Origin of the sequence: Pseudomonas oryzagri (assembly GCF_020831405.1) — a bacterium.
GTDB lineage: Bacteria > Pseudomonadota > Gammaproteobacteria > Pseudomonadales > Pseudomonadaceae > Geopseudomonas > Geopseudomonas oryzagri.
The window spans coordinates 111,631-162,697 of record NZ_JAJHPU010000002.1 but is presented as its reverse complement, the minus strand read 5'-3'; the positions used below and the strand labels follow the sequence as shown (position 1 = coordinate 162,697).

Genomic DNA, 51,067 nt, shown 5'->3' with positions numbered 1-51,067 from the left:
TTGCCGAGCGCCGGCAGGAAGTCGCCGAGGTAGCGGAAGCTGTCCGGGGTGATCGGTGCGAGGTTAGCGGTGCGCTGGGCGATGGTGTAGCCGCCGTCGGCGCGCTTGCGGAAGGCGTAGCGGCTGGCGCCGAGCGCCTGCTCCGGGCCGCCGGGCATCGGTGGGGTACGCAGCACCGAGGCGATCACCTTGAGCTGCGGCAGGCGGATGCCGAGGCTCTTGCACAACAACGACGACCAGGCGCCGCCGGCAAGCACCACGCTGGTGCACGGCAGCTCGCCGCGCTCGGTGACCACCGAGGCCACCCGCCCGCCGGCGGTGGTCACCCCGCGCACCGCGCAGCGGGTGAAGATCCGCGCACCCAGCCGGCGCGCGGCGCGGGCGATGGCGGTGGTGGCCAGCTGTGGTTCGGCGCGGCCGTCGTGCGGGGCGAACAGCGCGCCGCTCCAGCCGGCGCGCGCGCCCTCGGGCTGGAGGTGGCGGAGTTCGTTGCCTTCGACCAGCCGCGCCTCGGCGCCGAAGGCGCTGGCGCCGCGCAGCCAGGCGGCCTGCTCGGCCAGCTGGCGCGGGTTCTCGCAGGCGTACCAGATGCCGGTGCGCACGAAGCCGGTGTCCTCGCCGAGCGTCGCCTGCCAGTCGTCCCACAGGCGCAGGCTGGCCAGCGCCAGCGGAATCTCCGCCAGGTCGCGGCCCATGCTGCGGCACCAGCCCCAGTTGCGCGACGACTGCTCGGCGGCGATCTCGCCCTTCTCCAGCAGGGTCACGGCGATGCCGCGGGCGGCCAGCCAGTAGGCGGTGCACACGCCGACGATGCCGCCGCCAATAATCGCCACGTCGGTGCGGGCGGGCAGCTGGCTGTCGCTGGGAAGGGTGGGGATCTGCGGATACATGGCGCACCTCATGAGTCGGGAATGGTCCGATCCTGCCGGACGATCCGCGGCGCGCAACTTGCATCGCTTTCCAGCGAGCGACTTTCCCAGCATGTGGGAATACCCGGAGGAGGTCCGCCGCCATGCCTACCGTCAGCCTCGCCAGTCCGGCCCGGGTGCCGGGCACTCAGACCCTCGAGCGCTCCTTCGCCCTGCTGCGCGCCATCGCCGCGGCGGGGGAGGAGGGCGCCAGCCTCGACGAACTCTGCGCCCTGCTGGGCGGCACGCCGAGCACCACCTACCGTCTGCTGCAGGCCCTGCGTCAGCAGGGCTTCGTGCGCCCCGGCGGCGAGCGCGGCCGGCATGTGCTGGGCTACGAGCTGTTCGCCCTCGGCGCCCGCGCCGGCAATCCCGGCGGCCTGCGCGACCAGGCGCGCCCGGCGCTGCTGCGCCTGGCCGAGCACTTCGGCGACAGCTTCTTCCTGCTGGTGCCCGACGGTAATGCCGTGCTCTGCCTGGAACGCCAGGACGGCCGCCAGCCGGTGCGCAGCTACAGCGAGGCGGTCGGCGGGCGCATTCCCATGGGCGTCGGCCAGGGCTCGCAGGTGCTGCTGGCGCACATGAGCCGCCGCGACTGCCGCGACGTCCTGCGCCACAACGCCGCCACGCTGCGGCTCGACTACGGTCTGGACGCCGAGGTGATCGCCCACACCCTGCCCAGCGTGCGCCGCCTCGGCTACGCCTGCGGCCTGCCGGATCGGCGCCTGCCCGGCTATACCGGCCTCGCCGTGCCCATCGTCGACGGGGGCGGTCAGGTACTCGGCGCGCTCAGCTGCGCGTTGTCGCGCCCGCAGATGACCGCTGCGCGCCGCCAGGCGCTGGCGGAGGCGATGATGGCGGAGGTGGAGCGGCTGCTCGCCGGCGTGCCGGCCGACCGAAACGCCTGAGCGGTTTCCGATCCGTGGGGCTCATTCGTCCAAGGGGGAAGCTCCCCGTGTAGTGCTCAAGGGCAGGCCGTTGGCCTGCTTGGCGAATGAATTCGCCCCTACAGGGAATGCCCGTCAGGCCCGCCGTTTGCGGCTCCGCCCGATGCTATGCATTCGGCCGATACCACCCATCAATGCATTCGAATTATCGAGTCGCGCCCAGCCGCCTAAGCTGTCTGTCACGTCCCACCGACAGGCCACATGGCCGGCACAGGAGACCCGATGAAGATTCTGATGGTGCTCACCTCCCACGACCAACTGGGCCATACCGGCCACAAGACCGGCTTCTGGCTGGAGGAATTCGCCGCGCCTTACTACGTGTTCAAGGACGCCGGCGCCGAGATCGTCCTGGCCTCGCCCAAGGGCGGCCAGCCGCCGATCGACCCGAAGAGCAGCGATCCGGCGATGCAGACCGACGCCACCCGCCGCTTCGCCGAAGATGCCGCGGCCCGCGCCGCGCTGGCCAGCACCCTGACCCTCGATGCGGTGCGCGCCGACGACTTCGACGCGCTGTTTTATCCCGGCGGCCATGGCCCGCTGTGGGACCTCGCCGAGGACCTGCGTTCGGCAGCCCTGATCGAGCGCTTCCAGGCCCTCGGCAAGCCGGTCGGCGCGGTCTGCCACGCCCCGGCGGTGCTGCGCTACGTCAGGGGCGCCGATGGCCACCCGCTGGTCAGGGGCCGCCAGGTCACCGGTTTCAGCAACAGCGAAGAAGAAGCCGTGCAGCTTACCGACGTGGTGCCCTTCCTGGTCGAGGACATGCTCAAGGCCCATGGCGGCCACTACAGCAAGGCTGCCGACTGGCAGAGCCACGTCGTGGTGGACGGCCTGCTGGTCACCGGGCAGAACCCGGCGTCCTCCGACGCCAGCGCCGAGGCGCTGTTGAAGCTGCTCGGCCACTGACTCCCTCGCCGGCCCCGCCCCGGGGCCGGTTTTCCCCTGCCTTCCCACTCATCCCGATAGTCGAGAGGACTCCGCATGTCCGCACTGTTCACCCCCTTCAAGTTGAAAGACGTCACCCTGCGCAACCGCATCGCCATTCCGCCGATGTGCCAGTACAGCGCCACCGACGGCCTGGTCGGCGACTGGCACCTGCATCACTACGCCGGCCTGGCCCGCGGCGGCGCCGGCCTGGTGATCGTCGAGGCCACCGCCGTCGCCCCGGAAGGGCGCATCTCCCCCGGCTGCGCCGGGCTGTGGAGCGACGAACAGGCCGCTGCCTTCGCGCCGGTCGCCCGCGCCATCAAGGCCGCCGGCGCGGTGCCGGGCATCCAGATCGCCCACGCCGGGCGCAAGGCCAGCGCCAACCGCCCCTGGGAGGGCGACGACCATATCGGCGCCGACGACCCGCGCGGCTGGCAGACCATCGCCCCCTCGGCCGTCCCCTTCGGCGCCCACCTGCCCAACGCGCCCAAGGCGATGACCCTGGAGGACATCGCCCGCGTGCAGGCCGACTTCGTCGCCGCCGCGCGCCGTGCCCTGGCGGCCGGTTTCGAGTGGCTGGAGCTGCACTTCGCCCACGGCTACCTGGCGCAGAGCTTCTTCTCGCCGCACTCCAACCAGCGCGACGACCAGTACGGCGGCAGCCTGGCCAACCGCAGCCGCTTCCTGCTGGAAACCCTCGCCGCGGTGCGCAAGGTGTGGCCGGAGCACCTGCCGCTGACCGCGCGCTTCGGGGTGATCGAATACGATGGCCGCGACGAAGAAACCCTCGAGGAGTCCATCGAACTGGCCAAGGGCTTCCGCCGCGGCGGGCTGGACCTGCTCAGCGTCAGCGTCGGCTTCACCATCCCCGACACCAGCATTCCGTGGGGCCCGGCCTTCCTCGCCCCGGTCGCCGAGCGCGTGCGCCGCGAGGCGGAGCTGCCGGTGGCCTCGTCCTGGGGCATCGACAGCCCGGCCAACGCCGAGCGCGTGGTCGCCGACGGCCAGATGGACCTGGTGATGATTGGCCGCGCCCATCTGGCCAACCCGCACTGGCCGCTGCAGGCCGCGCAGAAACTGGGCGTCGAGCGGCCGACCTGGGTGCTGCCGGCGCCCTACGCGCACTGGCTGGAACGCTACCGGGTCGGCGAGTGAGGGGAGAGACGAGATGACCATCTACCTGATCGCCCGCGTGCAGGCCAAGGCCGAGCATCGCGGCGAAGTGGAAGCCGAGCTGCGGCGCATGGTGGCGGCGAGCCGCGCCGAGCCGGGCTGCCTGCGCTACGACCTGTTCGCCGACCAGGACGGCGGCGCCGGCTTCTCGCTGGTCGAGGCCTACCGCGATGCGACTGCCGTGGAAGCCCACCGCAACAGCGCCCACTACCAGGCCTATCGCGGTCGTACCGGCGACTGGCTGGCGGCACCGACCGAAGTGCAGGTGCTCGGCGCAGTGGACGTCGCACCCTGCGCGTGAGTGGCGAACGGCGGCGGACGGGACTGTCCCGTCCGCCGCTCAGAACACCAGCGCATCATGGATCGGATGATCCTTCGCATACTTCTCCCGCAGCCAGTCGTGCAGGGTGCGGGTGAAGGTCTTGCTGCTCGCGCGCAGCGCCATGTACAGCTCCGACTGCTCGCGGCTCTCCTCGCGCACGGCGGCCAGTTCGTGGCGGTTGGCCGGTTCGGCGAGCTGGCGCAGGAAGCACTCGTAGAAGGTGAAGATCTCCCGCGTCTTCTCCTCCACCGCCGCCGAGGGCGGTTGCAGCGGCCCGCCGGCGCTGGCCAGGCGGTGCAGTCGCTCCAGGGGCGGCAGCTCCAGCAGGGCGAGCATGCGCTCGATGCGCGCGTCGCGGGCCGGCTCGCGGGCGGTGTCGGCGATGGCGATGATCGCCGCGAAGTACAAGAGCTTCCTCGAGAACTTCAGCTTGATGCTGCGCAGCCCCCAGTCCTTGCGGTCCACGCAGGCCTTGTGCTGCACGTCGATGGTGATGGTCCGGTAGTAGCGGATCACGTCGTTGAGCAGAAAGCGCGAGATCGACTTCTCCGGGCTGCCCTTGCAGATGTACGCCTCCAGCAGCCGCCGGCGCAGGCGGGCGAAGTGCTCGGCGCCGAACAGGCAGCGTCCTTCCAGAAGCAGCAACATGCGCCGGGTCAGCGACTGGTTGGTGTCCTGGCTGCCGCCGATGTGCTCGATCAACTGGCCGAAGTCCTGGGTCGCCTCGCCGCCGAAGATGCCCGAGTCGCCGGTCGGTCGCCGCACGTGCCGCTCGATCACCGCAGCGATCGCCGCCTTCTCCTGGGCGATCTCGCCGGTCTCGCAGCCATCGAGCAGGATGAACCAGTCGAGGTCGGACTCCGCGCTGGCCTCGTCGCGTCCGTAGGAGCCGGTGACCACCACGCACAGCCGCTCGCGCTGCGGGCTGTCGCGCAGCGCTTCCTGCAGGTCGCTGCGCAGGGCTTGCAGTACGCCCCGGCCGTGCCGCCGGGCGTTGGTGACATTGGGATAGTCGCGCAGGTAGGCGCGGTACTCGGCGTCGCCGGACAGATGGGCTGGCGCGTCCGGCTCGAGGCAGGCCAGCAGGGCGCTGGCGTGGGTCTGCTGGCTGCTGCGGACCAGCCGGTAGCGCTCGGCGAAGTCCTGCTTGCGGTCGACGAAGTAGCCGCGGAACTCGATGGCGAAGGGCGCATCGTCCATCCATGCCGGCAGGTAGTGGCGCTTCAGCTCGGCGAAGCCGGCGAACAGCTCGGGGTACTTGCGCCGCCACAGGCCTTCCCCGGCGAAAAAGTCCTCCTCGTCCGGCGGCGCCACCCCCGCCGCGCCGGCCAGGAAGCGCCGGCACGCCTGGTCGGCGAGCAGGCCCAGCGGCTCGTCGATGAACTGGGTATAGAGCAGGTTCTTGCGCTCCCAGAAGGTGTCGAGCACCGCCAGGGTCGTGCCGTCGCGGCGCGTGTCGAGCAGCGAGGCGCGCGCGCAGGACAGCCGGCACAGCGGCGGCAGCTCCGGCGCCAGGCAGGCGAGGGCACGGGCGATGCCGTCCAGCGTGTCGATGTTCATCGCGCTGGCGAACAGGTCGCCACCCGCCGCGCTGTCCACCTTGCCGTCGAGTAGATCGAGGATGAAGGGCACATCCGCCGCGCGGTTCAGCACGCCGTGAAGCTCCGCGCCGATGGCCACCTCGCCGCGGATGATCCGCACCCCGGCCTCGTGGTGGCCGTAGCCGGTGCGCTCGCGCAGGGCGGCGTCGGCGCTGTGCGACAGCGGCGGATGGCCGATGTCGTGGAGCAGCGCGGCGATCATCAGTTGGCGACGCAGGTCGGCCGGATAGCCGCGACCGCTGGCGACGAAGTTGGTCAGCGCGGCGACTTCCAGCGAATGGCTGGCGCGGCTGCGCTGGGCGGTCGGCAGGTGCAGGCGGTGGGTGTAGTCGAGGGCGCCGAGAAAGGCGACATCGTGCAGGCGGCGGAAAGCGGCGGTGTCCATCACCGCGTGGACCAGCGGATCGCTGGCGGTGGCATCCAGCCAGGAGACAGGTTCGGCTTCCCTTCCAGTATCGCTCTCACCCCAGGGCAAACTGGCAGCTGTAGTCATGAGAAGGCGCCATAGTGGTTTTTGTAATTGGCGATGCTGAAAGTTAGCATAGCGCGCGCCGCCAAAACGGCGATAAGAGTGACCGTCCGGCGGGCCGCGATAGCGGGCAAGGTGCAGCGATGGGGCTCGATTGGCGGCGAAACCGCCTCACAGCACATAGAGTTGCACCGCCGTGAAGTGCAGGCTGCTGCCACCGATCACGAACAGGTGCCAGATGCCGTGCCAGTGGCGGAAACGCTCGTCGAACACGTAGAAGACGATGCCGCCGGTGTAGCAGAGCCCGCCGGCGAGCAGCCAGATCACCCCGCTGTTGCCGAGCGCCTCGGCCAGCGGACCGACCGCCAGCACGGCGATCCAGCCCATCAGCGCGTAGATCACCAGCGACAGCACGCGCGCCTCGGAGCGCGGCTTGATCTCCTGCAGCATGCCCACCAGCGCCATGCCCCACACCACGCCGAGCAGCGTCCAGCCCAGCGGGCCGCCGAGGCTGACCAGGCAGAACGGCGTATAGCTGCCGGCGATCAACAGGTAGATGGAGAGATGATCGAGCTTGCGCAGCACCGCCTTCGCTCGGCCGCGCACGCTGTGATAGACGGTGGAAACGACGTAGAGCAGCACCAGCGTGCCGCCGTAGACCGCGACGCTGCCGATCTTCAGCGGCTCGCCCTCCCAGAGCGCCTGCACCAGCAGGCAGAGCGCACCGATGAAGGCCAGCACCGCGCCGACCAGATGAGTCCAGGCGTTGAAGCGTTCACCGTGGTACATATCCCACCCCCGGCGTTCACAATTCCCCGAGCACCCCGTCCCAGCCGTAGCCCTCACGGCTGCCTGTGGCAGGGCCGTAACGACAATTTCAGCACAAACTTCGCAAATTGGCGTTCGGCGCCGCAACCGACCGACGAGGGAACGGCCCCGGCCGGCGAGCAGCCCGGCAACCGGCTGGCGGCACGCTCTGGATGGCCATGAACGGCGGGCCAGGTTGCCGTCCATGGGGTCCGGGGCCGCCACCCGGCGCGCCACCGCTGCGGCTGCCGGGATGGAGGTTACAAGCCTGGAGTCGTCCCGGCGTGACAGGCCGAATGCGACGCAGCCCGCCTCGCCAATCGGGCATGGACTACGGCTTTGCCAGGTGCAGGGTGGGTCACTGGCGCAGGCGTTGCCCACCTGGAGCGCCATAACCGGCGTCGTGGCAGAAAATCGCTGCGCGAGTTTTCTACCCTGCGTGCTTAATCTCCACGCTGAATTGCGAGTGGGTTCATCACGCCTATAGGCGATGGGGGACGAGGTAAAGGCAGAGGTGTTCGATCAAGTCGAGCAGTTCTACGATCCATCGATGATGGCATTCGGCCCCGGATGGAAGCGGCCCGGCAGAGTTTGAAATAACGCTATGCGGGTTTCCCCGGGTTCGTGAAAGCGGGGCAAGCCCAGGCTCCGGCATCTGGACGCACGGGTTCAGTACTCCGGAGAGCTGAAGGTCGGGGTGCCGTATCGGTCTATGCTCAATACCTTGGATAGCGCACGTTCGGCGGCGGATGCTGCATCAGAGAGGAGTTTGAAGCAGGTCTGATGGCAGACCAGGTGGTACTGGGTCTCCGATGTCAGCCCGTGCTCTCTGACGGCCACGAATGCGAGGGCATGGTCGCCATTCATTTCGGCTGAACTCCAAGCCTCGAAACCAGGGAACTCTCTTTTGCTCATTTCGTTCTCGGGCGATGGCTGGATGAAGTTTGACTATCCCCCTTGTGGCATCAGATAGCTCTCTTTAAATCAGATATCTGATCAAGGGTCAGGGGTTCATGAGCCAAAAGCCCAGCGCTGACAGGCTGCGTGAAAACCCGAACAAGGTCTGATCTGACCCGCGATTTTCGCCCGCTTCTCGTGAGGCTGCTTCACCATCCGGATTCGATTTCCTGCCCCAAAGCGAGCGGTGGGAGATTCCCGCGCATTACCGAAGCACCTCGCCTGCCATACGCGAGCGTTTTCGGATCATCCGGCGGTTCGACAGCGCACATGGTCACAGGTGGGCAACTCGCGTAGCGATTGCCCACCAAGCAACGCCCGAGACCGGGAGTTGGTAGAAAAGCGCTGCGCGAGCTTTCAACCCTACGGGTTAGCGCAACCCGGCAACGATCTCGAAGCTGCGCAGGCGGTGCTCGGGCTGGTAGAGGTCGCCGGTGAAGATCAGCTCGTCGGCGCCGGTCTGCTCCAGCAGCACCTCCAGGCGGGCGCGCACCTTCTCCGGGCCGCCGATCACCGCAAGACCCAGGAAGTCGCCTACCGCCTCCTGCTCGCGGGGCTGCCAGCGGCCGGCCATGCTCTCCACCGGTGGGCGCAGCACCAGGCTTTCGCCGCGCATCAAGGCCAGCACGCGCTGGTAGGCGGTGGTGGCGAGGAACTCGGCCTCCTCATCGGTAGGCGCGGCGATCAGCGGCACACCGATCATGGAGTAGGGCTTGGTGAGAATCGCCGAGGGCTGGAAGTTGTCGCGGTAGATGTGCAGCGCCTGGTGCATGTAGCGCGGCGCGAAGTGCGAGGCGAAGGCGTAGGGCAGGCCCATCTGCGCCGCCAGTTGGGCGCTGAACAGGCTGGAGCCGAGCAGCCAGATCGGGATGTGACTGTCCACCCCGGGCATGGCGATCACCGTCTGTCCCGGCTGGCGCGGGCCGAGCAGGGCCTGCAGTTCGGCGACATCCTCGGGGAAGTCGTCGGCGCTGCCCGAACGCTCGCGGCGTAGGGCGCGGGCGGTCTGCGGATCGGAGCCCGGCGCGCGGCCGAGGCCCAGCTCGATGCGCCCCGGATAGAGCGCGGCAAGGGTGCCGAACTGCTCGGCGATCACCAGCGGCGCATGGTTGGGCAGCATCACCCCGCCCGAGCCCAGCTTCAGCGTCGAAGTGCCGGCGGCCAGATAACCGAGCAGCACCGCGGTCGCCGAACTGGCGATGCCCTCCATGTTGTGGTGCTCGGCCACCCAGTAGCGCGAGAAACCGAGCCGCTCGGCGTGCTGCGCCAGGGCCAGCGAGCGCTGCAGGGCCGGCGCCGGCCCTTTGTCGTCGTCGCGCAGCGGGGCCAGGTCGAGGATGGAAAATGGGGTGTCAGACAGCCTGCTCATACAACGTCCTCAAGTCATCAAGGCCTTATGGGGGCGGATGGGGGAAAGGCCAAGCCCAGTGTAGTCAGGGACAGACCGAAGGTTCTCCAGTCATAGGCTGGACAACTGCCGGAGGCATTGCCCGCCTTGGGGAGCTGCGCCTGACGCCGTGGCGGAGGATCGCTGAGCGATGTTCCCCCCTGGGAGCTGCCTATACTCTGGTCCGATGCAGCGGCCCCGCGGTCCGGGACATGCCGCGCACAGGCGGAGGAACGGGCATGCACCAGTGGGCGAAGTTGAAAGCGGGTGCGATCGCACTCGCCCTTGCGGTCGGCTTGTTGGGGGCGCAGGTTGCGGCTGCCCACCATGGCTGGGCCTGGACCAGCGACGAGGAGTTCGAGCTCACCGGCAAGATCGTCGCGGTACGCCTGGGCAATCCCCACGGCCAGCTGACCGTGGAGGCGGACGGCCAGCGCTGGACCGTGGAGGTCGGCCAGCCATGGCGCAACGAGCAGGCGGGTCTCCGCGACGATCTGCTGAGCATCGGCCGGGAGCTCACCGCCCATGGCCACCGCTCGTCCGACCCGGAGCAGCACCTGATGAAGGCCGAGCGCATCGTGATCGAAGGCAAGAGCTACAACCTGTATCCCGACCGCGCCTCCTGAGCGGAACATGACGAGTTGGCTGGCCGCGCTGGAGGCGAGCGGGTTCGCCCAGGCGCTGCGCAACTCGGTGTGGAGCTATCCGCTGGTCAACGCGGGGCACGTGCTGGGCGTGGCGCTGCTGGTCGGGGCCATCGTGCCGCTCGACCTGCGCCTGCTGGGCGCCTGGCGCACGCTGCCCCTCGTCCCCTTGTGGACTGTCCTGACGCGCACCGCCGCACTGGGGCTCGCCCTCGCCGTGGGGTGCGGCGGGCTGCTCTTCGCAACGGACGCGACCGACTACGCGGCGTCCGGCCTGTTCCGGGCCAAGATGACGCTGGTCCTGCTCGCGACACTCAACGCGCTCGCACTGCGCCGGACCGGCTTCGATCCGGCGGGCGTGCACGGCGCGGCCGACAAGGTGCCCGCGCGCATCCGTCTTGCCGCGGCTTTCTCGCTCGCAGCATGGCCCACAGTGCTCGGACTCGGCCGGTTGGTGGGCTATTTCTGAAGGTAAGTGCCTCATCCTGCGCGCTGCATCGCCACGCACATCGATGGCACCCGTGCTCCTGCGTGGGGGCCTGAACTATGGATGCACCGCGTCCATGGCCCCGGCAGCGGCCGAGTTGCGTGCCCACGCTGGAGCATGGGCACGATCAAAAGGCAAGCCTACGGAGTCGGGGGCAGACCAAGGGTTCGTCAGCCGTAGGGTGGGCAACTGCCGCAGGCATTGCCCAACTTGGGGAGTTGCGTTCGGCACTCCGGTAGAAAATCGCTGCGCGAGGTTTCTACACTACGAGTTGCGGACTCAAACAATGATAAGCGTACCTCCAGAAAATAAACTGCCTTTTTAACTTGGCTCTGTATACAAAAATCTGCACCACCTCCAACGGTGGTCTATGATTTTGATTGGTGAATAGGAATGGGATGGATCCATGAAAAACATACTCTTGTTTGTTTTTGGGGTTCTAATGGTTGTGTTTGGAACTTCAACCTATTTGTTATACACAGGTCAGGGTGGCTCGCTTAGTGATAAAGTCAGTAAGGCATCGACTGAAGTGGTGCCGGCTAGATTAATTAAAAAAGACTTTTCCGGGCGGATATTTATTGTTACGCGTGGAGGGGGTAGCGTACCGCTCGGGGGGGTGGTTGTTTCTTTTTATAGCTATAATAATTTCAAGGGGCTGCTGCCGGGGATGTATGAGTCAATTGCGAAGAATGTTTATGCGCATTCTGCGAGGTTTTCTGAGGAGTATGAGAAGGAGGATGCTCTGAGCAGAGAGTATGATAAAGTGGCTAAGCGGTCGCAAAGTGCTGCAAATAAGATATATAAAAAGGAAAAGGAGGTCGCGAAAGAGCGTAAAGCGGCATATTGGTCTATTTATCATTCAACAAGCTCAAGGGTTTTCTTTGAATCGCTACCAAAGCCGTACTTTACAACGCAAACGGATCCAGATGGAAAATTCAAGATCTCATTGTCGGCGGATGGGGTTGTTGTAGCTGTTGCCTGCGCATCGCGACTTATATTGAATAATACTGAAAGATATTGCTGGTTTACTAAGATGGATGGTTCTGGTGAGGTGTTTATGAATAATCATAATATGTTTGGGGTTGGCTCGAATGATTCGGCGATTCCAATGCCCGAGCTTTCAGGTGAGTGCGAATATCGATATTCATGTAAAGAACAGGTTGATATTGTTCGGGCTGCTTATGCGCCTTACTTTGTGAGTTCTGCTGCTGGAAGTGGTAAAAGGTAAATTTGTCAGTTTTTCTTGTTGGTCATGCGCGCCGTTGTTGGCGCGAGTGCAACGCATTAGAGTGGTAGCTGCCCCAGGCTTCGCCTACCTTTGGGTCGTGCTAGGCGCCGTGGTGGAATACTGCTGCGCGAGTTTTTCGATGGCTCCCACGCTCCTGCGTGGGAGCCTGAACTCTGGACGCTCCGCGTCCAACTGCAGGAGCGGTCGCGTGGCGTGCCCACGCGAGAGCGTGGGCGCGATCATTATACAGCCTCAAGTCGTCCTGGTTTTATGGGGGCGGATCAGGAAAGGCAAGTCTGAGGAAATCAGGGATAGGCCAGAGGTTCGCCAGCAGTAGGGTGGGCAACTGCCGTAGGCATTGCCCACCTTGGGGAGCCGCGCCCGACACCACGGTAGAAAGTCGCTGCGCGAGTTTTTTATCCTACTTGCTGACTCTAGCTATCCGACGTGGCGCTTCAAAAAAATCTGTCCACTTATTCTATTTCTCAGTTTTTCTTTCCCTCGATAGAGCTAAACCCGGATCTCATGTAGTTTACTATCCAGCCGCGAGAAGTAATTCCAATTGTTTTTCTGCGATTGTCTGTGTCGTCAATTGCGCTTTCAATGAGGTTGGCCTCCTCAAGTGACCTGAGATGAGGTCTCATCGCCTGGTTGCTTTCGAATCCGAATTCCTCATATTGACTTGGAGAGGTATTTCCGCCGGTAGAAGCTAGCTTCTCAAAAACTCCCCAAGCCCTTCCGCCAACACTAGATGTATCTGCGGAGTATTGGTCTGCTAGTTCGGCCATCCAAGCTTCGATTAGTCCATAAAGATCATCTGATTTACTTCTCTCGGCGCCATGTTCTACAGCCCAGAATGAAAAGTCTTCGCTGTATTTCATTGCGTTTCGAAGGTTTCTTCCTCCGACAGCATACAGATGGCCAAATCCTCGCGAGTCAACGGGGGCAATGGCTTCGTCATCGAGTTTGAAAACTTCTAGCCTTTCGGTTATTAGGTTTTCGATGTATTGGTCTGCAATTGGGTTTATCAGTATTGGCTCGGCAAGAACCCCTTGAAGTCGAGGGGAGGAAGCAACGCTTCTAGTTATACCTCTCGCTCCACATAATACCCAGCGAAGCCCTTTGACCCCTAGGACTTCGTCTCTAATTCCTTCTAGTAATGCTCTTGCATTTTTTGATGTTTCTAAAAGTTCAAGGTTGTCAATTGTGCAGATAAATCCACCTGATGAGCTTGTAGGGAAGCACTCTCGAAGCCAGGTTAGAACTGTCGTAGTAAATCCGTCTTCGCTAAATCCTACTGAGGTGTTTGCAGCGCTGCCTGAGTTGGCAGTTACTCCAAGAACTCCCGCAACATTAAGGCCGCCGCCTTGGGTTGATAGTATTGGGGAGTTAAGCCATCTGGCTACATTTGATGAGTCGGGGATGTTGTACCCTTTTGATTTTAATAGGTCATGATTGTCGATGAATGCTTGTGCAACTCTGAATAGTACTCTGCGCTTAAAGACTGCAGCCGAATCATCTACTGTTAGTTGGAATGGCTCAGATATTGGGATAAGAGCTTGCTGCGATGCTCCCTCAGAAAACTCCTTTTTGAGAAGAAATCCTGCAACTGCAACTAGGCTCGTTTTTCCTACGCCGTTAGGGCCTTCAAGTGTTGGATGTGTGTCCGAGGACTTTAGGTAAGTTGTTAACCGCCTTAGCTCTTTGTCACGGCCAACGAGTAGCTTTACGCCTTGCTCATCACCTTGTATTGGACGAGGGCTATATGGGTTGTCGGAAAATCCAAGTTTGTTCCATAAATTCATCGAAATGTCCTGTTTCCGATTGTTAGGCCACTTGTCAGTGGGAACGAGCCATGATGGGGCGCCATACCTTTTTGGGGTTGCGTGTGTCATCTGGAGAAAAGTGCTTGCGGATATGCACTCCATGACTAAAAAGAACTGACTTCAAACTTACGTATTTGCTAAGGAATTGTCTACTGTCTTGTTTTAGGTGCTACTCTAACTTTTTGAACCTACGCCTTTCTTCACTCCTTCCCATAATTCACCACCGACAACAATCTGATCGGCACCTTCACCAGCTGCTCCGGCCCGTGCGGCACTTCGCCGTCGAAGGTCAGGCTGTCGCCGGGTTGCATGTGGTAGAGCTGGTTGCCGTGGCGGTAGACCAGTTCGCCTTCCAATAGATGAAGGAACTCGGTGCCGGGGTGGGAGAAGGTCGGGAATTCCTCGCTGGCGTCGCCCATGTCGACCATGTAGGCCTCGAAGTTCTTCTTCGGGCCGCGCACGTGGTTGAGCAGGTGGTAGGTGTGGCCCTTGTCGGTGCCACGGCGGACCACTTCCATGCCTTCGCCGGCCTTGACCAGCAGCGCGCTGCTGCCTTGCTGGTCGTACTGGCTGAACAGCTTGGACATCGGCATGCCGAGCACGTCGCACAGGCGGCTCAGGGTGTCGAGGCTGGTGGAGACCTGGGCGTTCTCGATCTTGCTGAGCATGCCCTGGCTGATGCCGGCGATGCGCGCGACGTCGGCGATCTTCAGTTCCTGGGCCAGGCGCTGGCGCTTGAGCTGCATGCCGAGATACTGCTCCAGCTTGAGGCGGGGTTGATCGTCGTCGGTCTTTTTCATGCCGGCCTGCACTCTTTCAGTTCAAGAATATAAATTTCGCACCATGAATGGTCAGGGCCGGCCGCCCGTGCGCCGCTTCCGGTGCGCTGCTTTCCCGGTATGAAAGCATTTTTCCCATATAGATAGAAGGATGGCGGGCCCTGGCGGCGTGCGCGGGCGTTCCGGTCCAGGTTGGCAAGCTGTTTGCATTTCCTTTGGTGAAAGTAAATTTCCCTTGCGGAATACACAGCCTGAAGCCGAGGAGCCAACTGCCCATGTTGCCCAGCGAAACCCAGAAAATCATCGACCAGCACGGCATCAAGTACGTGCTGGCCCAGTTTGTCGACATCCATGGCGCCGCCAAGACCAAGTCGGTGCCGGTCTGCGGTCTGGAGGCGGTGGCCGAAGACGGCGCCGGTTTCGCCGGGTTCGCCATCTGCGGCATGGGCATGGAGCCCCACGGCCCGGACTTCATGGCCCGCGGCGACCTCTCCACCCTGACTCCGGTGCCCTGGCAGCCGGGCTACGGCCGGGTGGTGTGCATCGGCCACGTCGACGGCCAGCCGTGGCCCTATGACAGCCGCTACGTGCTGCAGCAGCAGGTGCAGCGCCTGAGCGACAAGGGCTGGACCCTCAACACCGGCCTGGAGCCGGAGTTCAGCCTGTTCCGCCGCGACGAGGCGGGCACCCTGCAACTGGTCGACGCCTCCGACAACCTCGACAAGCCCTGCTACGACTACAAGGGCCTGTCGCGCTCGCGCGAATTCCTCGAGCGGCTGACCGAGGCGCTGCAGCCGGTGGGCTTCGAGATCTATCAGATCGACCACGAGGACGCGAACGGCCAGTTCGAGATCAACTACACCTACAGCGACGCCATGACCTCGGCGGACCGCTTCACCTTCTTCCGCATGGCCGCCGGCGAGATCGCCAACGACCTGGGCATGATCTGCTCGTTCATGCCCAAGCCGGACCCCAAGCGCGCCGGCAACGGCATGCACTTCCACCTGTCGATCAGCAGCGCGACCAACAAGAACCTGTTCCATGACGCCAGCGACCCGAGCGGCATGGGCCTGTCGAAGATGGCCTACCACTTCATGGCCGGCCTGCTGGCCCATGGACCTGCGCTGTGCGCCTTCGCCGCGCCGACGGTGAACTCCTACAAGCGCCTGGTGGTGGGCCGCTCGCTGTCCGGCGCGACCTGGGCGCCGGCCTTCATCACCTACGGCGCCAACAACCGCTCGGCGATGGTGCGCATCCCCTACGGGCGCATCGAGTTCCGCCTGCCGGACGCCGGCTGCAACCCCTACCTGGTGAGCGCCGCAATCATCGCCGCCGGCCTCGACGGCATCGACCGCCAGCTCGAGCCGGGCCAGGTGTGCAACGAGAACCTCTACAAGCTGAGCCTGGAGGAGATCGCCGCGCGCGGCATCGACACCCTGCCGCAGAGCCTCAAGGAGGCCTGCGACGCGCTGGAGGCCGACCCGCTGTTCGCCGAGGTGCTCGGCCCGCAGATCGTCGGCGAGTTCATCAAGCTCAAGCGCATGGAGTGGGTGGAATACAGCCGCCACGTCTCCGACTGGGAAATCCAGCGTTACACCGAATTCTTCTAACCCGCTTCGGGCCGTCGCCCGCAGGCGGCGGCCATCTGCCTCCGAAGGAGAGAAAACATGTGTGGAATCGTAGGTCTTTACCTGAAGAACCCGGCGCTGGAATCCCAGCTCGGCAAGCTGTTCGAACCGATGCTGCTGGCCATGACCGACCGCGGTCCGGACAGCGCCGGCTTCGCCATCTACGGTGACGAAGTGGCCGACGGCTGGGTCAAGCTGACCCTGCAGAGCACGGTCGGCGAGTACGACTGGAAGGCCCTGATGGGCGCGCTGGAAGGCCGCCTGGGCTGCTCGCTGGACTGGTTCCAGAACGCCAGCGCCGCGGTGCTCAAGGTCGCCGCCGAGGAGGCCGCGGTGCGCGCCGCGCTCGCCGAACTGGCTCCGGACGTGCGCATCATGAGCGCCGGGCAGAGCATCGAGATCCTCAAGGGCATGGGCCTGCCGGCGGAAATCGCCGAGCGCTTCAAGCTGGCCAACATGAAGGGCAGCCACATCATCGGCCATACCCGCATGGCCACCGAGAGCGCGGTGACCATGGAGGGCAGCCACCCGTTCTCCACCGGCGCCGACCTCTGCCTGGTGCACAACGGCTCGCTGTCCAACCATTCGCGCCTGCGCCAGGAACTCAAGCGCAAGGGCATCACCTTCGAGACCCTCAACGACACCGAGGTGGCCGCCGGCTACCTGACCTGGCGCCTGCGCGAGGGCGACTCGCTGAAGGAGGCGCTGGACCACTCGCTGGAAGACCTCGACGGCTTCTTCACCTTCGCCATCGGCACCCGCAACGGCTTCGCGGTGATCCGCGACCCGATCGCCTGCAAGCCGGCGATCCTCGCCGAAACCGACGACTACGTGGCCATGGCCTCCGAGTACCAGGCGCTGGCCAGCCTGCCGGGGATCGACAAGGCCAAGGTCTGGGAGCCTGAGCCGGCCACCATGTACATCTGGGAAAAGACTGCCTGAGGAGCGCACACATGAAGACCATCGACCTTTCCACCTCTGAAGTGCGCGCACTGAACCAGGCCCTGCACGACCAGGCGAAAAACCTCGAAGAACGCGAGTGGGTCGTCACCCATTCGGACGGCAAGCACAACCTCGCCGTCGGCGTGAACGAAGCGCTGAGCATCGATATCCAGGGCCACGCCGGCTACTACTGCGCCGGCATGAACCAGAAGGCCACCATCACCGTGCACGGCAACGTCGGCGTCGGCGTGGCGGAGAACATGATGTCCGGCTCGGTACGCGTGAAGGGCAGCGCCTCCCAGGCCGCCGGCGCCACCGCCCACGGCGGCCTCTTGGTGATCGAAGGCGACGCCGGCGCGCGCTGCGGCATCTCGATGAAGGGCGTCGACATCGTGGTCGGCGGCAGCATCGGCCACATGAGCTGCTTTATGGGCCAGGCCGGACGCCTGGTGGTGTGCGGCGATGCCGGCGATGCGCTGGGCGATTCGTTGTACGAGACGCGCATCTACGTGAAGGGCACGGTCAAGTCGCTGGGTTCGGACTGCATCGAGAAGGAGATGCGCGCCGAGCACCTGGAGGAGCTGGCCGAGCTGCTCAACCGCGCCGGTTTCGACGAGGACCCGAAAGCGTTCAAGCGCTACGGCTCGGCCCGCCAGCTGTACAACTTCAAGGTCGACAACGCGTCCGCCTACTGATTGCCCACCGGGCCGCCGCGCGGCCCGGATACCCGATTCCGGCCCGTCGGCGAACCGCCGGCCGGCCACGAGGAGCACGAATATGAGCGAGAAAACCACCCCGGTGCTGCGCGAGTCCGCCACCTTCGACCGCCTGGCCATCCAGGAAATCCAGCGCGCCGCCGAGACCGGCATCTACGACATCCGCGGCGGCGGCACCAAGCGCAAGCTGCCGCACTTCGACGACCTGCTGCTGCTCGGCGCCAGCATGTCGCGCTACCCGCTGGAGGGCTACCGCGAGAAGTGCGGCACCGACGTGGTGCTCGGCACCCGCTTCGCCAAGAAGCCGATCCACCTGAAGATCCCGGTGACCATCGCCGGCATGAGCTTCGGTGCGCTCTCCGCCAACGCCAAGGAAGCCCTCGGCCGCGGCGCCAGCATCGCCGGCACCAGTACGACTACGGGTGATGGCGGTATGACCCCGGAAGAGCGCGGCCAGTCCAAGCACCTGGTCTACCAGTACCTGCCCTCGCGCTACGGCATGAACCCGGACGACCTGCGCAAGGCCGACGCCATCGAGATCGTCCTCGGCCAGGGCGCCAAGCCGGGCGGCGGCGGCATGCTGCTGGGCATGAAGGTCACCGAGCGCGTCGCCGGCATGCGTACCCTGCCGATCGGCGTCGACCAGCGCTCCGCTTGCCGTCACCCGGACTGGACCGGCCCGGACGACCTGGCGATCAAGATCGCCGAGATCCGCGAGATCACCGACTGGGAAAAACCGATCTACGTGAAGATCGGCGCCAGCCGCCCGTACTACGACGTCAAGCTGGCGGTGAAGGCCGGCGCCGACGTGATCGTCCTCGACGGCATGCAGGGCGGCACCGCCGCCACTCAGGAAGTGTTCATCGAGCACGTCGGCATCCCGATCCTCTGCGCCATCCCGCAGGCCGTGCAGGCCCTGCAGGAGATGGACATGCACCGCAAGGTGCAGCTGATCGTCTCCGGCGGCATCCGCACCGGCGCCGACGTGGCCAAGGCCATGGCCCTGGGCGCCGACGCGGTGGCCATCGGCACCGCGGCGCTGATCGCCCTCGGCGACAACCACCCGCGCCTGGACGACGAGCTGAAGAAGATCGGCTCGGCCGCCGGCTACTACGACGACTGGCAGAACGGCCGCGACCCGGCCGGCATCACCACCCAGGACCCGGAGCTGTCCAAGCGCCTCGATCCGGTGGAGGGCGGTCGCCGCCTGGCCAACTACCTGCGCGTGCTGGTGCTGGAAGCGCAGACCATGGCCCGCGCCTGCGGCAAGTCGCACCTGCACAACCTCGACCCCGAGGACCTGGTGGCGCTGACCGTGGAAGCCGCGGCCATGGCCCGCGTGCCGCTGGCCGGCACCGGCTGGATCCCCGGCCAGCAATTCTGACCCGCCGGGCGGGCGCCGGCAGCGTACCGGCGCCCGTCTCACTGGTCTGGATCTGTAGGGGCGAATTCATTCGCCAGGCAGGCCAACGGCCTGCGCTGGGTGGTTCGGGGCGCTGCGCGCCCCCTGGCGAATGAATTCGCCCCTACAGGTCGGCTCCCGGCCAGAATTTTGCATTGCACATCCCACCTGCCAGGAATCCTTCATGACCCTTTGAGGTACTTCACCATGTCGATCACCGCATCAGGTTCCACTCCGCTAAGCCGCACGCTGAGCCGTGTCTTGCCGCTGTTCATGCTGGTCTTCGCGCCGCTGGCGCTGGCCGACGACTCCACCCTGGATACCGGCGTCACCGCCTGGATGATGACCGCCACCGTGCTGGTTTTGTGCATGTGCGTGCCGGGCCTCGCGCTGTTCTACGGCGGCCTGGTGCGCGCCAAGAACATGCTCTCGCTGTTTTCCCAATGCTTCGCCGTCGCCGGCGTGGTCGGCGTGCTGTGGGTGATCTACGGCTACAGCATGGTGATCGACACCACCGGCATGGTCGCCGGCGAGTTCACCTTCAACAGCTTCGTCGGCGGTCTGGAGCGCGCGATGCTCGCCGGCCTCAAGGGCGACAGCCTGGTGCTGGGCATGCCGGAAGGGGTGTTCATCACCTTCCAGATGACCTTCGCGATCATCACTCCGGCGCTGATCGCCGGCGCCTTCGCCGAACGCATGAAGTTCGTCGCCGCCGTGCTGTTCATGGCGCTGTGGTTCACCTTCGTCTACGCGCCGATGGCGCACATGGTCTGGGGCGGTCCGGGTGCACTGATGCACAACTGGGGTGCACTGGACTTCGCCGGCGGCACCGCCGTGCACATCAACTCCGGCGTCGCCGCGCTGGCCGCCTGCCTGCTGCTCGGCAAGCGCAAGGGCTACCCGCACGTCGAGATCCGTCCGCACAACCTGCCGCTGGCGATGACCGGCGCGGCTCTGCTGTGGGTCGGCTGGTTCGGCTTCAACGTCGGCTCCGCCGCCGGGGTCGGCACCGTATCGGGCATCGTCATGCTCAACACCCAGCTGGGCGCCTGTGCCGGCATCGTCGGCTGGATGATCGCCGAGCTGATCAAGGCCGGCCGGCCGAGCGCCATGGGCCTGGCTTCCGGCGCCATCGCCGGCCTGGTCGGCATCACCCCGGCCTGCGCCTACGTCGGCGTCGGCGGCGCGCTGGCCATCGGCCTGCTGTGCGGCGTGCTCTGCTACCTGGCGGTCACCTCGCTGAAGCAGCGCCTGGGCTACGACGACAGCCTCGACGTATTCGGCCTGCACGGCATCGGTGGCGTGGTCGGCGCCATCCTCACCGGTGTGTTCTGCGTACCGGCGCTGGGCGGCTACGTCGAGGGCAGCGAGATCGCCACCCAGGTGTGGGCGCAGGTGAAGAGCGTGGCGTTCACCTTCATCTACTGCTTCGTGGTCAGCTGGGTGCTGCTCAAGCTGGTCGACAAGCTGGTCGGCCTGCGCGTGGCCGAGGAGCACGAGGACATCGGCCTCGACCTCGCCGAGCACAACGAGACCGCCTACAACCACTGATCCCTACGGTACGGGTCAGGCGAGCGCCGGGCATTGCCCGGCGTTCTGCTTTTCGCGGCGGCGTTACGGCGCGCAGGCTCGTGCAGAGCATCTACCCTGAGGGGAGGCCGGGTGGTTGGGCGGCCTGCGGGGTTTTCGATGCGAGAGGTATCGGTCATGCGTCAGCTTGCTCTGCCCGTGCTGCTCCTTGCGCTCGGCGCGTCCGCCGAGGCCCGTATGTACGGCGCCGACTACGAGGCCTGCAGCCAGCAGGCCGCCGAGATCGTCGAGTGCGTGAAGGCCAGCGCGAAGACCTGGGACCGGCGGATGAATGGCGCCTACAAGTCACTGATGCAGCGCAGCGAGCCCGGCCAGCGCGAGCCGCTCAAGGCCGCGCAGCGCCGCTGGGTGGAGTACCGCGACGCCAATTGCGGCTTTTATGCGGCCGGCGGCGGCTCGCTCAGCCCGGTCGCCACCGCCGAATGCCTGCGCGCCATGACCCAGCAGCGCGCCTGCGAACTGGAGGCCGCCAACATGCCCGAAGGGGCGGCGGGGCAGGGGTGCGAGTGAGAGCCTGCTCACGATCTGCTGCGCGTCGGCCATGCTGCGTTGAAACGGAGTGAAGCGGAGTAACAGCCGAAGGCTGGCCCGCAGGGCGAGCGAAGCGAGTCAATCGGTTTCGGACAGTGGCTTGCCACTGAACGTCCGCAAGGACGACCCCGGAGGGGCGAGCGGAGCGAGTCATGCTCATTTACCGCTCGTAAACTCCGCTTCCTCAACCGATTGCGCGGGGCCGCCGAGGCCTTGCCTGGCTCTAGCTCGCGAAATCGTGAGCAGGCTCTCGGGGGCTCAGCGCAGCTGACTGTCCTTGCTGCCCCGCCGGTTGTAGCCGCTGAACACCGCCTGCTGCTTGTCGTGCTCGCTCTGGCAGGCGAGGCACAGGCGCACGCCGGGCACCGCCTGGCGGCGGGCTTCGGGGATGGGCGCGTCGCATTCCTCGCAATGGGTGAGGCTTTCGCCGCGCGGCAGCTGGCTGCGGGCGCGGGCGATGGCGTCCTCGATGGTGCTGTCGATCTGTTCCTGTACCGCTCCGTCGTTGGTCCAGCCGCCGGCCATGTCGTCTCCTCGGCAGGGTGATTCGCCTGTGCGCCGGGCTGTGCAGCCCGGCCGCCGTGTCTTGCCCGCGGGCTCGACGTTTACGATAGATCGATTAACTTGAAATGAGGCAGGCCGCCCGTCCGCTCGTCGAGGGTGCCGCAATCCCGCGGGCGGCGCTTGCATCCCACCGTCATGCCATATGCAAGGAGCGCCAGGTGATCATTCCACAATACTGGGCCGAGGGCCGTGCGCGGAACAGGAGCGAAGGGCGGCAGGTGACGGTGCGCCGTTTCGGCTGGTCGCAGACGAGCCAGGAGGAGGCGCAGGCCAACGCCGAGCAGCGCGCGACAGAGGCGCTTGAGCGTGTGCTGGCGGGCGAGAAGCTGGCGCGCCGGGAGCCCAAGGTGCCCTACAACGGCGCCGAGGGCGTGCCGATCCGCGAGGAGGTGGTCGAGCGCCACGGCGAGGTGGTGATCACCCGCAACGCCTACGGCGCGCGCTGCCTGAACACCCCCAACGTGCTATTCGCCGACATCGACTTCGCCGCCGAGACGCCGGTGCGGCTGATCTTCGCCACCATGGCCGGCCTGGTGGCGCTGGCGGTGCTGATCGGCCTGCGGCTGGATTCCTTCGGGCTGCTCGCGGTGCTGGTGCTCTGCGCGCTGTTCGGCGCCAACAGCCTGGCCGGCTGGCTGTACCGCCTGCGCCTGCGCTTCGACGGCGGCGCCGAGCGTCTGGCGCGCAAGCGGGTGCTGCGCTTTCTGGCCGCCCATCCGGACTGGGGGCTGCGCCTGTATCGCACGCCCGCCGGCTTGCGCGTGCTGGCCACGCACCGCACCTTCGCCCCGGACGATCCCGAGGTGGCGCGCTGCTTCGCCGCCGTCGGCGCCGATCCGCACTACGTGCGCATGTGCCTGCGCCAGCAGTGCTTTCGCGCGCGGGTCAGCGCCAAGCCGTGGCGCATCGGCATCGACCAGCATCTGCGCCCGCGCCCCGGCGTCTGGCCGGTGGCGGCCGAGCGCCTGGCGCAGCGGCGGGAGTGGGTGGCGCGCTACGAGACGGCGGCCGGCGACTACGCGGCCTGCGCTTTCATCGAGGCGCTGGGCAATGCGGTGGTCGCGCCCGCGGTGGCCGAGGTGCAGCACCTGCACGATGCGCTGTGCGGCTCGGCGAGCGGCCGTCCGCTTGCCTGAGCACGGCGCAGCGGCGCGGATTCACTCCTTGACGTTCATGTGCTCGCGCGCCCAGGCGATGTAGTCGTCGGGGTGGGTGTACTTGGTCACCAGTTCCGAGGCGCTCAGGCCGTTGCCGGTGGCGATGCCGCGCTGTTCGCGCATGCTGTCGTAGGTGGCCTTGATCGCCGCGAAGTAGGCGCCGTGGCCGTCGACCACGATGCGCACGCCCATCTCGGCCAGGCGGTGGTCGTCGCGCAGCTCGGGGTTGCCGTAGGTGACCAGCATCAGCGGCACGTGCAGGCCCTCGGCGATGGCTTCCAGATGGGCGAAGTCCTTCACGCCGACCAGGCAGATGCCGTCCGCGCCGGCGGCCTGGTAGGCCTGGGTGCGGTGGATCACCTCCTGCACCGGCAGCACGCCGGCGTGGGTGCGGGCGATGATCGCCAGTGCCTTGTCGTCGCGCACTTCCTGCGCCGCGCGCAGCTTGCCGATGCCTTCCTCGACGCTGATCAGGTCGTAGGACTTGCGGCCGAACTGGGCCGGCAGCAGGGTGTCCTCGAGGGTCAGCGCGGCGACCCCGGCGCGCTCCAGCTCGATGACCGTGCGCATCGCGTTGAGCGCGTTGCCGTAGCCGTGGTCGGCGTCGGCGATCACCGGCAGGCGGGCGACGCGGCCGATGCGGGTGGCCTGCTCGGCGAACTCGCTGAGGGTGATCAGCGCCACGTCGGGGGCGGCGAGCACCTGCAGGGAGGCGACCGAGCCGCCGAGGATGCCGACCTCGAAGCCGAGGTCGGCGGCGATGCGCGCCGACAGCGGGTCGAACACCGAGGCGGTGTGGTAGCAGGCGTTGCTGTCGAGCAGGGCACGGAAGGTGTTGCGCAGGGCGTGGTGACAGGATTTCTGCATGGTCTTATCCCTTGGGTCTTTGTCTTGTCTTGTACCTTTCAAGTATTGCAAATCCTGTACCCGAAGGTCGTATTGCGTGGGTTTACTCGTTTTGCTGGGCGGTTATCGCGCGGGAGTGGCGAACGGGCGCCGCTACCTCGGCCGAGGTGGCGAAAATCCGCCAGCCGGCGCGCGCCAACTGTGCCATTGCGGACAGTTCGCGCCGCGGCGCCGGGCCGGGCAGGCCGCGGGGCAAGGCAGGGGCACCGTCGTGGGGCATGCACGGCTCCTTGCCGCGCATACCCCGCGCGGCTCACTTGATGAAGCGCACCTGGCTGTTGATCTTCTCGAGGATCGCGGCCTTCTTGTCGTTGAAGCGCGCCTTGTTCTGCTCGAACAAGTTGTTGCCCTTGGTGTCGATGGAGATGATCAGCGGGCCGAACTCGCGCACGCGGTTGACCCACAGGGTTTCCGGCATGCCCAAGTCCTGCCACTCGGCGCGCTCGATCTCCTCGACCTTGGTGGCGGCCAGCACCGCGCAGCCGCCGGGGAACACCGCGTGCACCGCCTTGTTCTCCAGGCAGCCGGCGGTGGTTTCCGGGCCCATGCCGCCCTTGCCGACGATCAGCTTGACGCCGGTTTCCTCGATGAACTGCTTCTCGAACTTCTCCATGCGCATGCTGGTGGTCGGGCCGATGGAGACCATCTCGAAGCTGCCGTCGTCCTTCTTCTTGACGATGGGACCGGCGTGGAAGATCGCCCCGCCGCGCAGGTCGACCGGCAGCTCGCGCTTGAGCTCGATCAGCCGGCGGTGCGCCACGTCGCGGCAGGTCACCAGCTGGCCGGTCAGGTAGACCACGTCGCCGACGTTGAGGGACGCCAGGTCTTCGTCCTTGATCGGGGTGGTGAGGATCTTTTTCACAGGACTACTCCTTCGTGGGAGAGGATGTCGTAGGACAGGTCGGCGTTGATGCGGATCTTGCCGCGGCGGTGCGCCCAGCAGCCGGTGGACACGGCGACGCCGATGGTCGACGGGTGGCGCGCCGAGGATTCGATGTTCACGCCCATCACGCTGCTGTTGCCGGAGAGACCCTGCGGGCCGATGCCGATCTCGTTGAGGCCCTCTTCCAGCAGCTGTTCCATCAGCGCCGCGTTGGGGTTGGGATGGCTGGAGTCCACCGGGCGCAGGATGGCGCGCTTGGACAGCCGCGCGGCGGTCTCCACCGAGGTGGACACGCCGACCCCGACCAAGAGCGGCGGGCAGGCGTTGACGCCGCGCGAGGTGATCACGTCGAAGACGAACTCGGCGACTCCTTCGTAGCCCTGGCCGGGCATCAGTACCTTGGCCGAGCCGGGCAGGGTGCAGCCGCCGCCGGCCATGTAGACGTCGATCAGCGCGTAGTCGGCGTCGGGGAGGATTTCCCAGTCCAGCCACGGGATCTTCGAGCCGGTGTTGGTGCCGGTGTTCTTCTCGTCGAAGGTTTCCACCGCGTTGTGGCGCAGCGGGCCCTTTTTGGTCGCCTCCAGGGTGGCGTTCTGCAGGATGCCCTCCAGCTCGCCGAGCAGCGGGAAGCGGGCGCCGGCGGCGATGAAGTACTGGATCACCCCGGTGTCTTGGCAGCTCGGCCGGTCGAGCTTGTCGGCGTAGTCCTGGTTCTCCGCCATCGAGTCGTAGATCTCGATGGCCAGCGAATTGGTTTCCGCGGCGCGCAGCTTGGCGGTCTTTTCCTTCACGTCGGTGGGCAGGCGCTTGCCGATATAGGCGGTGAACTTGGCCATCACGTCGGTGAGCGATTGAACGGCTGATTCGTTATCCACTTTTATTCTCCTACTGCATCACAAGGCGGGTTCGTTCTGGGTCTGTGGGCTGTTCTGAGACGTCATGCGACGCTGGCCCGGGTGGCCGGCTGGGCGGCCTGGTGGTGCGGCGCGGTTTCCTGCGCCTGCTGCGGGTCCGGCAGTTCATGGCCGTCCAGTACGCGCTGCATGCGCGCCTGGTCGAGCGAGCCGACCCATTTGGCGATGGCCATGGTTCCTACCGCGTTGCCGATGGTGTTGGTGATGGCGCGTGCCTCGGACATGAAGCGGTCGACGCCGAGCAGCAGGACCATGCCGGCAACCGGGATGTTGTCCAGCGAAGCCAGGGTGGCGGCCAGGGTGATGAAGCCCGAGCCGGTGACGCCCGCCGAGCCTTTGGAGGTGAGCAGCAGCACGCCGAGCACGATCAGCTGGTCGGTGAGGCTCAGCGGCGTGTTGGTGGCCTGGGCGATGAAGATCGCCGCCATGGTGTAGTAGATGCACTGGCCGTCGGGGTTGAAGGTCAGCCCGGAGGGCACCACCAGGCCCACCACCGGCTTGGACACGCCGGCGTGCTCCAGCTTGTTCATCAGTTGCGGCACCACCGACTCGGAGGAGCTGGTGCCCAGCACGGTGAACAGCTCGTCCTTGAGGTACTTGAGGAACTTCCACAGGCTGAAGCCGGACAGGCGGCAGATGCTGCCCAGCACGATCACCACGAACAGGAAGCAGGTCAGGTACATGGTGGCCATCAGCTTGCCGAGCGAGACGATCGAGCCCAGGCCGTACTTGCCGACGGTGAAGGCCATCGCGCCGCAGGCGGCCAGCGGGGCGACCCGCATGACCATGCCGACGATGTGGAACATGCCGTGGGAGAAGGCTTCCAGCACGTCGACCATCGGCTTGCCGCGCGGCCCCAGGTGCGACAGGGCGATGCCGAACAGGGTCGAGAACAGCAGGATCTGCAGGATCTCGTTGTTGGCGAAGGCGCCGGTGACGCTGGCGGGAATGACGTTGAGCAGGAAGTCGGTGAAGCTGCCCGAGCCGCTCGCCGCGCTGGCCGTGTAGGCGGCGATGCTCTTGGCGTCGAGCGTGGCCGGATCGACGTTCATGCCCTGGCCGGGCTGCACGAAGTTGACCACCAAGAGGCCCAGTACCAGGGCGAAGGTCGAGAGGATCTCGAAGTACAGCAGGGCGCGCACGCCGACCCGCCCGAGTTCCTTCATGTTCTCCATCTTGGCGATGCCGAGCACCACGGTGGCGAAGATGATCGGCGCGAAGACCATCTTGATCAGCTTGATGAAGGCGTCGCCGACCGGCTTGAGGTCGGCGGCGAATTGCGGCCAGAACACCCCGAGCAGGATGCCGACGGTCACGCCGATCAGCACCTGCACGTAGAGTTTTCCGATGAATCGCTTGGCCATTGTCTTCTCCGAATTATTGTTGTGAGTCGGATGCTGTCCCTGGCGCCCGGGCGAACTGCCGATTGCCGGCAGCGGGGAACGCTGGCGGGCAAATGGCCCAGGTTTCTCGTGGGTAATTCACGGAAGTAAAGGTAATGGTTTTCCTGAAGTGCTGTAATACAATGAAAGTTAATTCATTAGTTACTTAGAGTTAATTATGAGTCAGGAGTCGGAGCTGGCCTTCTTCACCCAACTGGTCAGGCTGGGCAGCCTCGCGGCCACCGCGCGCGAGCTGAACCTGACCCCGCCCGCGGTCTCCAAACGCCTCGCGCAATTGGAACAGCGCCTCGGCGTGCGCCTGCTCAACCGCACCACGCGCAGCATCAGCCTGACCAGCGAAGGCGAGGTCTACCTGTTCAATGCCCAGCGCATCCTCGGCGAGATCGAGGAGATGGAGCGCCAGGTGTCGAGCAGCCGGGCGGAGCCGCGGGGGCTGCTGCGCGTCAATGCGCCGCTGGGTTTTGGTCGCACCCACGTCGGGCCGGCGATCTCCTCGTTCCTCCGGCGCTTCCCCGACGTCGAGGTGCAGCTGCAGCTGAGCGACCGGCCGGTCAACCTGCCGGACGACGCCATCGACGTCGCCATCCGCTTCGGCGAGCTGCCCGACTCGCGGCTGATCGCCCGCAGGATCGCCGCCAATCGCCGCCGGCTGTGCGCCGCGCCGGCGTATCTGGAAGCCCGCGGCCGCCCGCAGGCGCCCAAGGATCTGCTGCAGCACAACTGCATCGTGCTGCGCCAGAACGATGCGGCCTTCGGCGTCTGGCGGCTGAGTCGCGGCAAGTCCAGCGAATCGGTCAAGGTGCACGGCAGTCTCAGCACCAACGACGGCGAGGTGGCGCTGAACTGGGCGCTGGACGGCCACGGCATCCTCATGCGCGCCGAATGGAACCTCGCCGGCCACCTGCGCAGCGGCCGGCTGGTGGAGGTGCTGGGCGACTACGAGACGCCGCCGGCGGACATCTACGCGGTGTATCTGGAGCGCCTCAACCTGTCGGCCAAGGTGTCCTGCTTCGTCGAGCACCTGCGCGAGTTCTTCCAGCGCCACGCCGACGGTCCGGGCGACAGCCTGGCGGCCTGGCAGTGAGCGGCGCCGCGCCCGCTCACCCGCCAGCCCGATTGGGCGTTTTCCTTTCGCTCTTGCGCCCTTGTGCTAGGTTTCATCAGGTCTTCCATTTTTGAGGATTCGCGGATGAAGCTCTATTACGCGCCGGGTGCGTGCTCCCTGGCAGCCCATATCGTGCTGTGCGAGCTGGACCTGCCCCACGAGCTGGTCAAGGTGGACCTGAAGACCCACATCACCGAACACGGCGGGGACTTCTACAAGGTCAATCCCAAGGGCTACGTGCCGGCGCTGGAGCTGGACGATGGCCAGGTGCTGACCGAGGACGCGGTGCTGCTGCAGTACTTGGCCGACCTCAAGCCGGGCTCCGGCCTGCTGCCGCCGGCCGGCAGCATGGAGCGCTGGCGGACGCTGGAGTGGCTGAACTTCATCAGCAGCGAGCTGCACAAGGGGCTCGGCACGCTGTTCAATCCGGCGGTCACCCCGGAGTGGCGGGCGGTGGTGATCGCCCGGGTGGAGACCCGTCTGGCCTACCTCGATCGCCTGCTGGCGGAGCAGGGCTACCTGTCCGGCAACGACTTCTCCGTCGCCGACGCCTACCTGTTCACCATCGTCAGCTGGACCGGCGTCATGCAGATCGACCTGACCCCCTGGCCGGCGCTGGTGGCCTACCAGGCCCGGGTGGCGGCGCGTCCGGCGGTGCAGGAGGCGATGCGCAGCGAGGGCCTGCTCAAGTAGCGCCCCTGTCAGCACAAAACTGCCGGAACGAAAAAGGGGCGCCTGCGGGCGCCCCTTTTGCTGTCTGCCGGCCGCGCGGCTTACAGCGTCTTGCCTACCGACAGCACGAAGTTGGCGCCGCAGTAGTCGTCCTTGCCGATGAAATTGGCGCACTCGTCGTCGCTGAGGTCGGTGTCGCTGTAGGTCAGGCCGAAGTCCAGGCCGGCGAGGGTCTTGGTCAGGCCGACCGACCAGTCGCGGTAGCTGTCTTCGCTGCTGCCGCTGTTGCTGAAGAAGGTCGGGTCCTTGAAGTCGTAGTTGCCGTACTGCAGGGCCAGGCCGATCTCGTAGGGCAGGGTGTGGCTGTAGCCGACGTAGCTGTACAGGGTGGTGTTGTCGTCGGCGAAGTCGTCGGAGTAGGCGGCGCCGAGCTTGAAGCCGTAGGCGGTGAAGCTGCCGTAGTACTCGCTGTAGTTGAGGGCGCTGTTGCCCGGATAGTCGTACTTGACCCAGCCCAGGTCGTAGGACAGGTCTTCGCCGATGTCGTTGGTGAAGCCCAGGAAATAGTCGAACTCGGCGTTGCCGTCGACGCTGTCGCCGAAGTCGACGTTGGAGGCCCAGATGCCGGTGTACAGGCCGCTCTCGTGGGCCACGTCGAGGCCGCCCTGGATGGCGCCGTCGCCCTGGGTCTGGGAGATGCCGCGGAAGATGTAGTCCGAGGTCAGGCCGACGTTCATGGTGACGTCGAAGTCGCCGACCGGGCTCTTGACGGTTTCGGCGGCGGCGAAGTTGGCGGCGGTCACGGCGCTGGCGGCGGCGATGGCGAGGGTCAGTTTCTTGAGCATGCTGTTGTCCCTAAATGGTCTTCGAGGGCCGGGTCTCACGACTTCCCGGTTTATTCGTTCGAGTTATGTGTAAATCGCTATAAAGCCATTGGCTCATAGCTCGAAACGTGCCAGTTCGAAAAAAGTCATTTAAAAACAAATAGATATGGTTATTTCCAGGTGCCGGCCACCAGTCGATGGCACTTGGCGGGGGACCCTGATCTGCACCGCTCTGGTGCGCGGGGAGGGCTTGGCGGCCTTGTCGCGGGGCTGGCGCGGCGCTGGCTGAGCCGGCCGTTCGGCCGGGCCGGAGCGGAAAAAAGCGCGGGGGATGGGCGGGGGGAAGGTGGTTTGCGGATGGGGCGAATCGCCCTGCGCAGGCGTCGGCGCTAACTGGCCGGAGCGAGCGCCAACGGCTCGCTCCGCGGGAGGGGACTATCTGCCCGGCTGCCCGCAATGGCGCGGTCGCCACTGGGGCGGGACGTCTCCTGCGCCCACATCGGTGCCCGCGCCTCAGGCGCTCAGCCGGCCGCGCAGGCGACCGAGCATGCCGAGCAGGTGGCCGACCGTGTTGCGCTCGCGCTCGTCCTTGGGAACCTCGGCCTCGCGCGCCACCCGCGCGCGTGGCTGGGCGCGCCAGTGCTGCGCCTGGCGCGCGGCGGCGTGCAGGCCCTTCTCGAACAGCGCCGGGCGGATGGGCTTGGGCAGGTAGCGGAAGATCTGCGCCTCGTTGATCAGCTTGAGCAGCGCGTCGGTGTCCTGGAACGGCGTGACCACCAGGCTGAGCAGTTGCGGCTGGGCCTGGGCGAGGCTCTTCAGCAGCGGAGCGGTTTCCTCGCCGCCCACCTTGAGGTCGCTGACCAGCAGGTCGATCGGCTCGTCGTTCAACCGCTCCAGCGCCTCGGCCAGGCTGCGCGCGTGCAGCAGGCGGTGGCCGCCGGCGCGGCAGAACTCCGCGACGCTGGCCTGGGTTTGGGCGTGGTCGTCGAGCAGCAGCACGTTCAGGGCGGTGGCCGGCGGGCTGTTCGCCATGCCCGTGGCCAGCGGGGCGGTGGCCGGCTGGCTGGCGGCGATCTTCGCCGCCTGGCGCAGGGTGGCGGCCATTTCCTGCGGGTTCCACGGCTTGGTCAGGTAGCGGAAGATGCCGCCGCTGTTGAGCGCCTCGACCGCGGCCTCCAGGTCGGAATAGCCGGTGAGCAGGATGCGCAGGCTGTTGGGGGCGATCTCGCTGGCGCGGGCGAGCAGTTCGGCGCCGCTCATCTGCGGCATGCGCTGGTCGCTGACGATGATGTCCACCGCCTCGCTCTGCAGGCGCTCCAGGGCGCGGCGCGGGTCGCTTTCGGTGAGCACCTGGTAGTCGCGGCGGAACTGCATGGCCAGGCTGCGCAGGATGCGCTCCTCGTCGTCGACGAACAGGATGCGGGTCGGTGCGGTCATGTCAGGCGGTCTCCTGGAGAAGCGGCGCATGCGCGCGCGGCAGGCGGATGAGGAAGCGCGTGCCGCGCCCCGGTTGAGAGGCGGCGCGGATGCTGCCGCCGTGGTCCTGGATGATCTTGAAGCTGATCGACAGGCCGAGCCCGGTGCCCTGGCCGACCGGCTTGGTGGTGAAGAACGGATCGAAGATCTTCTTCAGCACCTCGGGCGGCATGCCCTTGCCGGTGTCCTGCACCGAGACGTACGCCGCGGCGTCGTCCGCCCAGCTCTTGATCAGGATGCGGCCGCAGCCGTCCATGGCCTGGGCGGCGTTGGTCAGCAGGTTGAGCAGCACCTGGTTGATCTGCGACGGCGCGCAGGGAATGCGCGGCAGCTCGCCGAGCTGGCAGACCACCTCGGCCTTGTCCTTGAGGTTGTTGCGGGCGATCACCAGGGAGCTGCGGATGCAGTCGTTGAGGTCGATGTCCTCGCTCATCGCGCGGTCGAGGCGGGCGAAATCCTTGAGGCCGACCACTAGCTCGCCGATCTGTTCGAGGCCGTAAAGGGTGTCGGCGAACAGTTGCTCGAAGTCGTCGGCGAGCAGTTCCGGGGCGGCCAGTTCGCGATTGCGGGCGGCCTCGTCGAGGGCGAGCGCCAGGCGCTCCTCGTCGCAGGCGGGATCGTTGAGGCAGTCGATCAGGCGGGTCTGCGCCTCGGCCAGCTCCAGCAGCGGCGCCTGCAGCTCGCGCAGCAGCTGCACGTTGTTCTTCACGTAGCCCAGCGGGGTGTTCAGCTCGTGGGCGACGCCGGCGACCATCTGGCCGAGCGAGGCCATCTTCTCCGCCTGCACCAGCTGGGTCTGCGATTCCTTGAGGTCGACCAGGGTCTTGCGCAGCACCGCGTTGCGCTGGGCCACGCGCTGTTCCATGGCCTTGAGCAGGTCGAGCACGGTGCCGAGGCCCTGGTACAGGCCTTGGCCGTCGACCAGGATGAAGTCCTCGGTGATCGGGTAGCTGAGCTGCGAGGTGACCTGCTGGGCCGCCTCCTCGAGGTTCATCGCCAGGTTGACCACCAGCGGCGCTGGGTTCATCACCTCGCTCACCGGCTTGCGGCCGTGCAGGTCGCGGCCGAAGCGCAGCATGAAGATGTCCTGCAGGGTATAGCGGCTGATCAGGCCCAGCGGGCGGCCCGCGTCGTCGACCACCGGCAGCGACAGGAAGGCCCGGCACTCGGCGGTGAGCAGGCGGTCGGCCACGTCGGCGATGTTCATCTCCGCGGGCAGCGCGGCCACGGGCATGAGCAGGCGGGACAGGGCACTCTGGGCGGTCATGGCGGCTCCCTCCATCCGGTTTCGGGCGGCGCCATTCAAGCAGGGCAAGGTTGCGATGGTGTGACGGAGTGCGCAGCACACGGACGGTCGACAAGTTCCCCGCGCCGACGCCGCATCGGCGACAATGGGCGCGACACTTCCATGCCGCACAGGACTTCCCCATGAAAGACCAGCTCGTCGAGCTGATCACCCTGATCAGTTCCGGCTGCATGCGCGACGAGGAAATCGCGCGCATCGCCGACGAGGCCGCGCAGGCCTACGCCGACCCGCAGGCGTTCCTCGCCGCCAACCCGGACGTCAACTACGACGACGATTTCCCCATCCCGCTCGGCGAATGGGTGGTGGTCGGCAGCCTGCCGGACACCGTGCTGTTCATCGGCGACACACCCAGCGAGCTGTTCCAGCAGATCCGCGATTCCTTCGGCCCGGGCGTGCCCTTCGTGCTGACCGCCAAGCAACTGGCCAAGGCCGACCTGCTCGCCGGCCTGCGCCGCATCCAGGTGCAGCTGAGCGCGCTGTACCCGGAGAAGGGCGGTTATGTGCTGGTCGACTTCAGCGACCCGCTGGACGACGAGTTCCAGTGCGTCCTGGTGTACAGCGCCGATCTGCCGCGGGTGCTGGAGCTGGCCGTGGAAGTCGGCATCTACGCCGCGCCGGCCTACGAGAGCCTGCTGGCCGAGTTGAAGGCCGAGGACCAGGGCGAGGCGCAGTAAGCGCCTGTCCCGCTGCCGCGCCGGGCTTCGCCGGCGCGGCGCCCGCACTTCCTTTCTTTCTTTCTTTCTTCCTTCCTTCTTCTTTTCCCTCCTTCCTCTCCCGGCCGCGTGCTGTCGCCCGTGCCGTCCCGGCCTGGCCGCGACGTCGTCGCCGGGCATTTTCGCGTCGTCCGCGTGCACGCCATGCGCCTCTCGCGCACGGCATGCTCCACGCTGCCGCATCCCGTCCGTCTGCTTCTCCACGGTGCGTCCGCTGCCCTGACCGGCACCGCCCTGCCCCGAAAAAAGGCCGGCTTGCCCCGCGGTTGTGCAGGCAGTAGCGGGCGGTGGCCGGCATTCGCGAGGCGTTCTTTCGCGGCTGCACAACAACTCCTTGCAAATCAATTGTTTAAGAAAATCTGGCACGCAACATGCTTTCCCACGGAGAACAAAATGTTCTTTTCAGTAATTTGAACCGCTGCGCGTCGAGCCCCGGCCCGCGACTGCGGCGGGGTTCGGGAGGTGTTGCGGATGAGTGGCGAAGCGACGGGCGCGATGCTCAGTACGCCGGTGTACGCACCGGAGGTTTCCATCCTGGCCAGCGGGCGACGCCTGCTGGTGGTCCAGGACGCAGGCGTGGAAGAGGCCGCCCGGCTGCACGGCCAATTGAGCGCCGACGGCCAGGCGGTGGAGCTGATCGCCCTGCGCGGCGAGGCGCCCTGGGCCGGCGGCCAGCGCGGCTGCGGCAGTACCGACCTGCTCGAGGTGCGCCTGCTCACCCTGCTGTCCTCCGCGCCGGTGGGCACCCGCCTGTACGTGTGCGGCGACGAGACCTTCGCCTGGCGCATCTACCGCCTGGCGCGCAACAGCGGCCTGCTCGCCGAGGAGATCGAGCTGGTCAAGGCCGGCAGCCAGCGCGAACTGTACTGCGTGCACTGCGCCACCATGCAGACCATCGGCCGCGAGACGGAAACCACCTGCTGCCACTGCGGTGTGCAGCTGCTGGTGCGCGAGCACTTCTCGCGCCGCCTGGGCGCCTACATGGGCGTGTGCATCAACCCGGACCAGCCTTACGCGGAGAACAAGGCATGAACGGACTGCTCGACGTGCGGGTGGCGGCGGTGCGCCAGCTGACCCCGCTGGTACGCGAATTCACTCTGGAAGCCGAACACGGCGCGCTGCCCGGCTTCTCGGCCGGCAGCCACGTGGTGGTGCACATGCCGGCGCCGGGGCGCACGCTGCGCAACGCCTATTCGCTGCTCGGCGATCCGGCCGAGGCGCAGCGCTACCGCATCGCGGTACGCCTGCAGGAAGACTCGCGCGGCGGCTCGCGCTTCATGCACGAGCAGGTGAACGAGGGCGACCGCCTGCAGCTGTCGCCGCCGGCCAACCTGTTCGGCCTGCACTCCGAGGCCCGCCATCACCTGTTGATCGCCGGGGGGATCGGCATCACCCCGTTCCTCGCCCAGATCGCCGAGCTGGAGCGTCGCGGCGCCAGCTTCGCGCTGCACTACGCCTGCCGCGGCGGCCTGACCGATGCCTACCGTGGCGAGCTGGCCGGTCGCCTCGGCGCGCGCTTCGCCGCCTACGACGCCAGCGCCGGCGAGCGCCTGGACCTCGCCGCGCTGCTACGCAGCCAGCCGCTGGCCACCCATGTCTACGTATGCGGCCCGCAGCGGCTGATCGACGGCGTGCGCAGCGTGGCCGCCAGCCTCGGCTGGCCGCAGGGCCGCGTGCACTGGGAGGCCTTCGCCGCCGCCGCGCCGGGCGAGCCCTTCGTCGCCGAGCTGGCTGCCAGCGGCCGGCGCCTCGAGGTGCCGGCCGACCTCAGCCTGCTCGAAGCGCTCGAACAGGCCGACGTGGCGGTGCCCAGCCTGTGCCGCGGCGGGGTCTGCGGCCAGTGCGCGACCCGCTACTCGAGCGGCGCGGTGGAGCACCGCGACAGCTTCCTCGCCGAGGCCGAGCGCGCCTGGCAGCTGATGCCCTGCGTGTCGCGCGGTTGCGCCGGCAGCACGCTGGTCCTCGACCTCTAGTTCCCGTCGGCCCGTTGGCCGCAACCGAATCCGTGGAGTCCGTCATGCCCGTCACCCTCAAACCGCTGGAAAGCTACCGGGACGATTTCAGCTTCGCCAACAGCCCGGCGGCGATCGCCCGTTTCCCGTTCCCGTTCCCCGACGACCACTACCTGTACTCGGTGAACATCGAGCCGGCCACCGCCGGGGCGCCGGGTTCGGTGTTCGAGCACTGCTTCGACATCGACGAGCACTACCGCTCGGAAACCGCCGAGCGCGCCCGCGTGCTGGCCCGCGATCCGCAGCGTTTCGTGGTCATGCCGCACATGCACGAGGCCTGCTGGGACGCTCTGGAAATGCTGATGACCCACCTGGCCGCCGACTATCCCGAGCACTTCCGGCTGACCCGCAAGGGCAACCAGTGGACCTGGGAGAACTTCGCCCTCGACATCTGCCAGCGCTTCACCTTCGGCGACGCCGATACCCTGCCGTACGAGCCGCTGGAGTACATCGGCCGCCAGGTGCAGGGCGATTTCGCACTGCTCGACCAGCGCGACGGCGACCTGTACATGGATGCCGGCATTGTCACCGGGCCGGCCGACTGGTCGCTGGCCTTCGACGCCGGGATGAGCTTCAAGCAGTGGCACGCGCCGGTGCCGATGGCCCACCAGATGGGCGTGTTCGACCGCGCGCTGAAGTACCTGCTGAACATCCCGGTCGAGCGCCCGATGCGCCGGCTGAACTGGACCATGACCATCAACCCGCGCCTGGACACCTCCTCGGAGACCTTCCACGAGTGGGGCCACGAGCGTGGCCTGGTCACCGCCGACAACGTCGGCCGGCTGGTGCACCTGCGCGTCGAGCTGCAGCACATGGCGCGCCTGCCGCGCAGCAACGCGCTGCTGTTCGGCATCCGCACCTACCTGATCAGCCTCGACGAGCTGGCCACCAACCCGGCCTGGGCCTGTCGCCTGCACCGCGTGCTGCGCGGCCTGCCCGACGCCATCGCCGACTACAAGGGGCTGACCCGCTACCGGCAGACGGTGGTCGACTGGCTGAGCCGCTTCGACCCCGAAGCCGAGGCCGCCGCGTAACCGCGCAGGGTGGGTAGACGCGCGGCGCTACCCACCACGCACCTGGCCTGTGGCTGAACCACAGGCGGCGTGATCCATCGATACCAAAAAACCGAATGCCTTGCGTGCACCGGATGGGCCGGCGCGCGCCCGAAAAAACTCAAGGAGAACGACATGGCCAATTCCTGGCGCATTTCCGTCCTGGCCGAACGTCATCGTGCCCTGGGCTCCAAACTCGAAGACTGGAACGGCATGGGCACCGCCTGGACCTACGAGGCGACCAGCCTGGCCGACGCCCACGAGGCGATCCGCACCCGTGCCGGCCTGATGGACGTGTCCGGCCTGAAGAAAGTCCACTACGTCGGCCCGCACGCCGAATCCTTGCTCGAATACGCCACCAGCCGCGACATTTCCAAGCTGTATCCCGGCAAGTCGGTGTACGCGACCATCCTCAACGAGGCCGGCAAGTTCGTCGACGACTGCGTGATCTACCGCACCGGCCCCAACGCCTTCATGGTGGTGCACGGCGCCGGTGGCGGCTACGAGATGCTGATCCGCTCGGCCCAGGGCCGCCAGGTTTCCGTGCTGTTCGACGACGACATGCACGACCTGTCCCTGCAGGGCCCGCTGGCGGTGGACTTCCTCGCCGAGCACGTGCCGGGCATCCGCGAGCTGCCGTACTTCCACCACCTGCAGACCAAGCTGTTCGGCTGCCCGGTGATGATTTCGCGCACCGGCTACACCGGCGAGCGCGGCTACGAGATCTTCTGCAAGGCCGCCGACGCGCCGCTGATCTGGGACACCATCCTCGAGCTGGGCAAGCCCATGGGCATCATCCCCTGCGCCTTCCTGGCGCTGGACTGGCTGCGCGTAGAGAGCTACCTGCTGTTCTTCCCCTACGACAACTCGGAGATGTACCCCTTCGCCGACCAGGGCGCCGGCGACACCCTCTGGGAACTGGGCCTGGACTTCACCGTGTCGCCGACCAAGGCCGAGTTCCGCGGCGGCCTGGAGCACGCGCGGCTCAAGGGCAAGGAGCGCTTCAAGATCTTCGGCGTGCTGCTCGAGGGCGAGCAGGCGGCGGCGGGTGGCGACACCCTGTGGGCCGACGGCAAGCAGGTCGGGGTGATCACCTGCGCGATGTACTCGCGGCTGACCGGCAAGTCGATGGCCATCGCCCGCCTCGAAGTGCCCTACGCCGAGCAGGGCTGCCCGCTGGAAGTGCGCGGCAGCCTCAACGTCCAGGCCATCGCCCACACCATGCCGTTCGACGATCCGGAGAAGAAGAAGCGCACGGCCAAGGGCTGACAGCTTTGCGATCCGGCCCCCGCGCGGGTCGGGTCGCCACAGCGTTCCTGGGGCAGGGAACCGGGCGGCAGACAGGAAGTGGCCGCCCGTCATTTTTGTGCCTGCCCACGATCCGCGGCGTGCCAGCCGCGCCGCGCGATCGTGGACGGGTTTCGATGGGGAGCGAGCAATGTTTACGGGTGCCAACGCCGGCTGGTGGTTTCTGATCAGCGCCGGCATCGCCGAGATCTGCTACGCGGCGGTCATTCCGCGCACCGACGGCTTCACCCGCCTGTGGCCGACCCTCTACTGCGGGGTGTTCATCGCCCTCAGCCTGTACCTGCTGGCCATGGCGGTACGCACCCTGCCGGTGGGCACCGCCTACGCGGTGTGGGTGGGCATCGGCGCGGTGGGCACCGCGGTGTACGGCATCCTCTTCCTCGGCGAGGCCGCCAGCGCGGCGCGCATCGCCTGCCTGCTGCTGATCGTCGCCGGGGTGGCCGGCCTCAAGCTGTTCTCGCCGGCGCTGGCCTGAACGCCAGGCCGCCGCCGGCGACCTTTCTCCTTTTCCGCACCTTTGCCGTCCGGCCGCCGCGCGCCGGATGCGCTCGACCGGACGCTTGCCTGCCCGCGACTAGGCCGCGATGGCCGATGAATTTTGTGCGCCGAATCGCAAAAGCCGAAACTGCCCAGCTATATTTGGAAAATATCGGGGGGCGGTGCATTGTTGGCTGCGGTAGTTGCTAGTCGTTCGCAATAAAATAACAACTCGTAGGAGTTAAGGGACTATGCATACGATGACCAGGGATCAAGCCCGACAGGGATGGTTGGATTCGGCCGCCGCCCTGCTGCGGGTACACGAGCTGACCGGTATCTTCCTCACCAACCACGAGCTGATCGAGCTGTGCGCCGCCGAGCTGTGCCGCGCCCATGTCGATTGCAGCTTCGCCGCCGGCCCCGCGCCGGCCGACCAGCTGTTCGTGCGCAAGATCAAGGGCGCCGACTTCAGCGAACTGCTCGAGTCGGACGCGGTGACCGTCGCGATGCCCGAGGGCAGCGACGAGCCCCTGCTGTGCGCCACCGGCATGCTGATCGTGCGCGGTACCGCCTGGGTCTACTCCAGCGAGGAGGGCCGCCGTCCGGGGCGCGAGGACGGCATCTGGCGCCTCGATCTGGGCCGTTCGCTCCGCCCGCTGTACTTCGCGCCGCTCGACGTGGAGCATCTCGCCGAGGCCATCAACGCCGGCGATCTGCCGCGCGGCACGGCGCGCAGCCCGCGCGGCCGTCGACGCGCCCACTGAGGCGCGTCGCTTCCCTCCCATCGACCCGGCCTCGGGCCCGGTCGTCGCCCCCGTCGTCTTCCTGATCGCGCGGCTTACGGCCGCGCCGGGTGGTCCGCGCCGAAGCGGGCGAACTGCATCTCGCGCAGGCGGCTCAGCGTGCGGCGGAAGGCGAAGGTCAGGCCGCCTTCGCCGTACAGCTCGTCGAGCGGCACCTCTGCTTCCACATACAGCGGCACGCGGCGGTCGTAGCACTCGTCGACCAGGGCGATGAGGCGTCGCACGCTGTCGTCGAGCCGCGACAGTTGCGGCAGCTGGCGGTCGCCGGCGGCCACCTGGCGAGCGGCGTCCTCGGTGCCGCGGGCGATGCGCGCCGCCTGTCGGCGGGCGCTGAGGGCGGGCACCTCGCCGAGCAGGATGGCCGGGAAGCGGTCGCACAGGGCGATGAAGTCGAAGGCCGCCAGCGGCTGCTGGCAGAGGTCGGCGTAGCGGCACCAGAGCGCCGCCGGACTGTGGCGCACGCTGTCTATGCGCCGCTGGCCGAGCAGCAGCGGCCCCTCGCTCACCGCCTGGCCGGCGCTCAGCTCGGCGAACACCGCCTCCAGCGCGCTGGGCCGGCCGGCTTCGGCGACCCAGTAGCGCTGGCGATGCGCGCCGGGATGCAGGCGGTGGTCGGCGCCGCCGTCCACCGCAATCACCTGCATGTGCCGCTCGATGGCGGCGATCGCCGGCAGCAGGCGCTCGCGATTGAAGCCGTCGGCGTACAGCTGTGCGGGCGGCTGGTTGGAGGTGGCGACCACCGTCACCCGCTCGGCGAACAGCGCGGTCAGCAGCGGGCCGAGCAGCATGGCGTCGCCGATGTCGCTGACGAACAGTTCGTCGAAGCACAGCACGCGCACCTCGCCGGCCAGTTCGCGGGCCAGCGCCGCTAGCGGAGCGGCGGTGCCGGTGAGCTGGAACAGGCGACGATGCACCCAGCGCATGAAGTGGTGGAAGTGCTGGCGGCGTGCCGGCACGCGCAGGCTGGCGTGGAACTGGTCCATCAGCCAGGTCTTGCCGCGGCCGACCGGTCCCCACAGGTACACCCCGCGCGGCGGCGGGCCGCTCGCGTGCAGGGCGGCGTGGCAGGCCTCGAGCAGCAGGGCGGCCTGTTGCTGGGCCGCGTCGGCCTGGAAGCCGGCGGCGAGCGCGGCGCGATAGGCGGCCAGCGGCGAGGGAGCGGTGGGGCGGTCGCCCTCGGCGGGGCGCTGTTGCGCTGCCTCGCTGGCGGCCGGCATGACGGGGTCCATGGTGCGTCCTCGCGCGGTAGGATGACGTTCGCGGCAGGCATGATAACCGCTGTCCGGCGCGTAGCCAGCTGGTCGTCAATGCCTATACTCCAGCAATCATCGCGCGCAGGAATTACCCATGACCGTTGCCCGAGCCACCCCCGCCGACCTGGACGACCTGATCTGGCTGTTCGCCGGCTACCTGAATTTCTACGACGTGCCGCAGCCGGCGGCGCCGATCCGCAGCTTTCTCGGCGAGCGCCTGGAGCGTGGCGACTCGGTCATCTTCCTCGCCCGCGACGAGGAGGGGCGCGCGCAGGGCTTCGTGCAGCTCTACCCGATCTTTTCCTCGCTCAGCCTGCGTCCGGCCTGGCTGCTCTACGACCTGTTCGTCAGCCCCGAGGCGCGCCGCCAGGGCGTCGCCGAGATGCTGATGAACGCGGCGCGCGCCCACGCCGAGGCGACCGGCGCCTGCGGCCTGCAACTGGAAACGGCACGCAACAACCTAACCGCGCAGGCCCTGTACGAGAAGCTCGGCTACGTGCGCGACGAGGTCTTCCATACCTACTGGCTGGCGCTGCCCGGGCGTCCGGCCGAGTGATTTCCCCTACACGTGCAGAGAGGCTCGCCATGGACCATCTGGTATTGACGGTGATCGCCCCCGACCAGCCGGGGCTGGTGGAGAAGCTGGCCCAGTGCGTCGCCGACCACGGCGGCAACTGGCTTGAAAGCAGCATGGCACGCATGGCCGGGCAGTTCGCCGGCATCCTGCGCGTCGCCGTGCCCGTCGAGCGCCACCCGGAGCTGGAGCAGGCCCTGCAGGGGCTGGCCAGCCAGGGCATCCGCGTGCTGCTGGCACCCAGCGGGCCGGAGCCGGGAAGCGAGCGCCAGGCGATCTTCCTCGAGCTGGTGGGCAACGACCGTCCCGGCATCGTCCGCGACATCACCCGCCTGCTCAGCGAGCACGGCGTCAACGTCGAGAGCCTGACCACCGAGGTGCTCTCGGCGCCGATGAGCAGCGAGCCGCTGTTCCGCGCCGAGGCAATGCTCGGCGTGCCCGCCGACATCCCGCTGCAGACCCTGCAGGCGCACCTGGAGGCGTTGGCCGACGACCTGATGGTCGAACTGAACCTGCGCAGCGAGTAGCGCAGGTCTTTCCGCGCCGCTTCGCGGATCGCGGCCGCCCGGCAACGCTCGACAGGACTGTCGCAACTTGCGACAGTCCCGCGCCGCCATGAAGGCGTGCGTATCTTGTAGACAAGGAGTTTCGTGAATGGCTATTCCCCGCAACATCGCCCGGCTCGCCGGCGCGGCGCTGGTCGCTCTCCTGCCGCTGGCGGCCGCTGCCGCGCCGGTGGCCAAGCAGACCGGCCAGGTGCCGGGCTTCTACCGCATGGCGCTGGGCGACTTCGAGGTGACCGCGCTGTACGACGGCTACGTGGACCTCGATCCCGCGCAGCTCAAGGGCGCCAGCGCCGAGGACATCCAGAGCCTGCTGGCGCGGATGTTCGTCGAGTCCGGCAAGGGCGTGCAGACCGCGGTCAACGCCTACCTGATCAACACCGGCAGCCAGCTGGTGCTGGTGGATACCGGCGCGGCGCAGTGCTTCGGGCCGACCCTCGGGGTGATCCAGGCCAACCTCCAGGCGGCGGGCTACGCGCCGGCGCAGGTCGACAGCGTGCTGCTCACCCACCTGCACCCGGACCACGCCTGCGGCCTGCGCAACGCCGGCGGCCAGGCAGCCTTCCCCAACGCCACCGTGTACGTGCCCCAGGCCGAGGCGGACTACTGGCTGAGCGCGGAAGTGGCGGCCCAGGCGCCGGAAGCCGCCAAGGGCATGTTCAAGATGGCCCAGGACGCCGTGGCGCCCTACGAGGCCGGCAAGCGCCTGAAGCGCTACGGCGAGGAAGGGCCGGGCATCGCCGGGGTGATCGGCGTGGCCAGCCACGGCCATACCCCGGGGCACAGCGGCTACCTGTTCAGCTCGGGCGCCAGCCGCCTGCTGGTGTGGGGCGACATCGTGCACAGCCATGCGGTGCAGTTCGCCCGCCCGGAGGTGGCCATCGAGTTCGACGTCGACCGCGAGCAGGCCATCGCCAGCCGGCAGAAGCTGTTCGCCGAGACGGCGCGCGACAAGCTGTGGGTGGCCGGCGCGCACCTGCCGTTCCCCGGCATCGGCCATGTGCGGGCCGAGGACAAGGGTTACGCCTGGGTGCCGGTGGAGTACGGGCCGCTGCGTAGCGACCGCTAGAAGCGGGGCGGGGCAGGCCTGCGGGCCTGCCCGATTGGCCGGCCGCACGGCGGGGAGAGGGTGCGCCTTCCGTGGCGCGGAGAGAACCTTGGCGCCTTAGCGGGTGCCCATCAGCACGTTGTACTGCTTGCGGCTGAAGCCGACGGTCAGCGGGGCGCCTTCGTAGTTGCAGGAGACGCTCACCTTCAGGCTGCGCTTGTGGTCGTAGTAGGTGTGGTTGTCGGGCTTGTCGATCGCCAGCTCCAGTTCGCTGGCGTTGATGCCCAGGCTCTGCAGCGCGGCGGCTGAGTCGATGGCTTGCTTCTGGCTGCACGGCGGGTTGCCGCGGAATTCCACGTCGGCGTAACCGACGGTGTTGCCGTCGGACTCCAGGAACACGTGGTGCTTTTCGGTATCGAAGGTGATGTTGTTGGCCTGGTTGGGCTGCACGCCGACGCGGGTGGCGGCTTCCTTGACCGGCAGGTCGATGAGGTTGTACGGCATCTTGGCCTGGCTGCCATCGGCGATGGCCAGGGTGGAAGTTGCCAGAAGAGCGAAACCGAGTGCAGCGCAGCGGATGTCCATTTTCTAGTTCTTTCTATGTAGTGGGAAGTTTCAATCGGCCCTTGGGACGAAAGTGCAGCCGCCTTTCGTCGATACCCACGCCCAGTATGCCGAAGCGACAAACGGCATCGAAGTCGATCAAGGTCTTAGAGGCAGCGCGGCAAGGTGGCCGTAGTCGCGGATTTATTGTGAGGCGCATCACAAATCCGCCATCGTCCGTTGGCCTGCGCCCGGTGCCAGGTCAATGCGGCGGCAGATACGGCAGCACTCGAACACCGTCCGCGTCGGTGCCACGCCCTGGTGCTGGCAATACCTGGCGAGCAGCTTGGCCAGACCTTGATGTCCGCCCTCTAGTGGCGCTCAGCCGGCCAGGCGCCTGAGGATCATGCCGAGGATGCCGACCTTCTCGGCCCTGGCCGGGGGCTGCTCGGTGGGGGGGAGGTCATGCGGCAGCGGCAGGCTCGGCGCCGCCTGGCTGGCGCCGAGCAGGTTGCTGGCGTAGGCGAAGTTGTAGAACTTGGCCAGTTCGCCCAGCGGGGCATCGCAGGTGGTGTGCAGTTCGTTGACGCTCAGGCTCTTCTTCATCAGCCGGCCGGTGATGGCGATGTGGTAGGACTTGTGATGGAGCGTGGTGAAGGAGGGCCAGCGGCTCAGGCGAAAGCGCCGGTTCAGACTGGCCGCGGCGCTGTGGAGCAGCGGCTGGGCTTCCTGGGTCGCCAGCCAGACGAAACTTTCGGTGGAGATGTAGGGCATCCCTTCGGTCAGATGCTCGAGTTCCTGGCGGTCGACCTCGACCAGCGCATCCGCTGTGGTGCGGAAGGCGGTCTCGATCAGCTTGAGCTTGTTCTCGAACAGCTGCGGGGTGACGAAGGCGCGGTTGCCGGCCACGTCGAGAATCAGCGCCCTGCGGCGCTCGTCGACGATGGCGTAGGGGGTCTGCCCGGCGGTGATGGCATGCAGCCGGTCGATCAGCATGGCGCCCTGGGCGACCGGGATCGGGCCGGCCTGGTCGGCCTCGACCGCCTCGTTGGCCGGCGCCTGGTCGGGGCCGAGCCGGCCGTGCAGGTCGCTCAGCAGGTGCATGACTTCCTTGCTGGTGGCGGGTTTTTCCAGGGTCCAGGCGAAGGCGCCCTTGTCGCCGCCGTAGACCACGACAATGGGCTGGCCGCGGCGGGTGCAGGAGTTGATCAGGATGCTCGCCCCCGGTTCGTCCGGCTTGACGAACACCACGTCGGCCGCGGCGACATCGGTCTTCTGCACGCACAACTTCAGGCGTCGCCCGGAAAGCTCGAGGATTCGGGACAGGTACTCTTGCTCGCTGGGGTCGAAAATTCTGATGGACAAGTTCATGGTTCCTCCTTGAAGAAAAACGCTGTCCCTGAAACATCGAGCAGTCGAGTGGCCGGCTGTTGGGCGGAATGATCCGCAAGTCGGGCTGGTCTGAGTTCTGAATATAGACCCTGTTCATTGTGTTTGTATGGCGCGCGCCAAGTGACGTGGCAAATGGCCATGTCGGCTGCCCGTGAGCCAACGCAGGCGCCGGAGAGTCCGCGCCGGAAGCGGCGTCGTGCCCTCTCGGCGCAGATGGCCGGCCGCTGGCGGCGAGGCTCAGCCGGCGCGCCGCAGGCTGCCGGTGCAGCACTCCAGCAGGTCGTGCTTCAGCGCGGCGGCGACGCTTTTCAAGTAGTCGTCGCTGGTCTGCGCGTGGCCCTGCACGATCAGCAGCGCGGCGCTGCTGTGCGGGGTCAGGGCGCTGGCGGCGGCCTGGCGATACTCCATGCGGCAGATCACCTGGTCGCGGGCGTCGAAGTAGGCGTATTCGCCGGCCGGCAGGCGCTCGCTGGCTTCGTTGGCCGCCCGGCCGAGCGGCTGGAAGGCTTCGCCGCCGGCGGTGAGGGCCAGGCGCACCGGCAGGCGCAGGCGCTGCAGGTCGTGGGCGCCGATCGACAGGCCGCTGTTCAGCGACCATTGGTTGTACAGGTCGACCACCGGGGCGATGGCGCGCAGCCCGCCGTTGCGACGGTTCTGCTCGAACAGCGCCAGCGGGGAGGGCGGAAAGCGCCGCACCGAGCGTTCGACCTGCTGGCGCAGGGCCAGGAAACCGTGCTGGGCGGTCAGGCTGTGGCTGGGATCGAAGCCTTCGCGCAGGCTGTGCAGGCGCGCCAGCAGCCTGGCCGAGTAGTGCTGGTTGTCGAGCCCGTGCAGGGTGAAGGCGATGGCCTTGAGGCCCAGGCCGGCAGGGGTTTCGAGACGGAAGACGGGGTTGAGCATGGGTGCACCTCGGCGCAGCGTGGACGGGGCGCGAAGGCGCCGGCCACGGCTCGCTAGCTGGTCATCGCGGATTGTTGTTGTGCGGTACAGCCAGAAGGGTCGTCGGTCGCCGGATCTTCGGCAGACCGGCGCCGCCACCCGGTTGGTACACGGCAAGGTGGCTCCGCATCGTTCAGTCGCCATTGCATAAGCACGTTCCGTACCAGGCGCCGGCGTGCCCGCTGCGGAAGGGGAAAATGGCGATCTTGACGGCGGCAGGCGGCATGTTGGCGGGCGTTGCCGGCCTGATTGCCGCAACGGCGATGGGGCGTGGGGCAGTCCTGCCCCACAAAAGAGCATGCCCCCGATGCAGCATCGGGGGCATGGTGATGGCGCCATGGCGTGGCGGTGGGTGGCCGTCACGGGGGAGGGTACTCCCGCCGGCGGCCGCCGCCGGGGCGCTCCTCAGTTGGCGTACTTGTAGCCGACCTCGCCGTGGCTGGAGAGGTCCAGGCCGTCCACCTCGTGCTCCTCGTCGACGCGCAGGCCGCCGCACAGCACGGCGGCGAGCTTGAAGGCCACCCAGCTGCTCAGCGCCGAGTAGAGGATGCTGAACAGCATCACGCCGCCGTTGACCGCCAGCTGGTCGAGCAGGTCGCGCCCTTCGGCGAAGCCCTGGCCGCCGAGCGCGGTCATGGCGAATACCGGGGTGAGCAGGCCGCCGACGATGCCGGCCACGCCGTGCACGCCGAACACGTCGAAGGCGTCGTCCAGGCCGATCAGCGGCTTGAGCTTGTCGACCGCCCAGACGCAGACCGGCGCGGCGATCAGACCGAGGGCGATGGCGCCCATCGGGCCGACGAAGCCGCAGGCCGGGGTGACCGCCACCAGGCCGGCGATGGCGCCGGACACCGCGCCGAACATGCTCGGCTTGCCGCGGTACTTCCACTCGGCGAGCATCCAGGCCAGCGCGCCGGCGCAGCTGGCCAGCATGGTGTTGACGATCACCAGCATGGCGAAGCCGTTGGCCGCCAGCACGCAGCCGCCGCAGAAGCCCAGCCAGCCGACCCACAGCAGGCAGCCGCCGGTCACGGTCATGGTCATGTTGTGCGGCGACAGGGTCTGGGTGCCGAAGCCGCGGCGGCGGCCGATCAGCCAGGCGCCGACCAGCGAGGCGATGCCGACGTTGAGGTGCACCACGTTGCCGCCGGCGAAGTCCTGCACGCCGAGGTTGAACACCCAGCCGCCGCCCCAGGCCATGTGCGCCATGGGGATGTAGTTGATGGTCAGCCAGATCGCCATGAACAGCATGACGGCGGCGAACTTCATGCGTTCGGCGAAGGAGCCGACGATGATCGGCGGGGTGATCGCGGCGAACAGCAGCATGAACAGGAAGTACAGCAGCTCGGGAATCGTGCCCTGCAGGGAGTCCGCGCCGACGCCCTGGAGGAACAGCTTGTCGGTGCCGCCGATGATCGCCTGCAGGCCGCCGCCGTCGGTGAAGGTCAGGCTGTAGCCGTAGATGGCGAACAGTAGCGCCATCAGCGCGGCGCCGGAGAACACCTGCATCTGCACCGACAGCACGTTCTTGCTGCGCGCCATGCCGCCGTAGAACATGCCCAGGCCCGGCAGGGTCATCAGCAGCACCACCAGCGAGCACACCACCAGGAAGGCGGTGTCGCCGCTGTTCAGGGCCGGAGCCGTTTCTTCCGCCGAGACGCCGAGCGCGCTCGCCAGCAATAGGGTGCCGATCAGGCTGCGACGCAGAAGGCCGAATCGCTTCATGGTCTGTTCCTCACGTTAAGGTCGATAGATGGTCAAAAGGCAGGGCAGCGGACGTCGGCGGTGGGCCGGCGCGCTGCGCGAATCGCGGGCCGGCGGCGCTCAGGCGCGCACACGGCTCTTGTCCGGGTCGTAGAAGATCGGTGCGCTCACCGTGGCGGCGATGCGTTTCTGCTGACCGTCGAGCTTGCCGATCTCCACCGCCGTGCCGGGCGCGCAGTAGCCGATGTCCAGGCGGCAAAGGGCGACGTTCTTGCCGGTGATGGGCGAGCGGGTGGCGCTGGTGACCACGCCGATCTGCGCGCGGCCGTCGCGCACGCAGTCGCCGTGCTGCGCCGGCTCGTTGCCGTCCAGCACCAGGCCGACCAGCTTGTGCTGCGGGTGGGTGCTGCGCCGCAGCAGCGCTTCGCGGCCGATGAAGTCGTCCTGCTTGCTCTTCAGCGGCACGCAGAAGCCGATGCCGGCCTCGAACGGATCGGTCTGGTCGCAGAATTCGTAGCCGGCGAAGATCAGCCCGGCCTCGATGCGCAGGGTGTCCAGCGCGTGCAGGCCGAGCGGCACCAGGCCCAAGGGCTCGCCGAGCTGCCAGAGGCGCTGCCAGACCTGCATGGCATCGGTGGGATGGCACCAGATCTCGTAGCCCAGCTCGCCGGTGTAGCCGGTGCGCGAGACCATGACCGGGCAGCCGTTGTAGTCGCCCAGGCGGCCGACCAGGAAGCGGAACCAACCGAGCTCTTCCAGCTTGGGCTGGCTGGGCGGCGTCCAGATCATCTGGCTGAGCAGCTCGCGCGAGCGCGGCCCCTGCACGGCGACGTTGTGGATCTGCTCGGAGGCCGACTTCACCCACACCTTCATGCCGAGCTTGTCGGCCTGCTGGCGCAGCCAGTCGCCGGCGAAGTCCTCGCCGCCGACCCAGCGGAAGGCGTCCGGGCCGAGGCGCAGCAGGGTGCCGTCGTCGAGCATGCCGCCGTGCTCGTAGCACATCGCCGAGTAGACCACCTGGCCGACCGCCAGCTTGCGCACGTCGCGGGTCAGGCAGTAGTTGAGCAGCGCCTCGGCGTCCGGGCCGAGCACCTCGAACTTGCGCAGCGCGGACAGGTCCATCACCGCCACCCGCTCGCGGCAGCCGTGGTACTCCTCGATGGCGCCGAAGCCCGCGTAGTGGGTCGGCGTCCACCAGCCGCGGTAGTCGACGAAATTGCCGGTCAGCGCCGAGGTGCCGGGGTGGAAGCCGCTCTCGCGGGTCAGCACCGGATCGGCGTCGGCGGTCTTGCGGGTGGCCATGGCCATGCTGAAGCGCTCCTTGGCGGAATACACGCGGATGTGGATGTCGGTCGGCTGCCAGCCGTTGGCCGGGTCGATGTCGTCCGGGCAGGAGCTGTTGGCGCACACCAGGTCGGTCATCGCGCGCAGCAGCACGTAGTCGCCGGGTCGCGACCAGGGCTCGTCGAGGGTCAGCTGCTGGTGGGCGTCGATGCCGGTGTTGTAGAAGAAGTTGATCGCCGGCCAGCCGGGACGGCCGCTGACGCCGTGGCGGGCCAGCGCGCGGCTGAGGTTGTCGCTGCAGTTTGCGTGCCCGAAGTAGCCCTGGGCCTCGTAGTAGCGCGCGGCGCAGGCGAGGGCGAAGGTGTCGTGGCGGCCGACGGTGTCGCGTACCACTTCCAGCATCGGCTGCATGTTGCGGTCGAAGAACTTGGAAAACAGCCCCGGCCCGGGATAGGCGTTGCCGTTGAGGGTGCGGGTGACGGTCGGGTCGAGGTCGATCTCGCGGCCGGCGTCGAGGCCGCGGCGGTCGAAGGCGACGAAGTCCGAGCACTGCCGGCCGGCGACATCCAGCACCTGGATGTACTGGCCGGCCTCGACCACGTAGTCGCGCGCGCTGCCGGGGCTGATGGTGAACTCGTCGACCAGCTCGCCGAGCGGCGCCGGCAGCGGCGGGGCCAGCACGCTGCGCGGATTGGCGCGCTGGATGATCAGGCGCAGCTCGCTGGCGCGCTGCTGGCTGTCCACCGCGACGCGGCCGCCGGGCGCGGCGACGATCACCAGCAGTTCGGTGCCCGCGCTGAACTGGCGGGAAAAGCCGGCCGGGGTGTCGTCGTCCCACAGGCGGGCAGCGTCGGGCAGCGCCCGACAGTCGATGTCGCGCTTGGCCAGGCCGAGGCGGGTATGCACCGACTCGGTGCTGCCGTCGGCGAGCAGCGTGCCGATAAAGCGCGCGCCGGGGCTGGCGGTCAGGCCGAGGTCGGCCAGCGCGGCGCGGCCGGCGGCGAAGGCCAGCAGCTCGGCGCTCTGCCGGCCTTCGAGGTCGATCACCTCGAGGCGGTCGCCGGCCTCGAGGTCGATCACGGTCAGCCCGCCCGGCGCGACGCGGTGGCGCTCCAGCGCCGGGGCGCGGGCGAACAGCGCGGGCTCGCGCGGTCGGGAAATCACGGGCATGTGCATGCAAGGCTCCTGTGCGGATGCGCGGCGGAAGATTCCGGGTGGGCTCTGGCCCATCTGCAGGGGCGGGGGCTTGGCAGTGCTGCAGGGTGGATGGCCACCCGGCGGCTCCCGGGTGGGTAACGCTCGCGGTCACCCACCCTGCGAAGCTGCGCAAGCCGCTCGCCGCGGGGTCAGCTCACCGACTTCAGGCGCTGTTCCGGCTCATCGGAGAGGTAGGCGGCCATCGAGTCGTCGAGCGCTTCCAGCCAGGGGGTGTGGTGCGGGGTGGCCATGGTTCCGGTCATCAGCGAGCGGTGGCACTTGTTGCGGTAGCCCATGATGTCCTCGTACTTGTCGTGCTTCCAATCGAGGAAGGTCTGGTTCACCGCGGCGATGTCGAAGCTCGGGTAGTCGGTGGCGTCGATCAGCTGCTGGATGTACTTGCCCTGGAACTCGAACATTTCCTGGGCGTTCTGCAGGGTTTCCTCCTCGGCGCGCCAGGCCAGGTCCTCGGCGTGCATCTCTTCCTGGCTGGGCAGGGCGATGCGGCCGAGCAGCACGTCGCGCACGTACCAGGCCTGGGCGTCGAACATGTTGAAGCTGTACCACTGGTCCTGCATGCCCAGGTAGATCATCTTCGGGTTGTCTTCCCAGAACACGCCCTTGTAGAGGTTCAGCGGCCACAGGCGGTTGTCGGTCTTGAGGGTCAGCTCCTCGGGCAGGAAGCTGAAGTGGTGCTTGTAGCCGGTGCACAGGATCACCGCGTCGACGTGCTTTTGGCTGCCGTCGGCGAAGTGCGCGGTGCTGCCCTCGACGCGCTGCAGCAGCGGCTTCTCCTCCCAGTTGGCCGGCCACTTGTAGCCCATCGGCGTGTTGCGGTAGCAGCTGGTGATCGAGCGCGCGCCGTACTTGTAGCACTGCGAGCCGATGTCCTCGGCGGAGTAGCTGGCGCCGACGATCAGCACGTCCTTGCCCTTGAATTCCAGCGCGTCGCGGAAGTCGTGGGCGTGCAGCACGCGCCCGGCGAAGCTCTCGAAGCCCGGGAAGTAGGGGACGCTGGGGGTGGAGAAGTGGCCGCTGGCGCAGACCACGTAGTCGAAGGTTTCCGAGTAGGTCTCGTTCCTGGTGTAGTCGTGCACGCTGACGGTGAACAGCTCGCTGGCCGGATCGAAGCTCACGTGGCGCACGGCGCTGTTGAAGCGGATGTAGTCGCGCACGCCGGCCTTCTCGACGCGGCCCTTGATGTAGTCCCACAGCACTTCGCGGGGCGGGAAGGAGCCCATCGGCCGGCCGAAGTGCTCGTCGAAGGTGTAGTCGGCGAACTCCAGGCACTCCTTGGGCCCGTTCGACCACAGGTAGCGGTACATGCTGCCGTGCACCGGCTCGCCGTTCTCGTCGAGGCCGGTGCGCCAGGTGTAGTTCCACATGCCGCCCCAGTCCTGCTGCTTCTCGAAGCACACCAGTTCGGGAATCTCGGCGCCCTTGGCCTTGGCGGACTGGAAGGCGCGCAGTTGGGCCAGGCCGCAAGGGCCGGCGCCGATGATGGCGATACGAGTGGTCATGGTCAGCTCCTGAAACGAAGATTGCGGATTGATAGGAAATAAAGTTTCCCGTTGCGAATTACGCTACCGCGACCGCGCCGCTGCGAAACTCTGCCGGTGGAGATACTCCGTTCGGGGTAGAGGCGCCCGTGCGGGCACCGTGAACAGGCAGGAAAGGCGCATGGCGCCTCGCCTTGGTGCAGGCTGCGGGCACTTCGCCGACCATGC

At 67.1% G+C, this 51,067-nt stretch carries 48 protein-coding genes; 26 read left to right on the top strand and 22 right to left on the bottom strand.

The window, feature by feature from the left end:
* On the bottom strand, window positions 1-890 hold an 890-nt coding region (locus LMJ29_RS00765; protein ID WP_229602943.1), incomplete at its 3' end, for an NAD(P)/FAD-dependent oxidoreductase.
* A 122-nt stretch (window positions 891-1,012) separates the two neighbouring features.
* Here LMJ29_RS00765 and LMJ29_RS00760 point away from each other — a divergent pair.
* From LMJ29_RS00760 to LMJ29_RS00745, 4 genes are all read left to right on the top strand, one after another.
* Window positions 1,013-1,816, top strand: coding sequence for an IclR family transcriptional regulator (locus tag LMJ29_RS00760; RefSeq protein WP_229602942.1), 804 nt, complete (start codon window positions 1,013-1,015; stop codon window positions 1,814-1,816).
* Between the two features lie 261 nt (window positions 1,817-2,077).
* On the top strand, window positions 2,078-2,758 hold the full coding sequence (locus LMJ29_RS00755) for a type 1 glutamine amidotransferase domain-containing protein (protein WP_229602941.1): 681 nt from the start codon (window positions 2,078-2,080) through the stop codon (window positions 2,756-2,758).
* 75 nt (window positions 2,759-2,833) lie between these two features.
* Window positions 2,834-3,934 carry an NADH:flavin oxidoreductase/NADH oxidase gene (locus LMJ29_RS00750; protein WP_229602940.1) on the top strand — a complete coding sequence of 367 codons (1,101 nt, stop codon included), beginning with the start codon at window positions 2,834-2,836 and terminating at the stop codon, window positions 3,932-3,934.
* A 13-nt stretch (window positions 3,935-3,947) separates the two neighbouring features.
* On the top strand, window positions 3,948-4,253 hold the full coding sequence (locus tag LMJ29_RS00745) for a putative quinol monooxygenase (protein WP_229602938.1): 306 nt from the start codon (window positions 3,948-3,950) through the stop codon (window positions 4,251-4,253).
* 39 nt (window positions 4,254-4,292) lie between these two features.
* Here the strand turns inward: LMJ29_RS00745 and LMJ29_RS00740 are convergent, their stop codons facing one another.
* From LMJ29_RS00740 to LMJ29_RS00725, 4 genes are all read right to left on the bottom strand, one after another.
* The gene (locus LMJ29_RS00740; RefSeq protein ID WP_229602936.1) at window positions 4,293-6,368 is read right to left on the bottom strand and encodes an HD domain-containing protein; all 2,076 of its coding nucleotides are present in this window, start codon (window positions 6,366-6,368) and stop codon (window positions 4,293-4,295) included.
* A gap of 147 nt (window positions 6,369-6,515) precedes the next feature.
* Window positions 6,516-7,133: a PAQR family membrane homeostasis protein TrhA gene (gene trhA, locus LMJ29_RS00735; protein WP_229602933.1), complete on the bottom strand. Its 618-nt coding sequence runs from the start codon at window positions 7,131-7,133 to the stop codon at window positions 6,516-6,518.
* Window positions 7,134-7,820: 687 nt separating this feature from the next.
* Entirely contained in the window at window positions 7,821-8,066 is a 246-nt protein-coding gene (locus tag LMJ29_RS00730) for a hypothetical protein (RefSeq protein ID WP_229602930.1), read from the bottom strand.
* A gap of 412 nt (window positions 8,067-8,478) precedes the next feature.
* Window positions 8,479-9,477 carry an LLM class flavin-dependent oxidoreductase gene (locus tag LMJ29_RS00725; protein ID WP_229602927.1) on the bottom strand — a complete coding sequence of 333 codons (999 nt, stop codon included), beginning with the start codon at window positions 9,475-9,477 and terminating at the stop codon, window positions 8,479-8,481.
* A gap of 257 nt (window positions 9,478-9,734) precedes the next feature.
* Here LMJ29_RS00725 and LMJ29_RS00720 point away from each other — a divergent pair, with 257 nt between their 5' ends.
* The 3 genes from LMJ29_RS00720 to LMJ29_RS00710 all read left to right on the top strand — a co-directional run bounded on the left by LMJ29_RS00720 (window position 9,735) and on the right by LMJ29_RS00710 (window position 11,854).
* Entirely contained in the window at window positions 9,735-10,121 is a 387-nt protein-coding gene (locus tag LMJ29_RS00720; protein ID WP_229602924.1) for a DUF6152 family protein, read from the top strand.
* A gap of 7 nt (window positions 10,122-10,128) precedes the next feature.
* Window positions 10,129-10,608: a hypothetical protein gene (locus LMJ29_RS00715; protein ID WP_229602921.1), complete on the top strand. Its 480-nt coding sequence runs from the start codon at window positions 10,129-10,131 to the stop codon at window positions 10,606-10,608.
* Window positions 10,609-11,032: 424 nt separating this feature from the next.
* Window positions 11,033-11,854 (top strand): hypothetical protein, encoded by an 822-nt coding sequence (locus LMJ29_RS00710; protein WP_229602918.1) that lies wholly within the window; start codon window positions 11,033-11,035, stop codon window positions 11,852-11,854.
* Window positions 11,855-12,339: 485 nt separating this feature from the next.
* Here the strand turns inward: LMJ29_RS00710 and LMJ29_RS00705 are convergent, their stop codons facing one another.
* Both LMJ29_RS00705 and LMJ29_RS00700 read right to left on the bottom strand, forming a co-directional pair.
* On the bottom strand, window positions 12,340-13,659 hold the full coding sequence (locus LMJ29_RS00705) for an ATP-binding protein (protein ID WP_229602914.1): 1,320 nt from the start codon (window positions 13,657-13,659) through the stop codon (window positions 12,340-12,342).
* A 221-nt stretch (window positions 13,660-13,880) separates the two neighbouring features.
* The gene (locus LMJ29_RS00700) at window positions 13,881-14,480 is read right to left on the bottom strand and encodes a helix-turn-helix domain-containing protein (protein ID WP_229602912.1); all 600 of its coding nucleotides are present in this window, start codon (window positions 14,478-14,480) and stop codon (window positions 13,881-13,883) included.
* Between the two features lie 254 nt (window positions 14,481-14,734).
* On the opposite strand from LMJ29_RS00700, the gene glnT reads away from it, so the two are divergent.
* The 6 genes from glnT to LMJ29_RS00670 all read left to right on the top strand — a co-directional run bounded on the left by glnT (window position 14,735) and on the right by LMJ29_RS00670 (window position 21,247).
* Window positions 14,735-16,069 (top strand): type III glutamate--ammonia ligase, encoded by a 1,335-nt coding sequence (gene glnT / locus LMJ29_RS00695; RefSeq protein ID WP_229602910.1) that lies wholly within the window; start codon window positions 14,735-14,737, stop codon window positions 16,067-16,069.
* A gap of 57 nt (window positions 16,070-16,126) precedes the next feature.
* Window positions 16,127-17,029, top strand: coding sequence for a class II glutamine amidotransferase (locus LMJ29_RS00690; RefSeq protein ID WP_229602907.1), 903 nt, complete (start codon window positions 16,127-16,129; stop codon window positions 17,027-17,029).
* Window positions 17,030-17,040: 11 nt separating this feature from the next.
* Window positions 17,041-17,724, top strand: a complete 684-nt coding sequence (locus LMJ29_RS00685) for a GltB/FmdC/FwdC-like GXGXG domain-containing protein (protein ID WP_229602904.1) — start codon at window positions 17,041-17,043, stop codon at window positions 17,722-17,724.
* 82 nt (window positions 17,725-17,806) lie between these two features.
* Window positions 17,807-19,129: an FMN-binding glutamate synthase family protein gene (locus tag LMJ29_RS00680; RefSeq protein WP_229602902.1), complete on the top strand. Its 1,323-nt coding sequence runs from the start codon at window positions 17,807-17,809 to the stop codon at window positions 19,127-19,129.
* Window positions 19,130-19,420: 291 nt separating this feature from the next.
* Window positions 19,421-20,698 carry an ammonium transporter gene (locus LMJ29_RS00675; RefSeq protein ID WP_229602958.1) on the top strand — a complete coding sequence of 426 codons (1,278 nt, stop codon included), beginning with the start codon at window positions 19,421-19,423 and terminating at the stop codon, window positions 20,696-20,698.
* Between the two features lie 156 nt (window positions 20,699-20,854).
* On the top strand, window positions 20,855-21,247 hold the full coding sequence (locus tag LMJ29_RS00670) for a lysozyme inhibitor LprI family protein (protein ID WP_229602899.1): 393 nt from the start codon (window positions 20,855-20,857) through the stop codon (window positions 21,245-21,247).
* A gap of 279 nt (window positions 21,248-21,526) precedes the next feature.
* On the opposite strand, the gene LMJ29_RS00665 is transcribed toward LMJ29_RS00670, so the two are convergent.
* A complete protein-coding gene (locus LMJ29_RS00665) occupies window positions 21,527-21,793 on the bottom strand; it encodes a DksA/TraR family C4-type zinc finger protein (protein ID WP_229602896.1) in 267 nt (88 codons plus the stop codon).
* 197 nt (window positions 21,794-21,990) lie between these two features.
* Between LMJ29_RS00665 and LMJ29_RS00660 the strand changes: the two genes are divergently transcribed.
* Window positions 21,991-22,968 (top strand): hypothetical protein, encoded by a 978-nt coding sequence (locus tag LMJ29_RS00660; RefSeq protein WP_229602893.1) that lies wholly within the window; start codon window positions 21,991-21,993, stop codon window positions 22,966-22,968.
* Between the two features lie 21 nt (window positions 22,969-22,989).
* Here LMJ29_RS00660 and LMJ29_RS00655 read toward each other — a convergent pair whose 3' ends face one another.
* The 4 genes from LMJ29_RS00655 to LMJ29_RS00640 all read right to left on the bottom strand — a co-directional run bounded on the left by LMJ29_RS00655 (window position 22,990) and on the right by LMJ29_RS00640 (window position 27,056).
* Window positions 22,990-23,856, bottom strand: a complete 867-nt coding sequence (locus LMJ29_RS00655; protein ID WP_229602890.1) for an isocitrate lyase/PEP mutase family protein — start codon at window positions 23,854-23,856, stop codon at window positions 22,990-22,992.
* A gap of 292 nt (window positions 23,857-24,148) precedes the next feature.
* Window positions 24,149-24,757: a L(+)-tartrate dehydratase subunit beta gene (ttdB, locus tag LMJ29_RS00650; protein WP_229602887.1), complete on the bottom strand. Its 609-nt coding sequence runs from the start codon at window positions 24,755-24,757 to the stop codon at window positions 24,149-24,151.
* Complete coding sequence (gene ttdA, locus LMJ29_RS00645; RefSeq protein ID WP_229602884.1) at window positions 24,754-25,653, bottom strand: L(+)-tartrate dehydratase subunit alpha; 900 nt, start codon at window positions 25,651-25,653, stop codon at window positions 24,754-24,756. The genes ttdB and ttdA overlap by 4 nt, the downstream gene beginning before the upstream one ends.
* 62 nt (window positions 25,654-25,715) lie before the next feature.
* On the bottom strand, window positions 25,716-27,056 hold the full coding sequence (locus LMJ29_RS00640) for a dicarboxylate/amino acid:cation symporter (protein WP_229602881.1): 1,341 nt from the start codon (window positions 27,054-27,056) through the stop codon (window positions 25,716-25,718).
* 196 nt (window positions 27,057-27,252) lie between these two features.
* Between LMJ29_RS00640 and LMJ29_RS00635 the strand changes: the two genes are divergently transcribed.
* Window positions 27,253-28,179, top strand: a complete 927-nt coding sequence (locus tag LMJ29_RS00635; protein ID WP_229602878.1) for a LysR family transcriptional regulator — start codon at window positions 27,253-27,255, stop codon at window positions 28,177-28,179.
* Between the two features lie 105 nt (window positions 28,180-28,284).
* A complete protein-coding gene (gene gstA / locus LMJ29_RS00630) occupies window positions 28,285-28,893 on the top strand; it encodes a glutathione transferase GstA (RefSeq protein WP_229602876.1) in 609 nt (202 codons plus the stop codon).
* 80 nt (window positions 28,894-28,973) lie between these two features.
* On the opposite strand, the gene LMJ29_RS00625 is transcribed toward gstA, so the two are convergent.
* From LMJ29_RS00625 to LMJ29_RS00615, 3 genes are all read right to left on the bottom strand, one after another.
* Window positions 28,974-29,717, bottom strand: a complete 744-nt coding sequence (locus LMJ29_RS00625) for a TorF family putative porin (RefSeq protein ID WP_229602873.1) — start codon at window positions 29,715-29,717, stop codon at window positions 28,974-28,976.
* A gap of 492 nt (window positions 29,718-30,209) precedes the next feature.
* Window positions 30,210-31,133 (bottom strand): response regulator, encoded by a 924-nt coding sequence (locus LMJ29_RS00620; RefSeq protein WP_229602870.1) that lies wholly within the window; start codon window positions 31,131-31,133, stop codon window positions 30,210-30,212.
* A gap of 1 nt (window position 31,134) precedes the next feature.
* The gene (locus LMJ29_RS00615; protein ID WP_229602868.1) at window positions 31,135-32,439 is read right to left on the bottom strand and encodes a sensor histidine kinase; all 1,305 of its coding nucleotides are present in this window, start codon (window positions 32,437-32,439) and stop codon (window positions 31,135-31,137) included.
* Between the two features lie 161 nt (window positions 32,440-32,600).
* Here LMJ29_RS00615 and LMJ29_RS00610 point away from each other — a divergent pair, with 161 nt between their 5' ends.
* From LMJ29_RS00610 to LMJ29_RS00580, 7 genes are all read left to right on the top strand, one after another.
* Entirely contained in the window at window positions 32,601-33,152 is a 552-nt protein-coding gene (locus tag LMJ29_RS00610; RefSeq protein WP_229602866.1) for a hypothetical protein, read from the top strand.
* 510 nt (window positions 33,153-33,662) lie between these two features.
* Window positions 33,663-34,223, top strand: a complete 561-nt coding sequence (locus LMJ29_RS00605) for a dimethylamine monooxygenase subunit DmmA family protein (protein WP_229602864.1) — start codon at window positions 33,663-33,665, stop codon at window positions 34,221-34,223.
* The gene (locus LMJ29_RS00600; RefSeq protein ID WP_229602863.1) at window positions 34,220-35,164 is read left to right on the top strand and encodes a PDR/VanB family oxidoreductase; all 945 of its coding nucleotides are present in this window, start codon (window positions 34,220-34,222) and stop codon (window positions 35,162-35,164) included. Before LMJ29_RS00605 ends, LMJ29_RS00600 begins: the two co-directional genes overlap by 4 nt.
* 44 nt (window positions 35,165-35,208) lie before the next feature.
* Entirely contained in the window at window positions 35,209-36,237 is a 1,029-nt protein-coding gene (locus LMJ29_RS00595; RefSeq protein ID WP_229602861.1) for a heme-dependent oxidative N-demethylase family protein, read from the top strand.
* Window positions 36,238-36,390: 153 nt separating this feature from the next.
* Entirely contained in the window at window positions 36,391-37,524 is a 1,134-nt protein-coding gene (locus LMJ29_RS00590; protein WP_229602859.1) for an aminomethyltransferase family protein, read from the top strand.
* A gap of 169 nt (window positions 37,525-37,693) precedes the next feature.
* Window positions 37,694-38,038 (top strand): DMT family transporter, encoded by a 345-nt coding sequence (locus LMJ29_RS00585; protein WP_229602857.1) that lies wholly within the window; start codon window positions 37,694-37,696, stop codon window positions 38,036-38,038.
* 262 nt (window positions 38,039-38,300) lie between these two features.
* Window positions 38,301-38,804, top strand: a complete 504-nt coding sequence (locus LMJ29_RS00580; protein ID WP_229602855.1) for a hypothetical protein — start codon at window positions 38,301-38,303, stop codon at window positions 38,802-38,804.
* A gap of 74 nt (window positions 38,805-38,878) precedes the next feature.
* Here the strand turns inward: LMJ29_RS00580 and zapE are convergent, their stop codons facing one another.
* Entirely contained in the window at window positions 38,879-40,060 is a 1,182-nt protein-coding gene (zapE, locus tag LMJ29_RS00575; RefSeq protein WP_229602955.1) for a cell division protein ZapE, read from the bottom strand.
* 130 nt (window positions 40,061-40,190) lie between these two features.
* On the opposite strand from zapE, the gene LMJ29_RS00570 reads away from it, so the two are divergent.
* The 3 genes from LMJ29_RS00570 (at window position 40,191) to LMJ29_RS00560 (ending at window position 42,302) form a co-directional block, all read left to right on the top strand.
* The gene (locus LMJ29_RS00570) at window positions 40,191-40,652 is read left to right on the top strand and encodes a GNAT family N-acetyltransferase (protein WP_229602852.1); all 462 of its coding nucleotides are present in this window, start codon (window positions 40,191-40,193) and stop codon (window positions 40,650-40,652) included.
* A 29-nt stretch (window positions 40,653-40,681) separates the two neighbouring features.
* On the top strand, window positions 40,682-41,197 hold the full coding sequence (locus LMJ29_RS00565) for a glycine cleavage system protein R (protein ID WP_229602849.1): 516 nt from the start codon (window positions 40,682-40,684) through the stop codon (window positions 41,195-41,197).
* A 127-nt stretch (window positions 41,198-41,324) separates the two neighbouring features.
* On the top strand, window positions 41,325-42,302 hold the full coding sequence (locus tag LMJ29_RS00560; protein ID WP_229602847.1) for an MBL fold metallo-hydrolase: 978 nt from the start codon (window positions 41,325-41,327) through the stop codon (window positions 42,300-42,302).
* Window positions 42,303-42,398: 96 nt separating this feature from the next.
* Here LMJ29_RS00560 and LMJ29_RS00555 read toward each other — a convergent pair whose 3' ends face one another.
* From LMJ29_RS00555 to LMJ29_RS00530, 6 genes are all read right to left on the bottom strand, one after another.
* Window positions 42,399-42,866 (bottom strand): hypothetical protein, encoded by a 468-nt coding sequence (locus LMJ29_RS00555; protein ID WP_229602843.1) that lies wholly within the window; start codon window positions 42,864-42,866, stop codon window positions 42,399-42,401.
* Window positions 42,867-43,205: 339 nt separating this feature from the next.
* Complete coding sequence (locus tag LMJ29_RS00550) at window positions 43,206-44,195, bottom strand: hypothetical protein (protein WP_229602840.1); 990 nt, start codon at window positions 44,193-44,195, stop codon at window positions 43,206-43,208.
* Between the two features lie 258 nt (window positions 44,196-44,453).
* Window positions 44,454-45,116: a phenylalanine--tRNA ligase beta subunit-related protein gene (locus tag LMJ29_RS00545; protein WP_229602837.1), complete on the bottom strand. Its 663-nt coding sequence runs from the start codon at window positions 45,114-45,116 to the stop codon at window positions 44,454-44,456.
* A gap of 444 nt (window positions 45,117-45,560) precedes the next feature.
* Window positions 45,561-46,880: an ammonium transporter gene (locus LMJ29_RS00540; protein WP_229602835.1), complete on the bottom strand. Its 1,320-nt coding sequence runs from the start codon at window positions 46,878-46,880 to the stop codon at window positions 45,561-45,563.
* 99 nt (window positions 46,881-46,979) lie between these two features.
* The gene (locus tag LMJ29_RS00535; RefSeq protein ID WP_229602833.1) at window positions 46,980-49,319 is read right to left on the bottom strand and encodes a DUF1989 domain-containing protein; all 2,340 of its coding nucleotides are present in this window, start codon (window positions 49,317-49,319) and stop codon (window positions 46,980-46,982) included.
* Between the two features lie 170 nt (window positions 49,320-49,489).
* Window positions 49,490-50,860 carry a flavin-containing monooxygenase gene (locus tag LMJ29_RS00530; protein WP_229602832.1) on the bottom strand — a complete coding sequence of 457 codons (1,371 nt, stop codon included), beginning with the start codon at window positions 50,858-50,860 and terminating at the stop codon, window positions 49,490-49,492.
* Between the last annotated feature and the right edge of the window lie 207 nt (window positions 50,861-51,067).

What these genes read in the sequence shown, in the direction of transcription:
- LMJ29_RS00535 (WP_229602833.1), bottom strand. Translation starts at nt 49,319, where the DNA reads ATGCACATGCCCGTGATTTCCCGACCGCGCGAGCCCGCGCTGTTCGCC.
- LMJ29_RS00540 (WP_229602835.1), bottom strand. Translation starts at nt 46,880, where the DNA reads ATGAAGCGATTCGGCCTTCTGCGTCGCAGCCTGATCGGCACCCTATTG.
- LMJ29_RS00675 (WP_229602958.1), top strand. Translation starts at nt 19,421, where the DNA reads ATGCTGGTCTTCGCGCCGCTGGCGCTGGCCGACGACTCCACCCTGGAT.
- zapE (WP_229602955.1), bottom strand. Translation starts at nt 40,060, where the DNA reads ATGCCGGCCGCCAGCGAGGCAGCGCAACAGCGCCCCGCCGAGGGCGAC.
- LMJ29_RS00760 (WP_229602942.1), top strand. Translation starts at nt 1,013, where the DNA reads ATGCCTACCGTCAGCCTCGCCAGTCCGGCCCGGGTGCCGGGCACTCAG.
- LMJ29_RS00620 (WP_229602870.1), bottom strand. Translation starts at nt 31,133, where the DNA reads ATGACCGCACCGACCCGCATCCTGTTCGTCGACGACGAGGAGCGCATC.
- glnT (WP_229602910.1), top strand. Translation starts at nt 14,735, where the DNA reads ATGTTGCCCAGCGAAACCCAGAAAATCATCGACCAGCACGGCATCAAG.
- LMJ29_RS00550 (WP_229602840.1), bottom strand. Translation starts at nt 44,195, where the DNA reads ATGAACTTGTCCATCAGAATTTTCGACCCCAGCGAGCAAGAGTACCTG.
- LMJ29_RS00665 (WP_229602896.1), bottom strand. Translation starts at nt 21,793, where the DNA reads ATGGCCGGCGGCTGGACCAACGACGGAGCGGTACAGGAACAGATCGAC.
- LMJ29_RS00720 (WP_229602924.1), top strand. Translation starts at nt 9,735, where the DNA reads ATGCACCAGTGGGCGAAGTTGAAAGCGGGTGCGATCGCACTCGCCCTT.
- LMJ29_RS00625 (WP_229602873.1), bottom strand. Translation starts at nt 29,717, where the DNA reads ATGCTCAAGAAACTGACCCTCGCCATCGCCGCCGCCAGCGCCGTGACC.
- LMJ29_RS00635 (WP_229602878.1), top strand. Translation starts at nt 27,253, where the DNA reads ATGAGTCAGGAGTCGGAGCTGGCCTTCTTCACCCAACTGGTCAGGCTG.
- LMJ29_RS00565 (WP_229602849.1), top strand. Translation starts at nt 40,682, where the DNA reads ATGGACCATCTGGTATTGACGGTGATCGCCCCCGACCAGCCGGGGCTG.
- LMJ29_RS00640 (WP_229602881.1), bottom strand. Translation starts at nt 27,056, where the DNA reads ATGGCCAAGCGATTCATCGGAAAACTCTACGTGCAGGTGCTGATCGGC.
- LMJ29_RS00690 (WP_229602907.1), top strand. Translation starts at nt 16,127, where the DNA reads ATGTGTGGAATCGTAGGTCTTTACCTGAAGAACCCGGCGCTGGAATCC.
- LMJ29_RS00560 (WP_229602847.1), top strand. Translation starts at nt 41,325, where the DNA reads ATGGCTATTCCCCGCAACATCGCCCGGCTCGCCGGCGCGGCGCTGGTC.
- LMJ29_RS00530 (WP_229602832.1), bottom strand. Translation starts at nt 50,860, where the DNA reads ATGACCACTCGTATCGCCATCATCGGCGCCGGCCCTTGCGGCCTGGCC.
- LMJ29_RS00705 (WP_229602914.1), bottom strand. Translation starts at nt 13,659, where the DNA reads ATGAATTTATGGAACAAACTTGGATTTTCCGACAACCCATATAGCCCT.
- LMJ29_RS00710 (WP_229602918.1), top strand. Translation starts at nt 11,033, where the DNA reads ATGAAAAACATACTCTTGTTTGTTTTTGGGGTTCTAATGGTTGTGTTT.
- LMJ29_RS00740 (WP_229602936.1), bottom strand. Translation starts at nt 6,368, where the DNA reads ATGACTACAGCTGCCAGTTTGCCCTGGGGTGAGAGCGATACTGGAAGG.
- LMJ29_RS00700 (WP_229602912.1), bottom strand. Translation starts at nt 14,480, where the DNA reads ATGAAAAAGACCGACGACGATCAACCCCGCCTCAAGCTGGAGCAGTAT.
- LMJ29_RS00600 (WP_229602863.1), top strand. Translation starts at nt 34,220, where the DNA reads ATGAACGGACTGCTCGACGTGCGGGTGGCGGCGGTGCGCCAGCTGACC.
- LMJ29_RS00610 (WP_229602866.1), top strand. Translation starts at nt 32,601, where the DNA reads ATGAAAGACCAGCTCGTCGAGCTGATCACCCTGATCAGTTCCGGCTGC.
- LMJ29_RS00725 (WP_229602927.1), bottom strand. Translation starts at nt 9,477, where the DNA reads ATGAGCAGGCTGTCTGACACCCCATTTTCCATCCTCGACCTGGCCCCG.
- LMJ29_RS00545 (WP_229602837.1), bottom strand. Translation starts at nt 45,116, where the DNA reads ATGCTCAACCCCGTCTTCCGTCTCGAAACCCCTGCCGGCCTGGGCCTC.
- LMJ29_RS00585 (WP_229602857.1), top strand. Translation starts at nt 37,694, where the DNA reads ATGTTTACGGGTGCCAACGCCGGCTGGTGGTTTCTGATCAGCGCCGGC.
- LMJ29_RS00715 (WP_229602921.1), top strand. Translation starts at nt 10,129, where the DNA reads ATGACGAGTTGGCTGGCCGCGCTGGAGGCGAGCGGGTTCGCCCAGGCG.
- LMJ29_RS00580 (WP_229602855.1), top strand. Translation starts at nt 38,301, where the DNA reads ATGACCAGGGATCAAGCCCGACAGGGATGGTTGGATTCGGCCGCCGCC.
- LMJ29_RS00570 (WP_229602852.1), top strand. Translation starts at nt 40,191, where the DNA reads ATGACCGTTGCCCGAGCCACCCCCGCCGACCTGGACGACCTGATCTGG.
- LMJ29_RS00670 (WP_229602899.1), top strand. Translation starts at nt 20,855, where the DNA reads ATGCGTCAGCTTGCTCTGCCCGTGCTGCTCCTTGCGCTCGGCGCGTCC.
- LMJ29_RS00685 (WP_229602904.1), top strand. Translation starts at nt 17,041, where the DNA reads ATGAAGACCATCGACCTTTCCACCTCTGAAGTGCGCGCACTGAACCAG.
- LMJ29_RS00595 (WP_229602861.1), top strand. Translation starts at nt 35,209, where the DNA reads ATGCCCGTCACCCTCAAACCGCTGGAAAGCTACCGGGACGATTTCAGC.
- gstA (WP_229602876.1), top strand. Translation starts at nt 28,285, where the DNA reads ATGAAGCTCTATTACGCGCCGGGTGCGTGCTCCCTGGCAGCCCATATC.
- LMJ29_RS00680 (WP_229602902.1), top strand. Translation starts at nt 17,807, where the DNA reads ATGAGCGAGAAAACCACCCCGGTGCTGCGCGAGTCCGCCACCTTCGAC.
- LMJ29_RS00555 (WP_229602843.1), bottom strand. Translation starts at nt 42,866, where the DNA reads ATGGACATCCGCTGCGCTGCACTCGGTTTCGCTCTTCTGGCAACTTCC.
- LMJ29_RS00615 (WP_229602868.1), bottom strand. Translation starts at nt 32,439, where the DNA reads ATGACCGCCCAGAGTGCCCTGTCCCGCCTGCTCATGCCCGTGGCCGCG.
- LMJ29_RS00605 (WP_229602864.1), top strand. Translation starts at nt 33,663, where the DNA reads ATGAGTGGCGAAGCGACGGGCGCGATGCTCAGTACGCCGGTGTACGCA.
- LMJ29_RS00655 (WP_229602890.1), bottom strand. Translation starts at nt 23,856, where the DNA reads ATGCAGAAATCCTGTCACCACGCCCTGCGCAACACCTTCCGTGCCCTG.
- trhA (WP_229602933.1), bottom strand. Translation starts at nt 7,133, where the DNA reads ATGTACCACGGTGAACGCTTCAACGCCTGGACTCATCTGGTCGGCGCG.
- LMJ29_RS00590 (WP_229602859.1), top strand. Translation starts at nt 36,391, where the DNA reads ATGGCCAATTCCTGGCGCATTTCCGTCCTGGCCGAACGTCATCGTGCC.
- LMJ29_RS00750 (WP_229602940.1), top strand. Translation starts at nt 2,834, where the DNA reads ATGTCCGCACTGTTCACCCCCTTCAAGTTGAAAGACGTCACCCTGCGC.
- LMJ29_RS00745 (WP_229602938.1), top strand. Translation starts at nt 3,948, where the DNA reads ATGACCATCTACCTGATCGCCCGCGTGCAGGCCAAGGCCGAGCATCGC.
- LMJ29_RS00755 (WP_229602941.1), top strand. Translation starts at nt 2,078, where the DNA reads ATGAAGATTCTGATGGTGCTCACCTCCCACGACCAACTGGGCCATACC.
- LMJ29_RS00730 (WP_229602930.1), bottom strand. Translation starts at nt 8,066, where the DNA reads ATGAGCAAAAGAGAGTTCCCTGGTTTCGAGGCTTGGAGTTCAGCCGAA.